The following is a 56,400-nucleotide window of genomic DNA, read 5'->3' on the forward strand; positions in this document are numbered from 1 at the left end:
AAGGTGAAGTCGCCGCCATGCTGGGGATCGGCCCCCGGCGGCACCAGCGTCCAGCCGGTCAGCACGTTGGCGAAGCTGATGACGTCGTTCTGGGTGTAGCCGGCGCGCACGCCGAGCGTATGCAGCTCCATGATCTCGCGGGCAAAGTTCTCGTTGAGGCCGCTGCTGCGGTTGATGCCCGCGGTCGAGTTCGCCCCCATCGAACCGAGATTGTCGAGATAGAACAGCATCGCCGGATGGCCCTCGACGGCCAGCAGGAGGTCGACGAACCGGCCAAGCGCATTGGCGCGAACCGCCTCGCGTTCATAGGCGCCGGACATGCTCTGGATCCGGTTGGCCGAGATGCAGAAATGATTGGACCAGAACCAGACCAGCCGCTCGGCAAAGCCGATATCGGCGGCAAGCGCCGCCTCCGTGCGCAGCTTGGCTTCCTGCAAATACATCGGGCGCCCGGGATCAGGAATAGCGTCGGCGGCCTGCTTCGCCGCCATCTCGGCGGCGTCCTTTTCCTGGCCCGCTTGCCCCTGCGTCTGCGATTGCGGCTGAGCCTGGTCGTCAGCCGAGGTGGGCGCCGACGCCACCTGCTGCTTCTTGGCCTGTTGCTGCGCCTGCTTGGCCCGCGCCGTTCGCCGAGCATTGGCATCGGCCACGGTGCGATAGGCTTTCGCACTGGAGGGCAGGCTGGCCGCCGCGGCGAGCACGAGCGGCCGGTCGAGTTCGGCAATCAGCGCGCCACGCGGGTCGGACCCGAGGGCGGCAATCGAGCCCGGCCGCGGCCCCATCCCGAAGCGATGGAGCGCCAGCACGGCTTCGGCCTTTGCGGAATTGCTCATGGCGAATGCCCAATTCTACGAGCCCGCCCGACGGCACCGCTCGAGGCTACGAATTGTAATGCTACAGATCGTAGCATTCGCGGGACTGGCAGACAAGCGGAGATTGAAACACCTCCATCAAGACATCGGGAGCGGCCGCTGCCCTCAGAAATTCGGCCCGAGCGCGATCTTCGTGATGGTGTCGTGCCTGACGCCGATGCGCCATTCCGCCGAGCCATTGGCGAACTGGGCGATGTAGATGTCGCTGTCGAGCGCGGTGACGCCGCGGAAGGAGACCGCACGCAGCGCACCGAGCCGCGCCAGGATCGCCTGGTCGAACGGCAACTGCTGACGCGTGATGTCGGCCACTTCCGAAGTCATGTGCTCGTAGTCTGGCTGTCCTCTGCCGACGCCCTCGATATAGCGGCGCAGCATCGCCTCGCCATTGGCGATCGGAACAGCGCGGCGGGCGGCGCGCCCCGGACGCACGCCGAGGTTTGAAGCTTCGACATTGTGGAAGCGGGTCTGCCGGCCCGGCATCAGGATCTCCAGACACCGTCCCGACTTGTCGGCAATCATCCAGGGATTGTTCACGGTCGTGGTGGTGAACCAGGTCATGTTGGGCCTGACGATCTGCGCCCTGCGATTGCCGTCCGCGTCCAGATTGACCACCTGGATGTCGTCGGCCATCTCGTTGTAGAGCATGATCCTGATCGGCGAAGTGTCGGCGCGGCCGCGAACGCTCGCCTCCTCCGCGCAAGGCACGATGCCGCCGAGCTCCTCATTGCCGTCGGCCCGGAATAGCACGTCGCCGGCCTTGCCGTCCGGCTCGATCATCAGGCGAAATTCCGCCGTGCCGTTCTCGAACTTGGCGCCATAGATGTCGTAGCCGCCGGGGCCGACGCCGCGGAAGAAGATCGACTCCACCGCGCCGAGCGCCACGAACGTCGCCCGCGACTCACTGAACTGCCGGTGAACCTTGGCCGCCAGCGGCGCACTCATCCGGTCGTAGTTGGGCGTACCGCGGCGAAGATCCTCGATGCCGCGCAAGATCATCTCCTTGCCGCCGGGCGCCGGGACCTGCTCCCTGAATCGGTCAGGCACTTCCGCAAGGCGGCGCGCGAAATCCGCCTCGATCGCCTGAGCCACCGCTGCATCGATCCGGGGCGCCAGGCGGGCGCCAAAGACCGAATTCTGCACCAGCACGCGCGAGACCTTTGATTGCTCGTCACGCAGGAAGATCAGGAGATTTTCGCCACGGATTGAGAAGATGTCGGCACCTTCGGCGAGGAGCGTCGCCGGGCCCAGCACGGTTTCCTGCACCCGGAGCCGATCACCGTCACGCCGTACCGTCAGCACGCGGTTTGGCGCAATCCTGTACCAACCGACATACGGATCGAGCGATACCGGCTCGGCTACCGCCGCCGGCATCTCGGCGACACGAACCGCACGAATGTCGCGGCCGTTCATGCGCAGCGTCAGCTCGGACGAGCGGCGCTCCGCATCGAGCGCGAAGGTGATCTCGCCGGACGAGGCCGCGTAGGACGCCGTGCCGTCATTGCCGACCGTGAGGCGCAGCTTGCGCTGGCCCGTGAGTTGGCCGTAGAGCTCGTCGCCCTCACGGAAGATGGCGAACACCGAGGCCGGACCCATAGCGTAGAAATTGACGAACGGGCGGTAGTGCTGGGCGGGCACCTCGCCGGCATCCGCGGCGGCGGGCGCCGCGTCCGGCGTGCGATAGGCGATCATGCCTGCGGACACGATCACCACCGGGACGATCGCAGCCGCGATCCACAGCCGCTTGCGCCAACTGACCGCGACGGGCATCGCGGCAGCCGCGATGATGCGCTCGACACGGGCACGCACGGTCGAGGCCCGCGCCATCGCAAGCTCGACCGGCCGCGGCTTCACGGTGCTGGCGAAATCGAGCAGGATTTCCGCGTAGGACAGCCGGTCGTCGATGACCTCGATCGCCTCGGCGTCGCTGATGATCTCGGCGAGCTCGGCAAGGCGCGCGAGCTGCCACCACGAGAACGGGCTGAACCAGAACACCGCGCGGTTGAGCGATGCGAGCAGGAGGACGTAGAAATCGCGGTTGACGACATGCGCGCCTTCATGCGCGAGCACCGCGAGGCGCTTCTTCGCGTCCCAGCTGGCGAATTGCGGCGGCACCAGAATGGTCGAGCCGAAGGTGACGGGGCCGCCGACATCGCGGCTGACGCGCACGTCGGCATCGATCATCTGCAAGCCCTTCATCGGCTTTGCCGCGCACGCCAGACGCCAGGTCAGGCAGAGCCCGATCGCGAGCCGCAGCAGCAACAGGCCGGCAACGCCGGCATAGATGACGGTGGCAACGAGCCACCAATTGATCGAGAGCCCGCTTCTGGCTTGCGGCGCGACAGCAATGCCGGGCGCGACTGGCAGCGCGGGCTGCGGCGTCTCCAGCATCGAGATGTCGGCCGGCAGAAAATCATCCGGCACGGCGACCGGCAAAGGCAGTCGGGTGATCGTGAGCGTCGGCCAATGCATCACGAATGGCATCGCCAGCGATGCCAGCAGCACGACGACCCAGGCCGTCATGTGAACGTGCGGATTGCGCACGCGAAACAGATTGAGACCGAACCAGACGACGCCTCCCAGCACAAGGGAGCGCAGTGCCGCCTCCGCCAGAGTTGCGATCATTCTTTCTTCACTCCCCTCGCCTTCTTCGCCTTGGCCACCTGGTCGGCCAGCGTGCGCAATTGCTGCTGGTCGAGCATCTTGTTGTCCACCATGCCGACGAGGACCTCCTCGATCGAGCCGTTGCAGAACCAGTCGACGATGCGCTGCACCGCCTTGGCCGCAACCTTCGCGCGCGGCTCGGCGGCCTGGTAGACGTAGGTACGTCCGTCCACGGTGTGGTTAGCATAGCCCTTTTCTTCCAGCCGACGCAGCACCGTGCGCACCGTCGATTCCTTCAGACGCCGCGACAAGCGCTCGCGCACGATCTCGGCCGTGACAGGACCATGGGCCCAAACCAATTGCATGACCTCGTGCTCGAGGTCGCCCAGTTCGGGCAAACGATCGTCCATGGCGGCTTACCTTGCAGATTGTGTTTTCTTGTAACGCTACAGATTGTCGCATATGCGGCCGCGCGGCACAACGGCGATTCCACCTGGGATGGTGTCGGTGTGCTGACCTAGTCGCCGATTCGTGATTTGAGGGAAGTCGAAATATGCGAGGTCGTCATGCCCGGGCTTGTCCCGGGCATCCACGTTCTTTCGTACCGCGCGTCAAGACGTGGATGGCCGGGACAAGCCCGGCCATGACGAGGCGGACACGTGACGCGCCCTAACCGCGCCGCTTGGGCGGGGGATGGCGGTTAGTAATGCGGTTCGTACATCTGGGACTGGACGAGAGCCTTGACGTCGTTGGGCGCGGGTCCGTCGGCGAGCCCGCGCTGATAGGCGACATCAGCAACGGCCGCGGCGATGCGGACCGAGACTTCGCGGATGCGCGGCAGGGCCGGATACAGGCTGCCCTGCGCGAGATCCTCCTTGCCGACGCAATTGGCGAGCGTATGGGCCGCCGCCATGAACATCTCGTCGGTCACCAGCTTCGAGCCGCTGGCGATGACGCCGAGGCCAACGCCGGGGAAGATGTAGGAGTTGTTGCCCTGGCGCGGCACGAATCTGCGGCCGTCGAGCGTCACCGGATCATATGGGCTGCCGCAGGCGAACAGCGCGCGCCCTTCGGTGTAGCGATAGGCGTCCTCCGCCGAGCATTCGGCCTTCGAGGTCGGGTTGGAGAGTGCGAACACAATCGGCTGTTCGTTGAGCTCGGCCATCGCCTTGAGCACCTCGAGCGTGAAGGCGCCGCCAACCGCGGCAACCCCGATGATCGCCGTCGGCTTCAGCGTCTTGATCGCGGTGAGGAAGTCGCTGATCGGCGCCTGCTCGGCATGCGCGTAGCGCAGCTTGTGGCCGGAAAGGCCTTCGCGGCCGCCGACGACGAGGCCGCGGGAATCCACCAGCCAGTTGCGCCGCAGTGCTTCGGCTTCCGAAGCGCCCTCCGCCATCATCGCGGACACCACGAGATCGGCGATGCCGGTTGCCGCTTCGCCTGCCCCTAAGAACAGGATCTTCTGATCCTTCAGCTTGCCGCCGTTCACGCGTAGCGCCGAGAACAGGCCGGCGAGCGCGACCGCCGCAGTGCCCTGAATGTCGTCGTTGAAGACGCAGGCCTCGTCGCGATATTTGTGCAGCAGCTTGAACGCCGAATGATTGGCGAAATCCTCGAACTGGATCAGCACGCCCGGAAAGGTTTTTCGCGCGGCTTGCATGAATTCGTCGACGAAGCTGTCATAGGCTTCGCCCGTCAGCCGCCGCTCGCGCAGGCCGAGATAATAGGGATCGTTCAGCAGCTCTTCGTTGTTGGTGCCGACGTCGAGCACAACAGGCAGGCACGCTTCCGGATGCACGCCGGCGCAGGCCGAATAGAGCGAGAGCTTGCCGACCGGGATGCCCATGCCGTTGGCACCGAGATCGCCAAGTCCCAAAATGCGCTCGCCGTCGGTGACGACGATCAGCTTGGCCGGATAGGGCCAGTTCTTCAGAATCTCGGCGATCTGGCCGCGGTCGCGCGAGGAGATGAACATGCCGCGCGGCCGCTGGAAGATCAGGCCGAATTTCTGGCAGGCGAGCCCGACCGTCGGGGTGTAGATGATCGGCTGGATCTCATCGATATTGTCGACGACGACGCGGAAGAACAGCGCCTCGTTGCGGTCATGCAGCGCGTTCAGCGCGACGTATTTTTCCAGATCGGTCGGCAGCGTGCGCAGATTGGTGAGGACGCGCTGAGCCTGCGTCTCCATCGTCAGCACGCAAGGCGGCAACAGGCCGCGCAGGCCCAGGGCCTCGCGCTCGGCTTCCGTGAAGGCGGTCCCCTTGTTGAGCAACGGATCGCGCAGCAATGTCATGCCTTGCGGCGGATTGGACGATGTCGGTTGGGCAACGACCCGGGCAGGTCTATTCACGAATTCCCCCAAAAAGCTTCACATTGAACCGCTGACATTGTCGGCCAGCGCTCCATTGAGATCAAGGACGTAGCGCCTGAGGTATCGATTGTGATCTCGCACCGCAGCGAGACTTTCGCGAACGACTGGCAATTGCACGCGAGAAAAGGTTAACGCCGCGCCTATTCCGGCTTGATATCGGCAGCCTTCACGATCGGCCACCATTTCTCGGTCTCGGCCTTCTGGAACGCCGCAAGCGCTGCGGGCGTCTGCTGCGCAGGTAGCGGAATCTCCTGCCCCAGTTCGGCAAAGCGATGCTTGACGGCAGGCTCGGCGAGCACGGCGACGATCGCCGCGTTCAGCTTGGTGACGATGTCCTTCGGCGTGTTCTTCGGTGCCCAGATGCCGTGCCAGTAGGAAATGTAAAGGCCCGGCAGGCCCGCTTCGTCGACGGTCGGCACATCAGGCGCAGAAGCGAGCCGCGTCGGCGAGGTCACCGCGAAGGCCTTGATCGCGCCGCTCTTGACATGCGGCAGCGAGTTCGAGGCCTGGTCGAACATGATGTCGATCTGTCCGGCGACGAGATCGATCATGGCGGGCCCTGCGCCGCGATAGGGCACGAACTGGAAGTCGGTGCCGGTCTTGTCCTTGAAGAAGACGCCGGCGACATGCGCGCCCGTGCCGGCCCCGGCCGTCCCGGCGGTGGCCTTGCCGGGGTTGCCCTTCAGCCAGGCGATCATCTCTTTCAGGCTGTTCGCCTCGAGCGACTTCCTGCCGACGATGAGCTGCGTCCCCATCGCGATCATTGCGACCGGCTCGAAATCGGCGACCACGTCATAGGGCAGCTTGAAGATCGCGCCGTTCAGCACATGCGTGCCCCAATGGCCGATCGTGATCGTGGTGCCGTCGGGTGTTGCGCGTGCAACGCGCGCGCCGGCAATGCTGCCGGAGGCGCCGGCCACGTTCTCGACCACAACCGTGGTGCGTAGCTCGGCGGCGATCCGCTCGGACAGGATCCGCGCCAGCGTGTCGGTCGGACCGCCCGCCGCGAACGGTACGATGAGGGTGATCGGGCGCGAGGGAAACGGCTGCGCATGGCCCGGTGCAATCCACGCCCCACATCCGACCACGGCGCACAAGACGATCAAATGACCGCGCAAGGCGGCGCACAGCCCTCGTAGCATTCCACCCACCCATTTTCGCCGCCCGCATGTCGGCAGCGGGCTGGAGGCTGAGTGAACGCTGCCGGACGGGCGGAGGCAAGCCGGAAGTTACAGCCGACGGCTATCCAGCCGCCCGCCGCGGCGTCAGATGGGCCGCACCATCTGCCGGCGGCACGACGTGCATCAAGATGGTCTGGGTGGCGGATGCGACATCGATGCCGTTCTGCTGGAAGCGCAGCTTCATGCGGCGGTTGAATTCGCGCTGGACCGGCCAGCGCCCGGCCTCGGTGCAGCGGATCTGGCCGACGATCGACACCATCGCGCCGTCGACTTTGTCGATGCCCCACAGATCGAGGTCGCCGCGGATCAGCGGACGGAATTCCGGTTCGCGGCGCATCTCGTCGACGATGTCCTTGAGGATCTGGCCGGCGCGGTCGGTGTCTTCCTTGTAGGCGACGTTGACGCTGACCGAGGCGTTGCCGGCGCCGCGGCTGGCATTGGTGATGGTCGTGACCGCGCTGAACGGCACGATGTGCACGGCGCCGTCGCCGGCGCGCAGACGTATGGTGCGGATCGAGACGTTCTCGACCACGCCAGACAGCCCCGACACGCTGACATTGTCGCCGACCTGGACCGTGTTCTCCAGCAGCAGGAACAGCCCGGTGATGAGGTCCTGCACCAGCTTCTGCGAGCCGAAGCCGATGGCGATGCCGACGATGCCGGCGCCCGCCAAAAGCGGCGCGACGTTGACGCCGATCTCGCTCAGCGCGGTGAGGCCGACGACGGTGGCGATCAGGCACAGCAGCGCGGTACGTAGCATCGGCTGGAAGGTGCGCAACCGCGCGGCACGGGCGTAGTGCCCGTCCCGCGACAGCGTGTTGATCTGACGGTCCAGCAGCGCGTTGCTGGCTTCCCAGATCGCCGCCGCGATCAAGACGGCGAGGCCGATCGTCACCACGGCCGAGATCAGCCGGCTGCCGATCTGGCCGCCATAGAACCAGACGATGGCATCCACGCCCCAGACCTCGAGCACGGCGACGAAGCCGATGAAGCCGATCACGCCTGATACGATCTTGCGCAGCAGCGGCAGATAGCGGTTGGCGCGGATCTCGAGACCGGGAAAGCGCTGGAGGATCTCCGGCTTGATGCGGAAGCCGCGGTCGATCAGGCTGAGCGTCAGCATGATGGCGACGCGCGTGACCAGCGCCACCACGACCGTACCGACGAAATACTGCAAAAGCAGCGAATAGCCGTTGCGGATGTTGAGCGCCCACACCGCCCACAGCGCAAGATCGAGCGCGATGGCGAGATAGTGCCAGCCGCCGGCGATGCGGTTGCGCAGGCGCGCTGCGATGCCCTGCCGCTCGGCCGGCGCACGGATGGCCTCGGCGACCTGCCGGCGGCATTGCAGGATGATGACGACGACGAAGAGGTGCACGACCAGCATCACCATGCGCAGCAGCGCCGCATAACCGGTACGATGCAGGCCGAGCAGCAGGGCCACATTGGCAAAGGCGATGCCGGAGACGCCGACGCCGACGATGCGGCGCGCCCAGATCTCGATATAGGCCGCGGTCTCGGCCCGGACCGGAAGCAGCCCGAACGGTCCCGCCAGCGCCCGGATCACGCAGATGAGTCCGCGCGAGAATGCGTAGGCGTTGACGACGGCGAGGATCACGAGGCGAACGGTCGTGGGCTCGCCGATCTCGGTGCCGAGCAGCGCGGTGGCGACGCCGACGAAGATGACCACCGGCAGCAGTTCGAGCACGAGACGTCCAAGTACGAAGGGTAGCCGCAACAGGACCTGCCACACGCGCGCGAGGCTGTGGCGTCGCTTGTTCAAGTCGGGCGCGGGCGTGACATCGGCCGTTGAGGACGGCGGGTCGGCAATGGGGATCACCTGTGCCGGCAGGTGCGCGGTTTGTGGCACGCGTCCTTCCAGGAACGCGACCGGGCGGCGGATCAGGCGAAAGATCACCCACTCGGCCGCAAGGGCGCAGCCGAGCACCAGCGCCAGCTTCCAGGCGATCTCGATCAGGAGATTGTAGGCAGCAGGATCGTTCGCAGTCCGCAGGAACCAGTAGTAGAAGGCCGGGAAGTGCGTGAGCGTCCGCGCCATGCTGGCGATCTCGCTCGAGATAGCGCCGATCTCCTCCGACACCGTGAGCAGGAGTTGCGCGCCGAGGCCATCGGCGGAGAGCGGGATCGGCGACTTCTGCTCGGGCGCGGGGGGCGCAGGCTGCTGCTGACCGGACGCACTCGCGATCGCGCGCAGCGTATCGATCATCTGCGCGCGCTTCTTGTCGTCCTGGAGCGTCTCCAGCGCGCGCCTGGCTTCGTCGGGCGACAGTGCGGCAGCGTTATTCGTCGCCGGCCGAGGCGTTTCGGCGCGGACACCGGAGAGAGAGAAGATCGCGAGGAAGAGAGCGGCGAGGACCGCCGGGGCAAGCTTATGCGACACGAGGATTCCCTGGAAAAAATGAATGAGCCGGCGGCGTCGGGACCGTCACCGCCGAAGCACATGCGTCATGTCGGATCGCAGCTATTCGCCTCCGGCCTGTGTCGGAAGTTGGCCTTTGAGGCGACATTCTCTTGGCATTTACCGCAATGCGAAGATCGGGGAACCGCAGCATCGGCGCGGGTCAGTTGCCTGGCAATTGCGTCGCGGCCATTCTTCGAGACGCGCTCGGGCCAGCCGACCTGCCATGCAACACCCTCCGTCATTCCGGGAGGCGGCCCGGAATGACGGCAAGGAGGAAGGTGGAGGAGAAAAGCAGGATGTCAAAACCACCTGTCGCGGTCAGCGTTGTCACAGCCATCCGGACACGATCGATGTGATGCAAAATACAGCGCCGGGAAGGTAGGGGCTCTGCCTTACTGATGCAGCCCTCTAAACCTTGACCCGGCGTGCCGTTCGCGGTTTCCGCCGCTATGCGATAGTCCGAACGAGCTCCATCGCACTTAACGCGGCTGGATTTGCGGAGGTGGAGTCATAGACCTCCCCTTGCTCATGAGGTGGACGTTGCGCGTCGCTTATTGCGACCAGCGGAATGCTCCTCCTGTGCCACAAAACTGTCAAGCGGGATCGACAAGCGCGCGATCACAATTGGAGGCGTCAGTTCCGCAGGGTTCGGCATCTATTTTGCCCGACGCATCAAGTCAATTTCGCAAAATCCGCATTCATATGACACCCGCTGGCAAGCCATTGATTCCGCTACGCCCGGCTACTGTGCATGGGGTCGTTTTCATAGTTTTTGTCTGTGGCCTAGAGAAACATGTCGGCCAGGTCCACCGTCGAGGCCGTCCCGACTCGGTCGAAGTTGCGCGCCAGCCAGCTTCGCGCCGCCGAACGGCCCTCGTCGCGCAGGCGGCACAACAGGCTCCATTCGGGATGGAATTGCGTGGCCGTGCCGAGCTGCGACATCAGCTGGTCGTTGCCGATCCAGTGCATGTACATGCGGCTGTGCTTGGCGCTGTCGAGCTCGCCATCGTCGATCAGCCGTGTGGCGAAGGCGATCGCGCGCATCTCGCGCATCAGGGACGAATTGAAGCTGATCTCGTTGATGCGATGGAGGACGTCGGCCGCGCTCGTCGGCAGCTCGTCGCGCCGGATGGCCGTGACCTGCACGACGACGACGTCGTGGCTGCCCTTGCGGTAGATCAGCGGGAAGATCGCGGGATTGCCGAGATAGCCGCCGTCCCAATAATGCTCGCCGTCGATCTCGACGGCCTGGAAATAGGGCGGCAGGCAGGCCGAGGCCAGCACGGTCTCCGCGGTGAGATGCGGGCTCTGAAATACCTTGATCTTGCCGGTGCGGACGTTGGTCGCGTTGAGGAACAGTTGCGGCGCCTCGGGCGAGGAATTGAGCCGGTCGAAATCGACGACGCGCTGCAAGAGCGACCGGAGCGGATTGAAATGAAAGGGATTGAGCAGACCCGGCGGCAGCGTGTGCGTCAACGTGTGGATGACGGCGTGAACCGGATGATATTCCGGCGGCAGCTTCAGGGCCTGAATCCACTGGTTCAGCGGCGACATCAAATCGTACGCCATGTCCATGCGAGACACTTCGTACCAGAATGCGTGCAGGCTCTCCCGCGCGGCCTCCGCGCCCCCGTGCGCCATGCCGGAAGCCATCGCCACCGCATTCATGGCGCCGGCACTGGTCGCACTGACGGCCTCGATCGCGAGCCTGCCGTCTTCGAGCACCTGGTCGAGCACGCCCCAGACGAAGGCGCCGTGCGCGCCGCCGCCCTGGAGCGCGAAATTGACGGTTTTGCGGTCGGCGGTCCGGTTGGCTGTCACTTTGCTTTCTTCTTGCCTCCCGTCCCCTCTTTCTCCAGTGCCTTGCGCACCTCGTCGAACTCCGCCACCGAGGCCTTGTCGGCGCGGGGGAAACGCAGGTCGAGCTTTTCGAGCGCGGCATTGATCACCGAGCCGATCACAACGCGCGCAAACCATTTGTGGTCCGCGGGCACGACGTACCACGGCGCATGAGGCGTCGAGGTGTGCCGGACGATGTCCTGGTAGACCGCCTGATAGCGCGGCCACAGCGCGCGCTCCTTGATGTCGTCCATGGAGAACTTCCACTGCTTGGCCGGGTCCTCCAGCCGATCGAGGAAGCGCTCGCGCTGCTCGTCCTTGGACACGTTGAGGAAGAATTTCAGCACCACGGTGCCGTTGCGGCAGAGATAGCGCTCGAACGCCGAGATGTCCTCGAACCGCTCCTTCCAGATGTTCTTGGTGAGGAGCTTTTGCGGCAGCTTCTCCTTGGCGAGGATCTCCGGGTGCACGCGCGTCACCAGGCATTCCTCGTAATGGGAGCGGTTGAAGATGCCGATATGGCCGCGTTCGGGCAGCGCGATCGCGTGACGCCAGAGGAAATCGTGATCGAGCTCCTTGCTGCTCGGCGCCTTGAAGGCATGGACCTCGCATCCTTGCGGATTGATGCCTTCGAAGATCGCCTTGATGGCGCTGTCCTTGCCGCCGGCGTCCATGGCCTGGAACACGATCAGGAGCGACCAGCGGTCCTGGGCATAGAGCTTCTCCTGAAACCCGATCAGCCGCTTCTTGTTGGCGTCGAGAATCGCCAGCGCCTTCTCCTTGTCGAGATCGCCCTTCTCGTCGGTCTTGTGCGCCTTGAGATGAAACTTGCCCGAGCCGTCATAGCGGAACGGCGTGATGTAGCGGTCAAGTTCCTGGGCGAGCGATTTGGACGGCTTCTTGCTCATGAGCGCGGGGCACCTTGCGTTGCGGCTTCAATCGGTCGAGCACGCTACCAAGGATGCCCTTGGGAAGGAATATGATGAAAAGGACCAGCAGCACGCCATAGACGAGATTGTCCCAGCCGACCGCCTTGGTGCCGAAGCCGATGCGAAGGGTTTCCGCCAGCAGGATGGTGATCACGGCGCCGAAGGTCGGGCCGAGCGAGACGAACAGGCCGCCGACGATGGCCGCGAACACCATCTGCAGCGACACCGCGATGCCGCTGACGGTGTCGGGCGTGATGAACATCTGGTACTGGCAGTAGATCGCGCCCGCGAGTGCCGTCATCAGGGCACTGAGCAGCGTGATCTTCAGCTTCTCCGCGGTGACGTCGACGCCGGCGGCGGCCGCTGCATCCTCGTCCTCCGAGATCGCCTCCAGCGCGTAGCGGCTCATGCTGCGGTCGACCCAGTGCCAGACCACGATGCCGAACAGCCAGACCCCGAGCGCAATCAGATACCAGGTGATCTTATCGTCGAACTGCAGTGCCAGCAGCTTGTTGCCCGAGGTTCGATTCGGCGTGTAGCCCAGCGAGCCGCCGGTGTAGTCGCGCGTCGCCGTGATGACCTGGAGCACGATGCCTGACAGCGCCAGCGTCACCAGAACGAAATAGTGTCCGGTGATGCGGAAGCGGAAGCAGGGATAGCCGACGATCAGGGCCAGTGCGCCGGCCGCGACCATGCTGACGGGAATGCCGATCCAGGGCGACACGCCGAGGTGGTTCCAGAGCAGCGCGGTGACATAGGCGCCGATCCCCATGAAGCCGCCATGGCCGAGCGAGACGAGGCCGAACCGCCCCATCATCGACCACGACGTATAGGCGAACGACCAGATCAGGATCAGCACCAGGATGTGCAAATGATAGGGATCGCGATAGACGAAGGGCAACGCGACCAGCGCCGCCAGCCCAATCCCCCATGCTGCAAGCCGTCCCTGCCCCATCATCGGCGCCTCGCGAGCAGGCCCGCGGGCCGGATGAACATCATGACGATGAAGAAGGCGAAGGCGAGCACATAGCCCCATTCAAGATCGGAGAAAAGGCCGCCGAGCGAGATGATCTCGGCAAAGACGAAGGCTGCAATGAAGCCGCCGATGAAATTGCCGAGGCCACCAAGCACGCAGATCAGGAAGGTGATCGGCCCGAAGGAGAGGCCGACGAACGGATGCACGTCATATTGCAGCACCAGGAGGCAGGCGGCGAGCCCGGCCAACCCGCCGCCGATTGCGGAGGTGATGAGATAGATCCGCTTGGTGTCGACGCCCATCAGCGCCATGATCTGCCGGTCCTGCGAGATGGCGCGGATCGCGGTGCCGGTGAAGGTGCGAGTCATGAACAGATAGACGGCGACCATGCCGACCAGCGCGGCCAGAAACGAGAGCAGCCGCGCGTAGCTGAAATTCATGTCGCCGAGGGCGAGCACCGGCAGGCGGATGCCGAGATTGCGGAAGTCGATGCCGAAGGCGACGGTAGCAAAGCTCTGCAGCACGAACAGCACACCGCCGGTGGCGAGCAGCTGATTGATCGGAGGCGCGGTCAACAGCGGCGCGATCACGAGATAATGCAGCGCCGCGCCGAGGATCGCGACCAGCAGGATGGTGAGAGGCGCGGCGACGAAATAGCTGACGCCGTAATACTGCACCATGAAATACATGGCGTACATGCCGATCATCACCAGCTCGGCATAGCAGATCCAGGTCACGTCGATGACGCCGAAGATCAGGTTCAGCCCGAGCGCGAGCAGCGCCAGCACGCCGCCGAGCAGGATGCCGTTGATCACGGCCTCCAGCAGATAGATGTCGAAGATGTCCAAGAATGCCTGCATGCCCCCTCACACCCCGAGATACGCTTCCTTGACCGTGTCGCTCGCCAGCATTTCGGCGGACGTGCCGGACGCCCGGATGGTGCCCGCCTCGATCAGATAGGCGCGATCGACCACTTTCAGCACCTGCTGCACGTTCTGCTCAACGATCAGCACGGTCAGCCCGCTGGCGCGGATCCGCTTCACCAGCTCGAACACCTGCTGCACCACGACCGGCGCAAGGCCGGCCGAGGGCTCGTCGAGCAGCAGCAGTTTTGGATTGGACATCAGCGCACGGCCGATCGCGCACATCTGCTGCTCGCCGCCGGACATGGTGCCGGCCATCTGGTGGCGCCGTTCCTTCAGGCGCGGAAACAGGTCGAACACCACTTCGAGCCGATCGGCATAGTGGCTGCGCGCCTCCTTCATGAAGGCGCCCATCTTGAGATTGTCGTCGACCGAGAGTTGCGGAAACAGCCGCCGGTTCTCCGGCACATGCGCGATCCCGAGGCTGACGATCTTGTGCGGCGGCGTTGCCACGACGTCGGTACCCTCCATCCGGATCGAGCCGCGCGAGGGCCGGATCAGGCCGGAGATCACGCGCATCAGGGTGGTCTTGCCGGCGCCATTGGGGCCGATGACGCCGACGGCTTCGCCGGCCTTCACGTCGAGATTGACATCGAACAGCGCCTGGAACGTGCCATAGCCGGCATTGACGGCGCGGAGCTCCAGCATGCCTAGCCTCCCGCGCGGCGGCGCGCTTCGGCGGCCGCGGCCTGCGTGGTCTCGGCATCGGTGCCGAGATAGACCTCGATGACGCGCGGATCGCCCGCGACCGCGCTCGGCAAACCTTCCGAGATCTTCTCGCCGTGATCGAGCACCATGACGCGATCGACGACGCGCATCAGCACGCCCATGATGTGCTCGACCCAGATGATGGTGATGCCGAGCTCGTCGCGGATGTTGCGCAACATGTCGGCGGCCTGATCCATCTCGGTTTCGTCGAGACCGCCGAGGCTCTCGTCGGCGAGCAGCAGCTTTGGCGCCGTGGCGAGCGCTTTCGCAAGCTCGAGCTTCTTCAACCCCGCTGCGCCGAGACCGTCGACGCTGGCATGGCGATCGGTCGGCAGGCCGACCATCGCCAGCGATCTTTCCGCCGCCTCCTCCGCCCTGGCACGGCTGTGGCGGCCCTGGCCGTAAAAGCCGGCGAGCGCGACGTTCTCGAAGATGGTCAGGCGGCGAAACGGCCGCGGAATCTGGAAGGTGCGGCCGACGCCGCTGTTGATGATCCGGTGCGGCGCGAGACCCGCAATCTCGGAGCCGCCGAACACGATCGAGCCCGATGTCGGCGCCAGCGTGCCGGAGAGCATGTTGAAGATCGTGCTCTTGCCCGAACCGTTCGGCCCGATCAGGCCGAGGATCTCGCCCTGATCAACCCGAAACGACACGTTGTTGACGGCGGTGAAGCCGCCGAACCGCTTCACCAGCCCACTGACCTCCAGCACCAGAGCACTCCGCCGCTATTGGTTGCTGTAGGTGGTGCCTTTCGGCAGCGGCAGCACGGCTTCGCGCTGCGCTTGGCTCTTCGGCCACACCACGGACGATTTGTCGTCGATATACTGGATCACGACGGGAAACGAGCGCTCGTTCTGCCCCGCCATGGGGCTGCCCTCGCCGTAGAACTTCACGCCGAAGCCGAGCATGGTGCCGCCTTCGGGGATGTCGGTGTCGAGCGCCGCCTTGCGCAGCGCCTCGGGATCGACGCCGCCGTACTTCTTGATCGCGCGCGGCAGCACGTCGGCCATGAACACGTAAGTGTTGGACGCGCCGATGCCGACATGGGCGGAGCGGATGGCAACGCCGGGCCGGATCTTGTCGAACTCCTCGCCGACCATCTTGATCACGGGTGGCAGCTTCGGATCCATGGTCTTCTGGTTGGCGAGCCAGATCGAGATCGGGTCGGCGTTGAAGATGTAGGTGGCGTCGGCCCCCATGCCTTCCTTCAGCTTCTCATAGACGCCGTAGCCCGCACCATGACCCATCAGCGCGCCGAACTTCAGGCCCTGCTCGCGGGCCTGGCGGAGCAGCAGCGTGATGTCGGGGTTGTAGCCGGTGTGGAAGATCACGTCGGGCTTGGCGCGCTTCAGCTTGGTCACCAGCGCGGACAGATCGGGCGCGGTCGCCGAATAGCCCTCCTTCATCACGACGTTGAAGCCGGCTTTCTTCGCGCCTGCCTCGTTGCCCTTGGAGACGTCGACACCATAGGCGCCGTCCTCGTGGATGATGGCGACGCGCAGGTCCCTTGGCTCCTTGTCGAACTTCGCCTTGGCGTTCTGCGCGATGAAATCCATCGTCATCATGCCGAACTGGTCGCCGCTCGCCTGCGGGCGGAAAACGTATTTGTAGCCCTTCTCGTTGAACACGGCGGACGAGATGCAGGTCGTCATCCACATGAACTTCTTGAGCTGCTCGACGCGGGCGGCCACCGGCACGCACTGCGCCGAGGAGAAGAAGCCGAGCACCATGTCGACCTTCTCCTGCTCGAGCAGGCGGACGGATTCGTTGATGGCGATGTCGGGCTTGCTCTGCGCGTCGGCATAGACCGCCTCGATCTTGTAGCCTTCGACGCCGGTCTTGGCGAAATGGTCGAGGATGATCTTTGCGCCGATATAGCCGAGTTCGGAACCGCCGCCGGCCAGAGGTCCGGTCAAATCAAAAACAACGCCGATCTTGATCTTCTTGTCCTGAGCCTGGGCGGCCACCGCCAGGCTCGTCGCGGATATCGCGATCACCAGCCCACGTACCAATCGGGCAGCCATGCGCAGGCGCATCAAAACCTCCCTGGACGATTGTGCATTGCATTCGTCTTGCTTTTGGTTGCCCCCATCACATGGGCAGAGCGCAGGGATGTCAAGCCTCGCGCATCAGCGCGAGGCGAACTGCTGCTCGATAAAGGCCGTGACAAATCGCGGCATGGTCGGCGTGAGATCACCCATCCCGCGCACGAGATGAATCGCCGACAATTCAGGCTCGTCCTCACAGGCGAGATTGGCTTCGATCCGGGCGCGAGCCTCGTCGCCGGGCATATCGAGGTTGAGCACCTGCATCATCGCAATCGTGGGGCCGCTGACGACGCAATACCAGTCCGGCTCGGCCTGATAGTCCGCCGCCGTCAAGCCGGTCTCCTCCTGAATTTCGCGGACGACGCTGCCGGGAATATCCAGCGTCCCATCCCTGACATCGTCGAGATCGGGCGTGCCCGACGGGAAATAGATGCGGCCTGCGTTCGCGGTGTGCTGCGCCATCTCGCCCATCAGGAAGGCGCCGTCGGACGTGCGCAGCGCGCCCATGCCAAACCCGTTGAACACGGGCGCGCCGGGAAAGCCCCAGTCGCGCCAGGCAAGGAAACTTGCGAAATCGGTCTCGAAATAGGTCGAGGCGAAACGGCCGTCCGTGAACACGGGATCGCGCCCGAGCAGGACACGGCCGTTCCAGATCTTCGGCCGCTCACGCTGCTTTTCGGCGAAGTGCGCCGCGATCTCGTCGCGACGCTCCTCGGCGAACGGCCAGAGGATCGGCCGCACGGCAAGAGCAAGCGTCGTGACGCGATGAATGATCGGTGACATCATGAGGGGGCGTCTACCACGCCTTCGCGTCAGCTATTTGGCGTTCCCCGTGGTCTTCTTGGCCTGCTCGACGAACTTGTTGGTGAAGGTCTTGCTGACGTCGATCTTGGCGTTGGCCACCTCGGGCGAGCCGACGCTGAACACGGCGAGCACGGCATCCGCGCCCTTCGGGTCCATCTTGCCGGTTTCGGAGAACATCGGGATCGTGTTCTTCAGCGCGGCGAGATAGAGATCCTTGTTCTTGCCGACCGTCTCTTCCGGCATTTTCGCCATGATCTCCTCTGGCGAATGCGAGTGGATCCAGGCGAGCGTGGCGAGGATCGCGTTGGTGAGCGCCTGGGTCTCCTTCTCGTGCTTGGCAACCCAGGCCGCGGTCGAGTACAGCGCGCCGCCGGGATATTCGCCACCGAAGGTCTCGAGCGTGTCCTTCTGCGTGCGGGTGTCGGACAGGATGCGCAGATCCTTGTGGCTGCCCTGGAGCACGGTGACGGAGGGGTCGAGCATCACGGCCGCGTCGATCTGGCCCTGCTCCATCGCCGCGACCGCGGTGGCGCCGAGGCCGACGCCAATCACGGCGGCGCTGGTCGGATCGATGCCGTTCTTCTTGAGCATGTACTTCAGGAAGAAGTCGGTCGAGGAACCGGGCGCGCTGACCCCGACCTTCTTGCCGGCGATATCCTTGACCGACTTGATGTCGTTGGTGCGCGAGGGCGCGACCACGAGCACGAGGCCGGGATAGCGGTCATAGACCACGAAAGCCTGGAGCTCCTGCTTCTTGGCAGCCAGATTGACGCAATGGTCGAAATAGCCGGACACGACGTCGGCGCTGCCGCCGAGCACGGCCTTGAGCGCGTCCGAGCCGCCCTTGAGGTCGACCAGCTCGACACTGAGGCCGGCCTTATCGTATTCGCCGAGCTGCTTGGCCAGCACCGTCGGCAAATAGCACAGGCAGGAGCCGCCGCCGACCGCGATGGTGACCTTGCTTTGCGCTGCGGCAAGCGAGGTGGTGAGTGTCAGCGCGATCAGCGCACCGGCGAGCCTGGCAATCGTGTTCTTCATTGGTTTCCTCCGTTCGGCCGGCGGCACCATAGAGCAGCGCGACAGGCTTGAGAAGCGTGGCCCAAGGCACTGGCCATCGGCCTTTTGGCGCAATAGCATGCGGGTACAACAACAAACTTGTGATGGGGAGGATCATCCATGAATCGCCTTGCAATCGGGCTGTCGATCGCCGCCGCCTTTGCCGCCGGATGCGGCGCGAACCAACTGCTCCGGCCGGCGCTCGCCGCCGAGAACATCACCGCGCAGATCATCCACACCGGAGAGATGGAAGGCGATGCGCTCGGCGCCGCCAACAATGTCGGCTTCCGCTCAAAAATGTTCGCCAGTGCCGACGGCGCCACGATCTCGATCCAGGTCGGCAACGTGCCCAAGCACATGCACCCCAATACCAACGAGATCCAGTACATTCTCGACGGCACCGGCACGATCTGGCTCGGCGACAAGGAGGTCACGGTGAAGCCGGGCGACCTCGTCATCATTCCGAAGGGCACGCCGCATGGCGGCACCAAGCCGATCAGCGGACAGGTCAAGGCCATCGCAATAAAGACGCCGCCGCAGGCGCCCGACGACACCAAGCTGCTGGATTGACGCTTCGCGATGGGGACCCGCGCCGATACGCGGGTCCCGCCTCGCGCCTAGCCGCGCCCATCCGATGCGGTCGGCCGCCACACCAACAGGCGCCGCTCCACCAGCGTGACCCCATAGTCGATCAGGATGACGAAGGCCGACAGCACGAACATGCCGGCGAACACGCCGGCGACGTCGAACACACCCTCGGCCTGCTGAATGAGATAGCCAAGGCCCGCCGCCGAACCCAGATATTCGCCGACGACCGCACCGACCACCGCAAAGCCGACCGAGGTGTGTAGCGAGGAGAACATCCAGGACAGCGCCGAGGGCCAATAGACGTGCCGCATCAGCTGCCGCTCGCTCATGCCGAGCATGCGACCGTTGTCGAGCACGGTGCGGCTGACCTCCTTGACGCCCTGATAGACGTTGAAGAACACGATGAAGAACACCAAGGTCACGCCGAGCGCGACCTTGGACCAGATGCCGAGCCCCAGCCACAGCGCGAAGATCGGCGCCAGCACCACGCGGGGCAGCGCGTTGACCATCTTGACGTAGGGGTCGAACACCGCGGCGACCAGCGGCTGGCGCGCGAACCAGAAGCCGACCAGCACACCGCCGAGCGATCCGATCACGAAGGCCAGGATCGATTCCGCCAGCGTGATGCCGAGATGCTTCCAGATCACGCCGGAAGCGAACCATTTCACGATCTGGCTGAACACGTCGAACGGGTTGGAGAAAAAAAACGGCGGCAGCAGGATCTTGCCGAACACGGGAACGGTCGATAGCACCTGCCACAGCACGATGCAGACGACCGCGACCAGGACTTGCAGCGCGAACAGCGTCGGGCGCGACATCAGACCGCCTCCGCCGCTTGCGTGGATTGCGCGTAGCCCTTCATCACCTCGTCCTTGAGCACGCTCCAGATCTCGCGGTGGAGCGCGTGGAACTCCTTGTCCAGCCGCACCTCGAAGATGTCGCGCGGGCGCGGCAGGCTCACGCGCCAGTCGCCGATGATACGCGAGGACGGCCCGGCCGACATGATTACGACGCGGTCCGCGAGCGCGATCGCCTCTTCGAGGTCATGGGTCACGAACAGCACGGCCTTGCGGTCGGCATTCCAGAGGTCGAGCAGCAGATTGCCCATCACCTGGCGGGTCTGCGCATCCAGCGGCCCGAACGGCTCGTCCATCAAGAGGATTTTCGGATCGCGGATCAGCACCTGCGCCAGCGCCACGCGCTTGCGCTGGCCGCCGGAGAGCATGTGCGGATAGCGACCCGCGAACGCGCCGAGGCCGACCGAGGTCAGCCATTTCTGTGCGCGCGGCAGTGCCTCGGCGCGCGGCGTGCCCTTGATCTCCAGCCCGATCGCTACATTGTCGAGCGCGGTCTTCCACGGGAACAGCGCGTCGGCCTGGAACAGGTAGCCGGCATCCTGGTTCAGCCCCGCCAGCGGTCGGTCGAATATCCTGACATTGCCGGCGGCCGGCTTCAGCAGCCCGGCCGCGACGTTGAGCAGCGTGGATTTCCCGCAGCCCGTGGGCCCGACGATGGCGACGAACTCGCCTTGCGCCACCGTGAGATGGGCCTTTTCCACCGCCGTGTAGACCCGCCCGTCCCCGAGCCGGAACGCAACCTTGGCATCTTCCAGCGCCACTGCCGTTGGCGTTGACATATGTTCCCTCCGAACTTGGCCCGATGCCTTAGCCGCTCGCGCGGCCAAGTTCAATCAAGCCGCCAGGCGTGCTACGCATGGGGACTTGCCGTGCTCTTACCCTCCCCTGGAAGGGGGAGGGTCGGCCCACATTGAGCGCAGCGAAATGTGGGCCGGGGTGGGGTGACGGTGTCTCCTCATCCAACAGTGCCCGAGTGGATAGATCACCCCACCCCGCTCGCGCTTCGCGCGATCGACCCGCCCCCTCCAGGGGAGGGTAAGAGAAAAGCGAGCCCACCCGCGATGCCTTCCAAGCTGGCGATCAGCTACCAGCACGTCACCAAAAGCTTCGGCCCGCTCAAGGCCGTGGACGATTTGTCGCTCGACATCGCCGAGGGCGAGTTTGTGGCGATCGTCGGCGGCTCGGGCTCCGGCAAGACCACGCTGCTGCGGCTCGCCAACCGGCTGATCGAGGTCGATGGCGGCATCATCACGATCGAAGGCGAGAACGTGCAAAGCGTCGATCCGGTCGCGCTACGGCGGCGGATCGGCTACGTGTTCCAGAGCGGCGGGCTGTTTCCGCATTTGAGCGTCGCCGACAACATCGGGATCACGCCGAAACTGCTCGGCGAACCGGCGGCCGATATCGCAGCGCGCGTCGACGAGCTGCTGGGTCTCGTGCAGCTCGACCGCAACGCGCATCGCAGCCGTCTGCCGGAGGCGCTTTCCGGCGGCCAGCGCCAGCGCGTCGGCGTGGCGCGCGCGCTTGCGGCAAGGCCGCGCATCGTGCTGATGGACGAGCCGTTCGGCGCACTCGATCCCCTCACCCGCGATGCCCTCGGCGACGATTATCGTTCGTTGCATCGCAAGCTCGGCCTGACCACCGTGATGATCACCCATGACATGACGGAAGCGATCCTGCTCGCCGACCGCATCGCGGTGATGCGCAGCGGGAAGCTGCTCGCGCAGGGCACGCCCGCCGAGCTGTCGAACAGCAGCGACGCTTACGTGCTGGAGCTGCTGCGTACGCCGCGGCGCCAGGTCGAGCGGCTGAACGCGCTGCTGCCTCAAAGCGGTGCGGCATGAGCCTGTTTTCCGATCCACGCTGGGGCGAGGCGCTGGCGCATCTGCCCGATTATCTCGGCAATCATGTGCGGGTGAGTCTCGCCGCGCTCGCGCTCGGTCTTGCGGTCAGCCTGCCGCTGGCGATCCTGACACGCAACCGCCCGGCGCCGCGAGCCATCCTGCTCGCAATCGCCAGCATCGTGCAGACGGTGCCGGGTCTGGCGCTGCTCGCGCTGTTCTATCCGCTGCTGCTGCTGGCCGCCTCGGTCACGCTGGCCTGGTTCGGTGTTTCCTTCTCGGCGTTCGGCTTCCTGCCGGCGATGCTGGCGCTGGCGCTCTATTCGATGCTGCCGGTGCTGCGCAACGGTATCACCGGGCTCAACGGCATCGATCCCGCGCTGATCGAGGCCGCCAAGGGTGTCGGCATGACCGCGCGGCAGTCGCTCGTCATGGTCGAGCTGCCGCTGGCGCTGCCGGTGATGATGGCGGGCATCCGCACCGCCGCGGTGTGGGTGATCGGCACCGCGACGCTCTCGACGCCGATCGGGCAGACCAGCCTCGGCAATTACATCTTTGCCGGGCTTCAAACCCAGAACTGGGTGTTCGTGCTGTTCGGCTGCTTTGCCTCGGCCCTGCTCGCGCTCGCCGTCGACCAGCTGCTCGGCCTGATCGAGGGCGGCCTGCATCGCCGCAGCCGCGCCCGCACCGCGCTCGGCGCGGCCGGAATCGCGGCGCTGGTCGCCGCAACGCTGGTGCCGACGGTGGGGCGCTCTTCGCAGGGCTACGTCGTCGGTGCCAAGACCTTCGCCGAGCAATATGTGTTGTCGGCCCTGCTCAGGGACCGCCTCCAGGCCGCCGGTCTGCCCGCGACCGCGCGCTCGGGCCTCGGCTCCAGCGTGATCTTCGGGGCGTTGAAGGCCGGCGACATCGATCTCTATGTCGATTACTCCGGCACGCTCTGGGCCAACCAGCTGCATCGCACCGACATCAAGCCGCGCGCCGAGCTGTTGACGGATTTGAAGACAAGCCTGGCAAAGGACAACATCACCCTGCTCGGCGAGCTCGGCTTCGAGAATGCCTATGCGCTGGTGCTCCCGAAGAAGCGCGCCGAAGCGCTTGGCATCCGCACCATTGCCGATCTCGCCGCGCACGCATCGACGATGTCGATTGCCGGCGACTACGAGTTCTTCTCGCGGCCGGAATGGGCGGCGCTGCAAAAGGCCTACGGCCTTTCGTTCCGCGCCCAGCGCCAGATGCAGCCGGATTTCATGTATGCGGCAGTTGCCAGCGGCGAGGTCGACGTCATCGCCGGCTACACCAGCGACGGGTTGATTGCGAAATACGATCTGGTCGCGCTCGACGACCCCAGGCACGCGATCCCGCCCTACGACGCCATCCTGCTGCTGGCCCCGAAACGTGCCGGCGACGAACGACTACAGGCCGCACTGAGGCCGCTGCTCGGCAAGATCGACATCGCCACCATGCGCGAAGCGAATTTGCGCGCCAGCGGTAATGATGCGAATTCCTCGCCGGATGCGGTCGCGAAGTGGCTGTGGGGCAAGGTGGGCGAGCGGTAGGTTGGGATTTCGTAGGGTGGGCAAAGGCGCGTAAGCGCCGTGCCCACGGTCTCTGGGTACGTGTGAGAGGTGGTGGGCACGCTTCGCTTGCCCACCCTACGGATTCTCGGAATGACGGTCAAAGAGCGGCGTCCGCGATCCAACCGAAAGGCTACAGCCCCCGGATCATCCCCGCGCTGATCAGCAGGCGGTTCAGCCGCCGCGCTTCGGCGCCGTCCTTGCAGCTGTAGAAAACGCCCTTGCAGCGGAGCATGATCTCCTTCTGCTCGGCGAAGGACGGATCGAGCGGGATGCCGGCGGCCTCCTGGATCACCAGCGGCAGATAGGGGCCGTCGATCGTGTCCATGACGGCCTCGCTCTTGACCGGCTCGAAATTGACGGCGTCGATCGCGTAATAGGTCGCGTAGAGGCGCGGATCGTAGGCGTCCAGCTTCTTGCCGAGAGCGCCCTCGTCGAGCCCGGGCTCGAGGATAGCAGGTGCAAACTCAGGCTGATGATCGCCATAGCGCACGATCAGGAAGGGCTCGCCCGGGAACGTCTTCTTCAGCCCCGCGACGAACGCCTTGTATTGCTCGGCGCTCATCGCCTGCCGGCGCAGATATTCGTCGATGGACGGCACATTGCCCGGCGCGCGCCAGTTCGGCAGCAGGTCGGCCCGGAAGCGCGTCTCCCAGGGGAAATGATTGGCACCGAGATAGATGAAGGTGAACAGCGGCTTGTTGGGCGGCTGCTGGCCCATCAGCTGGAGCGCCTTGTCGTAGAAGAAGCCGTCGGGCTCGACGTCCTTGGCACCGAGGTCCTTGGCGTCGAGGAAGCGTTCGATGCCGGTCGTCAGCTGGAAGCTGCGCGCGGCCATGAAGCCGCCATGGGCGGGATAGAGCGACATCGTGTCGTAGCCGCAACGGCGCAGCGCCAGCGGCAGCCCGCGCTCGACGCGGTTCGAGGCGATGCGCGTCACGAAATAGGCGAAGCGGCCGAACGAGCGCGAGGAGAGGCCTGCGAGCACGTTGTATTCGGTGAACCAGCTCGGCCCGCCATTGCTCTCGGCCAGAAACGTGCGCTGCCTGCCGTCCCAAGATTTGAAGTGGCTGCCATAGCCCTGCGGCACCTTGATGCCCCGGGCGGCGCGGATGTCGAAGCTCGATTCATCATGGATCATGATGATATTCGGCCGGCGCCCGGCCGGATGGCAGGAATCGACCAGCGGCATGTTGAGCCGCTCGTTGGTCGCGGCGGCCGATTCCATGAAGCCGTATTGCACGAAATCGGAGACCGAGCTGACGCCGGAGCGGAAGAATTTCGACAGATAGCCGTCGTCGTAATAGCCGCGCCAGGCTTCGTCCGGATGATAGAGCGAATAGCCGACCAGCGCGGCAAGGCAGGCCAGCTTGCAGGCGAGCGCCGGCAGACGGCGGATACGGAACGGATCGAGCCACCACAGCGCATACATCAGCGGCAGCGTGACGAAGCCGGCCAGGATCACCGACCAGCGCAAATTCGGGAAGATCGTGAACAGGAACGCGACGGTGTCGCGGTCGATCATCATCAGGTCGATGAAGTTGACCGTCATCTGGACGACGTCGTGCTTGAGCCGCGACAGCAGCACCAGCACGACGACCATGGTCAGCGACAGCGCGCCTGATAGCGCCGGCCGGCGCAGCAGCGTGATCCAGAAAAAATTGAGGATGCCCCAGGCCAGCGCGAAGGAGAGCCGCGAGCCGAAATCGGTCTCGGTCTGGTACATCAGCGCGAGCGCGGCCAGATGCGGCGCGGCAACCGCGAGCAGCCGCCAGATGCCGAGCGCGGCGACGCTCGCCAGCACGGCGGTGGCGGCAGAAGGACCTGGATTGGGCGCGGACGCCATCGACGACACGCTATACTTCAAGTCCGGCGCGGTGATGCCAGGCCGTCTGGTCCTCGAGACGGTGACGGGGCGTCCGGAGCAGCCGGAAGCCTGCACCGTGTCATAAAACTGTAACGGAACGGTCAAGGACAGGCAACGCATGCGGTGACCCGACCTTCGCTTATTGTTAGTGACCGGCGAAGCCCGCACGGCGGGCCGAGCCGCTCGCTCGGTTAGGGCTTTGCGATGCCGGCGATGAAGAGGTCGAGCACTCCTTCCGCCATCCGCTCGATCGCCCCCTCCTCGACGCCCCAGCGCGGAAAGTGGCCATCGAGATTCATCCGGGCGAAGCCGTAGACCAGGGCGCGGCCGGCGATCTGGATGCGCTTGAGGTCGGCCGACCGCAGCAGGCCCTGCTCCGCCGCCTCGGCTAGAATCCCCTCGGTCAGCGTGATCAACTCGGCATTGTCGCGCGTCAGTTCGGCGGAGCTGTCATGGGCGAAATAGCGCCCGGTCGAGATGATCTCGAAATGGGCGGGATGGCGCATCGCCCAGCGCAGGTATGCAAGGCCAAAGGCACGGAAACGGGCAAGCGGGCCGGCCGCCGGAGCCTCGCTCAGCGCCGCCTCGATCTCGGCACGGAAACGCCGCTGCGCCTCCTCGGCCGCCGCCGCCATGAGGGCATCGCGGTTCGGAAAGTGCCGGAACGGCGCGCCCGGCGACACCGCGGCCCGGCGCGCGGCCTCGCGGACGGAGACCTCCGCTCCCTCCGCCGCCAATTGCAGCGCAGCATCGATCAGGACACGGCGGAGGTCGCCGTGGTGATACGGCCTGGCCTGGGTTGCAGGGCGGCGGGCGCGCGGCTTGGACGGCTGACGGACGGGCATGGCGCTTCCTAGCATCACCCGAACGTGAATGTAAGCGGTGATTACACCATTGACCGCCGCGCGACGCCGAATGTAATCGATGATTACATAACGCAGGAAGATCACCATGCCGCAACATCAAAGCTGGTTCGAAGGCTGGCGGTTGCTCGCCGCCCTCACCCTCAGCCTGATCCTTCTCAGCCTGTGGATCGCCTCGATGCGGCAGTTCGAGGTCGAGGGCGTTCGGATGGTGATCCGTTTCACCGCACGCAGCTCGCTGCTGCTGTTCTGCCTCGCCTTCAGCGCCGCAGCGCTGGCGCGGCTTTGGCCCAACGCATGGACGCGCTGGCAGCGCCGCAACCGCCGCTATCTCGGCCTCAGTTTTGCGGCTTCCCACGCCATCCACGCCGTTGCGATCGTTGTTTTCGCCTGGATGGATCCTGCCAGCTTTGCCGAGGCAACCTCGGCCGTCTCCTACATCTTCGGCGGCATCGGCTATGGCTTCATCATCGCGATGAGCGCCACCTCGTTCGACCGCACCGCCGCGCGGATCGGCTCCCGCGCCTGGCGTACGCTGCACCTTGTCGGCGGCTATTATCTCTGGCTCCAGCTCATGGTGTCGTTCGGCAAGCGCGTGCCGGCGATGCCGCTCTATGCCGCGTTCCTCGTTCCGCTGCTGATCGTGATGTCGTTGCGCATGATCGCGATGGCCCGCCACCCGCGCGGGCAGACCGTTGCGGCGGGCTGAAGCGCCTGCCTTTACTGCGGCAGCAGCCCGAGCCGCTTGGCGATGATCCGGTCGATCGTCCGTTTCGGCAGTACGGCGCCGATCAGATGGCGGAGCGGGTCCGGCGTGATCTGATAGCGCACCTTGGGGCTCGCCGCAGTCAGCGCCTCGAACACGATCTCGGCGATCCGCTCGGCCGGCAGGCCCTTCGCGCCGAGGTCCATCATGAAAGCCATGACCTTGTTCAGCGCTGGCAGATAGGGCGAGTTCTGGTAGACGGAGAGATCGATCTGCTCGGCCTTGCTCCAAATCGGCGTCTTAACCGCGCCGGGAGCGACGATGATGACGTCGATGCCGAACAGCATCAATTCGCGGCGCAGGCTTTCCGACAGTCCCTCGACGGCGTGCTTGGAGGTGCAGTAGGGCGCCGACAGCGGATTGCCGTTCTTGCCCGCGACCGAGCTGATCATCACGATCCGCCCCTTCGGCCCCTTCAGCGACGGGTCGGCCCCGAGCAGCGGCCCGAACGCCTGCGTCGCGATGACAGGGCCGATGACGTTGATGTCCATCTGGCGGCGGAAATCGTCTGCCGACAATTCGAGCACGGGACCGGCGACCGCGATGCCCGCATTGTTGACGAGGCCGGCCAGCGTCTCGCCACCCAGCGCCTCGCGAACTTTTCGCGCAGCAGCGAGGATCGCGGCCTCCTCGGTGACGTCGAACAGCAGCGGCGCGAAATTGGCGCCAAATTCACCCTGAAGCCGGTCGGCATCGGCCTGCTTGCGGAGGCTGCCGAACACGCGATAGCCGCGCCCGATCAGGAATTTGGCAGTAGCCCAGCCGATGCCTGTGGACGCACCGGTGACGACGACAGATCGCATGGTCTTCCTCCCCTGGGGTTCCTGCGATCATGCCTTGGATTTTTGCCCATGTCCCGGACAAGCGCAGCGAAACGGAGCGCAGAAGCCGAGACCCGGGAGCCGCAATGGACCCGGATCAGCAGCGCACCACTTGCGTGATGCGCTGCGTCCGGGAGACGACTTAGTTCTTCGACTTGTCGACCAGCGCGCCCTTCTTGATCCAGGGCATCATGTCGCGCAGCTTGGCGCCGACTTCCTCGATCGGGTGCTGAGCGAGCTTGGCGCGGGTCGCCTTGAACGAGGTCTGGTTGACCTTGTTCTCGAGCATCCAGTCGCGGGCGAACTTGCCGCCCTGGATGTCGGCGAGAACGCGCTTCATCTCGGCCTTGGTCTCGGCGGTCACGATGCGCGGGCCGGTGACGTACTCGCCATACTCCGCAGTGTTGGAGATCGAGTAGTTCATGTTGGCGATGCCGCCTTCATAGATCAGGTCGACGATCAGCTTCACTTCGTGCAGGCACTCGAAATAGGCCATCTCCGGGGCGTAGCCGGCTTCGACCAGCGTCTCGTAGCCGCCCTTGATCAGCTCGACCAGGCCGCCGCAGAGCACGACCTGCTCGCCGAAAAGATCGGTCTCGCACTCTTCCTTGAAGGTGGTCTCGATGATGCCGGCGCGGCCACCGCCGACAGCCGAAGCGTAGGACAGGCCGAGGTCATGGGCGTTGCCCGAGACGTCCTTGGCGATCGCGATCAGGCAGGGCACGCCGCCGCCGCGCTGATACTCGGAGCGCACGGTGTGGCCGGGGCCCTTCGGCGCGATCATGAGCACGTCGAGGTCGGCGCGCGGGTCGAGCAGGTTGAAGTGGACGTTGAGGCCGTGCGCGAACACGAGGGCGGCGCCCTTCTTCATGTTGTCGTGCAGGTGCTCGCGGTAGATGTCGCCCTGGAGCTCGTCCGGGGTCAGCATCATGACGAGGTCGGCCCATTTGGCGGCTTCGGCGACTTCCATCACCTTGAAGCCGGCGGCTTCTGCCTTCTTGACCGAGCCCGAGTCCTTGCGCAGCGCAATGGCGACGTCCTTGACGCCGGAATCCTTCAGGTTGAGCGCATGGGCGTGGCCCTGGCTGCCATAGCCGACGATGGCGACCTTCTTGCCCTTGATCAGGTTCAGGTCGGCGTCGCGATCGTAATAAACACGCATGGGTCGTTTCCTCGTTCAGGTGGCCAGAATCGGCCGTTGGTCAGGTCTTGGCAGTGAAATTTGCGGATTTCGGGGGCTGTCTAGAGCATTTTCAGCCCCCTGGGAAACCCGTTTCTGCATGGAAAACTGCGGCATCATGCATCCATGAAGACGGGGTAGAGGGAGGCCAGCAGCAGAATCGCCATCAGGATATTGAAGGCGCGGACCAGCCGCTCGGAAGTCAGGACCGGCCGCAACGCGGTACCGAACAGTGCCCAGACCACGCACGACACTGACCCCACCAGCAGGCTGATCAGGGTCTGGATCGCGATGTTGATCGGGAATTGGGCGATCGCCGCAAAGGCGGTGATGGTGCCGATCACGATCACCCAGCCCTTGGCATTGATCCACTGGAACATGGCTGCGCCCCAGAAGGTCATCGGACGGCGACCATCACCTTCACCCGGCCTGGTCGGGCCGGACATGGCGATCACGGCAGCAAGATAAACGAGATAGGCCGCACCGGCATATTTCAGGAGAGTCTGGAGGATCGGATAGGCCAGGAACACCGAGCCGAGCCCGAAGCCGACGGCGGCGATCATGAAGGCGAAGCCGATGACGACGCCGACAATGTGGGGGATGGTGCGCCGGAAGCCGTAGGTCAGGCCCGAGGACAGCAGCATGATGTTGTTCGGCCCGGGCGTGAAATACATCACGACCATGAAGATCAGGAAGGCATAGAGCAGCGACTGGGACATGCTCACCTCACGCCGTTTTCGGCAACGGTTCTTCGGGTAACGCCTTGGGCCGCTTCGCCAGCACCATCACCGCGATACCGCCGATCACGGTCAGCATGCCGGCCAGCCGCAAGGGTCCGAACCGCTCGCCGAACACGATGCTGGAGGCGGCCGAGCCGACGAACGGGACCAGCAGCGCAAACGGCACCACTTGCGCGGCGGGATAGTCACGCAGCAGCCGGCCCCAGAGCCAGTAGGCGATGCTGGTGGAGATGCCGCCAAGCGCCAGCATACAGAGAGCCGCTGTCAGCGTTATGTGGCTCAGCGATGTCCATGTCGGCGCAGGGCCATTGGCGATCAGCGCCAGCACGAACAGCGGCACGGCCGCGGCGAGGCACAGCCACGCGAACAGGTCGAACATCGGCACGCCGCGGGCGCCGCGCAGCAGCAGATTGCCGACGGCAAAGCTGACCGGCGAGATCATCAGCACCGCAAACGCGGCGACGCTGAAATCGTAGCCGACCGTACCGCAGATCATCAGAAGGCCGATCGCAGCGACACCAACGCCGAGCGCCTGCATCGGCGTCGGCCGCTCGCCAAAGGCTATCGCGGCAAAGCCGATCGTGAACAGCGCCTGGCTCTGCACGACGACGCTGGTCAGCCCCACCGGCACGCCATGGGCGATGCCATAGGCCTGGCTCAGGAACTGGCCGAGGAACAGCGTAAAGCTGATCGCGATCAGCAGCGACCAGGCAACCTTGGGCTTGCGGATGAACAGGCATGGGAGCGCAGCGACGCCGAAACGCAGCGCTGTCATCAGCTCCGGCGAAAGCTCGTCGAGCGCGATCCGGCTCGCCACGAAGGCAAGTCCCCAGATGATCGCCACCAGGATGGCGATGAGGATATCGGCCGGCTTCATTGTTGTTCTCGGTTCTGCCCTGTCGTGCAGCCCTGTTGTTATTGGTCTAGCCTTGCTCGCCGGCTCTTGGTTTGCGCAGCAGATACGTGCCGTGCATCGGTGCGTGGTAATCGGCCGAGACCAGCGCGAAGCCGACGTCGGTCAGCATCCGCTCCATCACCCAGCCGAAGGTGGAGTATTCGTCGCGCATATGCGTGACAACGCCTTCGCGCGAAAAATCGTGGTTCTTGATCTGGTAGTCGGCCCATTGCTCGACGTCGCGCTCGATCGCGTCGGGCATGGATGCATAGACGATGTCGCGCAGATAGAAGCTCGCGCCCGGCTTCAGCGCACGATAGATCCGCGACATCGCCACCGCCTTCCAGAAATCCGGCAGGTGGTGCAGCGTGAATTCGCTGACGATCAGGTCGTAGGATTCCGGCCGATAGGCAAAGCTGAGCAGGCCGGCGGACTGGGTGCGCACGGGCGCCTTGCGATCACGCGCGTAGATCTCGGCAAGCGCCAGCATCGCCGGCGAGATGTCGATGGCGTCGACCTCGGCACCCAGCAGCGCGGCTTCGGTCGCCAGCACGCCGTTGCCGCAGCCGATGTCGGCGATGCGCCAGCCGCGCTGGACTCCCAGCATTTTCAGCGCGGCGCGCGCCCGCAGATCGGCATCGTCGTGGGCGTCGTAGATCGAGGCCACCGCGGGCTCGATCCCCATCCGGTTCCGCTCGTTATAGTACCAGTCGCGCGCCAGCATGGTTCACATCCCTTCAGGCCCGCGGCCGATCGCGGCAACGCCGGTGCGCGACACCTCGACGAGGCCGAGCGGGCGCATCAGGTCGATATATTGATTGATTTTGTCCGTATTGCCTGTGATCTCGAACACAAAGCTCTCGGTCGTGGCGTCGATCACCCGGGCGCGGAACGCATCCGCGAGCCTGAGCGCCTCGACCCGATGCTCGCCCTGCCCGCGCACCTTCACCATCGCCAGCTCCCGCTCGATCGAGCGCTTGGTCTGGGTCATGTCGACGACCCGGTAGACCGGGATCATGCGGTCGAGCTGGTGCTTGATCTGCTCGATCACCATCGGCGTACCGGTGGTGACGATGGTGATCCGCGACAGGTGCTTCTGGCTTTCGGTCTCCGAGACCGTGAGGCTCTCGATGTTGTAGCCGCGGCCCGAGAACAGGCCGATCACGCGCGCGAGCACGCCCGGCTCGTTCTGCACGAGCACCGAGAGCGTATGCGTCTCGTTGGGATCGTGGCGGTCCTCGATGAAGTAGGCGGATGCGGGCTGGTTCATTGTCGTCCCCTCTTGTCTCTTCCTCACGCCATCGCTGACGCGTCCGTCCCGATCCAACGGCGAAACAGATCGAAATCGATATTGCCGCCGGACAGCACGAGACCGACGCGCTTGCCCTTCAGCTTGTTCTTTTCCTGCATCGCCGCGGCGAGCGCAGCGGCGCCCGCGCCTTCGGCAAGATTGTGCGTATCGGTCCAGTAGGCGCGGATCGCGGTAGCGACCTCATCGTCGGTGACCTGCACGATGCGCGAGGCACCCTTGCGTATCAGCGCGAACGCCTCGGCGTCCGGAATGCGCGTCGCCATGCCATCGGCGAGCGTGTTGCTGGTCTCGGTCGTCACAATCTTTCCGGCCGCAAACGACAGCGCATAGGACGGAGCTTCCGTCGACTGCACGCCGACGATCTCGGTCTTCAGGCCGAGCAGGTCCCGCGCCATGATGCAGCCGCAGATGCCGGAGCCCTGCCCGATCGGCACATAGAGAATGTCGAGGTCCGCCGCGGCCTTGAACAGCTCAAGCGCATAAGTGGCGACGCCGAGCACGAGGTCGGGGTGGAACGACGGCACCATATGGAGCCCGGTAAACTGCGCGCGGCGCTCGGCTTCCTCACGCGCAGCCTGAAAGTCCTCGCCATGCTCGACGAGCTCGGCGCCAAAGGCCTTCATCGCGCGATTCTTCTCGGCCGAATTGCCGCGCGGCACGTAGATCACCGCGGGCACGCTGTGGCGGCTCGCCGCGAACGCCAGGCTCTGGCCGTGATTGCCGCGCGTCGCCGAGATGATGCCGGACGTGTTCGGCCGCTCGCGCTTCAACCGCTCGAGATAGACCAGCCCGCCGCGCACCTTGAAAGCCCCGATCGGCGTGTGGTTCTCGTGCTTGACCACGACCTGCGCGCCGAGCCGCTCGGCGAGCAGCGGCCAGGCGTGCGCCGGCGTTGCCGGCACCGCCTGCCCCACGATCGCATGTGCGCGCTCGAGCTCGGTCAGGTCGAACATGGCCTCACACCAGCGCCTTGCCGCCGGCGAAGGCCTTGGCGGTGGCCTCGTCGTTGGCCTGCTCCGGCAACAACATCTCGTTGTGCGCCTTGCCCGAGGGGATCATCGGGAAGCAGTTTTCGAGCGCGGCGACGCGGCAGTCGAACAGCACCGGGCGCTTGACCGAGATCATTTCCTGGATGGCGCCATCGAGATCGCCGGGCTTGTGCACCTGGATGCCGACGCCGCCATAGGCTTCCGCGAGCTTGACGAAATCCGGCAGCGCCTCCGAGTAGGAATGCGACAGGCGGTTGCCGTGCAGCAGCTGCTGCCACTGCCGCACCATGCCCATGTACTGGTTGTTCAGGATGAAGATCTTGATCGGCAGCTCGTACTGAACCGCCGTCGACATCTCCTGCATCGTCATCTGCACCGAGGCATCGCCCGCGATGTCGATGACGAGGCTGTCGGGATGGGCAACCTGCACGCCGACCGCCGCCGGCAGGCCGTAGCCCATGGTGCCGAGACCGCCCGACGTCATCCAGCGATGCGGCTCCTCGAAACCGAAGAACTGCGCCGCCCACATCTGGTGCTGGCCGACTTCCGTGGTGATGTAGGTGTCCCTGCCGCGCGTCGCCTCGAACAGGCTCTGGATCGCGTGCTGCGGCAGGATCACCTCGTTGCTCTTCCTGTAATAGAGCGAGTTACGGGCACGCCACTGTGCGATCTGCTGCCACCACGCCTTGATGTCGGGCTTCTTCGTCTCCGCCTTGAACACCTGGAGGATGTCGCCCAGGATGTTGCCGCAATCGCCGATGATCGGCACGTCGACGCGGATATTCTTGTTGATCGAGGACGGATCGATGTCGATGTGGATCTTCTTCGAGCCCGGCGAGAACGCATCGACACGGCCGGTGATGCGGTCGTCGAAGCGCGCACCGACGCACAGCATGACGTCGCAATCATGCATCGTCATGTTGGCTTCATAAGTGCCGTGCATGCCGAGCATGCCTAGCCAGTTCTTGCCCGACGCCGGATAGGCACCGAGGCCCATCAGCGTCGAGGTGATCGGAAAGCCGGTGACCTCGACCAGTTCGCGCAGCAGCTTGGTCGCTTCAGGACCGGAATTGATGACGCCGCCGCCGCTGTAGATCACGGGACGCTTGGCATTGGCGAGCAGCGCCACAGCCTTGCGGATCTGCGTCGCATCGCCCTTCACGCGTGGCGCGTAGGAGCGGTGCACGTCGGATTTGCGCGGCGGATGATAGGTGCCGGTCGCGAACTGCACGTCCTTGGGAACGTCGACCAGCACCGGGCCGGGACGACCGGAGGTCGCGACATAGAACGCTTCGTGCAGCACTTTGGCGAGATCGTTGACGTCGCGCACCAGCCAATTGTGCTTGGTGCAGGGACGCGTGATGCCGACGGTGTCGCATTCCTGGAACGCGTCGTTGCCGATCAGATGCGTCGGCACCTGGCCGGAGATGCAGACCAGCGGGATCGAATCCATCAGCGCGTCGGTCAGCGGCGTCACCATGTTGGTGGCGCCAGGGCCGGAGGTCACCAGTGCAACGCCCGGCTTGCCGGTCGAGCGCGCATAACCTTCGGCGGCGTGGCCCGCGCCCTGCTCGTGACGGACCAGGATGTGCTGGACCTCGCTCTGCTGGAATATCTCGTCATAGATCGGAAGCACCGCGCCGCCGGGATAGCCGAAAATGTCGGTCACGCCGTGATCGATGAGCGCGCGGACGATCATCGCGGCGCCGGTCATCTGGTTCGGATCGTGGCTCTTGTCGCTCATTGGCTTGCTCCGGATGCGCTGTTGTCAGCGGCTTCATTCGTGTCTGGTTCGGGAAATAAAAAAGGCCCCGAAGAGGGCCCATGCACACCGCCTGTCATGTGGGTGGCAGCTAGCCACCCCCGGCGGTGTGCCTGGGTACGACGGCGATAAGGAGTTTGGTAATAATGTTACGCATGGCAGGTGCCCGGCTTCCCAAAGGTTGCGCGAAACATAGCGGCCAAAGCCTGGATGTCAAGGCGATGCGGCCGTTCCCACGCGATTTTGGCAGTGTAGCGGTGTTCCCCGGGTTCGGCGAGAGGTAAATTCTGGAACCCGGACAGAAAAGCGCCTCAGGCGGGGTCGCGGGCTGCGTCCGCAATGGCGGCGAGCCATCCCCTCGCCTCCCCGGGCTTCACCCATTCGAACTCAGGCAATTGGTGCCGGAACCAGGTGAATTGCCGCTTGGCATAGTGGCGGGTGTCGGCGCGGCCGATTCCTGCGGCGTCCTCCAGGCTGAGCTCACCGCGCAGATGCCGGATCAGGGCCGGCACGCCATGAGCCTTCATCGCCGGCAGCAGCGGATCGAGGTGTCTGGCGGCGAGCTGCTCGACCTCCTTCAACGCACCGGCGCCCAGCATGGCATCGAAGCGGGCATCGATGCGGGCATAAAGCTCGTCCCGGTCGGGAGCAAGAAATACCGCGCGAAAACTATCCTTCGGTAGCAGCGGCGGCTGGCCCTCCCGATGCCAGTCGAGCAGCGAACGGCCGGTCGCTTCGACCACTTCAAGCGCACGCGCGATGCGGGTGCGGTCGCGCAGGTTCAATCGCTCGGCCGCACTGGGATCACGACGCGCCAGTTCCGCATGCAGCGCCTCCGCACCGTTGCGTTCCAGCCGCGCGCGCACGTCCTCGCGCACCTCGGCAGGAATCGGCGGCACCACGGAGAGCCCCGCCGTCAGCGCCTTGAAATAGAGCCCGGTGCCACCGATGAAGATCGGCAGACGGCCTTCCGCTTTCGCTTCTTCGAGCGCCTTGGCGGCATCACTCACCCAGGCACCGGCCGAAAAATTCACGGCTGCATCGACATGACCGTACAGGCGATGCGGCGCGCGCGCTTCCTCGCCCAGTGTGGGGCGCGCCGTGATGATCCGCAGGTCGCGATAGACCTGCATGGAATCGGCATTGATGACCACCCCGCCCGTGCTGAAGGCAAGCTCCAGCGCCAGCGCCGACTTGCCGCTGGCGGTCGGGCCTGCGATAAGCACGGCCTTGCCAACATGGCTTCTGCTGACTTGCCCCTCGCTCACGAAAACCTCAAATGTCCCTCGTCGCCACGCTGATCTGCAATCCCGACAATCCCGCGCTCGACTCCACCATCGTCGATGGCGCCCGCGCCGTGCTGCCCCAGGCGACTCCCGCGCACTGGCTGTTCGACGGGGTCGCGGTCGACATTCCCTTCGGCGCCGACAGTAACCTCGAAGGCGACCGTCACGCCATCGAGCAGCGGCTCCGCGAGCTTCGCGGCGACCTGCCCGTCGACATCGTCGTGCAGCCAGTCGGCGCCCGGCGCAAGAAGCTTTTTCTCGCCGACATGGATTCCACCATGATCGGCCAGGAATGCATCGACGAGCTCGCCGATCTCGTCGGGATGAAGGCCCACGTCGCCGCCATCACCGAACGCGCGATGCGCGGCGAGATCGAGTTCGAGCCGGCGCTGCGCGAGCGCGTCGCGCTGCTGAAGGACCTGCCCGCCGGCGTGGTCGACGAGGTGTTGGCCAAGCGCATCACGCTGACCCCGGGCGGCCGCGAACTGGTCGCGACCATGCGCGCCCACGGCGCCTATACCTGCCTCGTCTCCGGCGGCTTCACGCTGTTCACGACCGCGGTCGCCGCCAAGATCGGCTTCCAGGAGAACCGCGCCAACGAGCTGGTCGTGCGCGACGGCAAGTTCACCGGCGAGGTGAAGGAGCCGATTTTGGGCCGCGCGGCGAAGCTCGCGACGCTGGTGGATCTGATGGAGTCGTTCGATCTCGACGACATCGACTCGGTCGTGGTCGGCGACGGCGCCAATGATCTCGCGATGATCCAGGCCGCGGGGCTGGGCGTCGCCTATCATGCCAAGCCGGCCGTGGCGGCTGCGGCCGCGGCGCGGATCGATCACGGCGACCTCACCGCGCTGCTGTATGCGCAGGGGTATCGGCGGGACGAGTTCGTGGAGGCGTAGCCTCTTGCCGCATGCTCAGCGGCCGTAGGGTGGGCAAAGGCGCAAAGCGCCGTGCCCACGATCTTTCTCCGACGGCGACAGATGGTGGGCACGCTTCGCTTTGCCCACCCTACGGCACCGGCCCCGCGACTACTGCACGCTCAGCGCGACAAACCGCAGCTCGCCGTCGGCGTTCGACACCAGCAGCAGCACCGACTTCTTGCCGTCCTTCTTGAGCTGGTCGACCCGCTTCTGGATGTCCGCGCCGCTGGTGACCGCCTCCTGCGCCACCTCGACGATGACGTCGCCGGCGGAGAGGCGCTTCTCGGCGGCGTCGGAATTGGCCTCGACATTGGTGACGACCACGCCCTTGACGCTCTCCTTGATCTTGTAGCGGGTGCGCAGATCCTTGTTCAGCGCCGCAAGATCAAGGCCGAGCGCCTTCTGCGTCACCGGCTTCTCGGGCGCGGGCTCGTCGGTCTTCACCGCGGCCTGCACCTTCTCGGGATCCTGGAGGCGGCCGAGCGTGACTTTCTTGGTTTCTTCCTTGCCCTTGCGGATGATGATGACGTCGACTTCCTTGCCGACCGCTGTGTCGGCGACGACCCGGGACAGGTCCTTCGGATCCTTGACGTCCTTGCCGTCGAACTTGACGACGACGTCGCCCGGCTCGATGCCGGCCGGCTTGGCCGGGCCCTTGTCGTCGACGCCCGCAACCAGCGCGCCGCGCGCCGGCTTGATGTTGAGACTTTCGGCGATCTCGTCGGTAACGCTCTGGATCCGCACGCCGAGCCAGCCGCGGCGCAGCTCGCCGAACTGACGGAGCTGGTCGACGACGCCCGCGACCGTCTTCGAAGGCACGGCGAAGCCGATGCCGATCGAGCCGCCGGAGGGCGAGATGATCAGCGTGTTGACGCCGATGACGTCGCCATCGAGGTTGAACAGCGGACCGCCGGAATTGCCGCGGTTGATGGATGCGTCGGTCTGGATGTAGCTGTCATAGGGCCCCGACGAGATGTCGCGGTTCTTGGCCGAGACGATGCCGGCCGTCACCGTGCCGCCCAGGCTGAACGGGTTGCCGATCGCGACCACCCAGTCGCCGAGACGCAGCTTGTCGCTATCGCCGAACTTCACCGCGACAAGCGGCTTGGTCGGCTTGAACTTCAGCACTGCAAGGTCGGTCTTCTTGTCGACACCGACCAGCTCGGCCTTGATCTTGGTACCGTCGTTGAGGATGACGTTGATCTCGTCGGCATCCGCGATGACGTGGTTGTTGGTGACGACGACGCCTGACGTGTCGATGATGAAGCCGCTTCCGAGCGAGTTGGTCTTGCGCGGCGGCGGGCCGCCGTCGCCGCGCTCGCCACCCTTGCTGCTGCCGCCCGGACCTTTGCGGTTCTTGAAGAAGTCGTCGAAGAACTCCTCGAAGGGCGAGCCGGGCGGCAATTGCGGCATGGCGTTGCCGCCGCCGCCCTTGGCCTCGACGGTCTGCGAGGTCGAGATGTTGACGACCGCGTCGATCACCTTCTCGGCGACGTCGGCGATGCCCTCCGGTCCGCGCGCATAAGCCGGCGTGCCGAACGCGCTGAAAGCAGCGACGGCGAGCGCGGCCAGCCCAATTCGCACACCAAGTCGCGAGCGGGAAGGGGCAATGGTGGCAGCGGTCATTGTAATCTCCAGAGAGAGGGATTCGGCGCCAGACTGCGCTTGACGGGGGGACGGCGCAAGCGCGGAGCTTAACGGGCCTCAAGACCCCGATAATACGGCGAAAACCGGTCTCTCGCCTTCACTTTGGCGTTGGCGCGACGCCTAAATGGGGCGCCGCATGACCCAGATCAGGACCAGACCGACGACGGCCGAACCGATCCCGACCGCCCGCAGGATGTTGTCCGGCGTGGCGATGGCGCTCTTCATGGCCTTGCGCATCCAGTTGGGACTTGCCGCGAACATCAAGCCTTCCAGCACGAACAGGATGCCCAAGCCGATGAGGAAGTCGGCGAACGCAATGGACCTCATCGGATTGGAACCTCCCGTTATGCTGTTCTTGTCTGGACGAAGGGCGGCGAGATCCGCCGCCCTTTGTCTAGCTTACGGCGTCTAGCTTACGGCTTCGCCGGCGTCTCGGTCGCCATCTTGCCGGACGGGTTACTGAAGTACCGGAAGAAATCCGAGTCCGGCCGCAGCAGGAAGCGGGTGTCGTTCGAACGCAGCCCGTTCTCGTAAGCCGTCATCGACCGGTAGAAGGCGAAAAAGTCGGCGTCCTTGCTGTAGGCTTCGGCGAACAGGCGGTTGCGCTCGGCATCGCCGGCGCCCCGGGTCTGCTCGGCCTGCGAATTCGCCTCGGCGACGATGACGGTCGCCTCACGATCGGCCTTGGACTTGATCTCCTGGGCCTTCTGGCCACCCTGCGCGCGGAACTCCGCCGCCTCGCGCTCGCGCTCGGTCTTCATGCGCAGATAGACCGCCTGGCTGTTCTGCTCCGGCAGATCGGCGCGGCGGATCCGGACGTCGACCACCTGGATGCCGTAGCCGTCGGCCTCGCGATCGAGCTGGTCGCGGATGCGCTGCATCAGCTTCTCGCGGTCGTCGCGCACCACGTTGATGAAGGAGACCTCGCCCAGCACGCGGCGCAGCGCCGCGTTCAGGAGCGTGGTGAGCTGGATGTTGGCAGCCTGGATCGAGCCGACGCTCTGATAGAAGCGCAGCGCATCCTTGATGCGGTAGCGCGCGAAGGCGTCGACCACGAGCCGCTTCTGATCGGAGGCGATCGCTTCCTGCGACGGGTTCTCCAGATCGAGGATCCGCTTGTCGATGTTGATCACCGAATTCCACGGCGCCTTGAAGTGCAGGCCGGGTGCGGTGACGACGTCGACGGGCCGGCCGAACTGGAGCACGATGGTCTGCTCGGTCTGCTGCACTGTGAACAGCGACATGTAGCCGACGATCACGACGAGCAGGAGCCCAAGCAGCGTGACGATACCTGTGACCGGAGACCTCATCGGTTGCCTCCGCTCGACTGCGGACCGGTGGTAGGCGGCCGCTTGGTCGTCAGTTCGCCGAGCGGCAGATAGGGCACGATGCCCTGGCCCGAGGGCCCGCCGTCATAGACGAGCTTGTCCGCGCCGCCGAGCACGCGCTCCATCGTCTCCAGATAGATCCGTTCACGCGTCACGTCGGGCGCCTTCTTGTATTCCTCGTAAACCTTCAGGAAGCGCGCGCTCTGGCCCTTGGCCTCGGCGACCGCCTGCTCCTTGTAGCCTTCGGCGTCTTGCAGGATCTTGGCCGAGCGGCCGCGCGCCTGCGGCACCACCTGGTTGGCGTAGGTCTGCGCCTCGTTCTGCAACTGCTCGAGATTGGCCCGCGCCGCCTGGACGTCGCGGAACGCGTCGATTACCTGCGCCGGCGGATCGACCTTCTGCATCTGCACCTGGGTGACCTGAATGCCGGCGCCATAGCTGTCCAGCGTCCTCTGGATCAGCTCCTGCACGCCCTGCTCGGTGACGTTGCGTGCGCCGGTCAGGATCGGCTGGATCTGCGAGCGGCCGATCACCTCGCGCATCGCACTCTCGGAGACCGCCTTCACGGTGCCTTCGGGATTCTGGATGTTGAAGAGGAAGTCGCCGACGCCATCCGGCTTGATGCGCCAGAGCACCGTGAAGTCGACGTCGACGATGTTCTCGTCGCCGGTCAGCATCAGGCTCTCTTCGGGCACGTCACGAATGGAGCGGCCGCGCCGCGCCGGATCGTCGATCAGCGTCATGCCGATCGAGATGGTGTTGACGCGCAGCGCCTTGGGCAGCAGCACTGTCTCGATCGGATAGGGCAGATGATAGTTCAACCCCGGCTGCACGGTGCGAACGTGCTTGCCGAAGCGCAGCACGACGCCGAGTTCTTCGGACTGCACGCGGAAGAAGCCCGACAGCAGCCAGAACGCGACGATCAGCAGCACGATCAGCGTGATGCCGATGCCGGAGAAATAGCCGCCCGGCATGATCTGCTGGAGGCGGTCCTGACCGCGCCGCAGAAGGTCTTCCAGATCCGGCGGCCTCGGCCCGACCGGTTGCGGGCCTGAGCCCCATGGTCCCTTCGGACCCGAGCCCCATGGGCCACCGCCCTGATTCTTCCACGGCATTCGACGCTCTCCTCGGCAGGGTGGAATTGCCCCCGCCCGCTTTGTCCGGTCCGGCTTTATAGGGGACAGGCAAGTCCCTTACAACGCAGCGGTGACCGTCTTCCGAGCTATGCTCGGGCACGAAAAAGTCAATGTAAACATTGAAGAAAGCGGTTAATGGCCGCGCCGCCGACGATATGTCACATAGGAGTATTCGGCGCTGTCCTCGCCTCCGGCAGGATGGCGGACACGCGCCACCTCGTCCCATTCCGCCTTGTCGATGTCGAAATGCGTGTCGCCTTCGGGCCGCGCATGCACTTCGGTGATTTCGAGGCGATCGGCGCGGTCGAGCCATTGCCGAAAGATTTCGGCGCCGCCGATCACCGCGATCTCGGTGACCGAACGCCGCAGGGCATCGCCGCGCGCGACCGCGTCGGCGTCCGCGGCCGACGTCGTGACGATGGCGCCATTGGCGCGATAATCCGCATCGCGCGTGATGACGATGTTCGTGCGGCCCGGCAGCGGACGGCGGGGCAATGATTCAAAGGTCTTGCGGCCCATGATCACGGGCCTGCCGATCGTCAGCGCCTTGAAGCGCTGCATGTCGGATTTCAATCGCCACGGCATCGCGTTGCCGGCGCCGATGACACCGTTCTCCGCAATGGCAACGACAAAGACGATCTCCATCAGGTCGCGCTCCCGGCAAGCCGCGTCAGCGCCGGCCCGGTGACGCGGCACAGCGTCCAGTCGTCCATCATGACAGCGCCTAGCGATTTGTAGAACGCGATCGACGGCGCGTTCCAGTCGAGCACCGCCCATTGCAGGCGGGACCAGCCGTTGTCGACGCATTCCTTGGCGAGATGGACCAGCAGCGCCTTGCCGAGGCCCCTGCCCCGATGCGACGGCCGTACGTAGAGATCCTCGAGATAGATGCCGTGACGGCCGCTGAAGGTGGAAAAATTCGCAAACCAGACCGCGAAGCCGACCGGCTCACCGTTCCACTCGGCGATCGCGCAATAGAGTTGCGGTCTCTCGCCGAACAGCGCGTCAGCGATGTCAGCCTCGGTCGCCTCGACCTCGTGCGAGAGTTTTTCGTATTCGGCCAGCTCGCGGATGAAAGCCAGAACCAGCCCGGCTTCGCCCGGGCGCACACGGCGGATGTTGAGCGACATCGGCGCTAAACCGCGACTTCCGCCTTGATGTGCGGATGCGGGTCGTAGCCGACGAGCTCGAAATCCTCAAAGCGGAAGGAGAAGATGTCCTTCACATCGGGATTGATCCGCATCACCGGCAGCGCGCGCGGCGCGCGCGTGAGCTGAAGCCGGGCCTGCTCCAGATGGTTGGAATAGAGATGGGTATCGCCGAACGAATGCACGAAGTCGCCGGGCTTCAGGCCGGTGACCTGCGCCACCATCATGGTCAGCAGCGCATAGGAGGCAATGTTGAAGGGCACGCCGAGGAAGACGTCGGCCGAGCGCTGATAGAGCTGGCAGGACAGCTTGCCGCCTGCGACGTAGAACTGGAACAGGCAATGGCATGGCGGCAGCGCCATCTTGTCGACTTCGGCTGGATTCCACGCCGAGACGATCAGGCGGCGCGAGTCCGGATTGCGCTTGATCATGTCGACCACGTTCGCAATCTGGTCGATGCTGCGGCCGTCAGGCGCCGGCCAGGAGCGCCATTGATGACCATACACCGGGCCGAGATCGCCATTGGCGTCCGCCCATTCGTCCCAGATGGTGACGCCGTTGTCGCGCAGATATTTGATGTTGGTGTCGCCCTTCAGGAACCACAGCAGCTCGTGGATGATCGCCTTCAGCGGCAGCCGCTTGGTGGTCAGCATCGGGAAGCCGGCCGACAGATTGAAGCGCATCTGATGGCCGAACACCGAGAGCGTGCCGGTACCGGTCCGGTCGGTCTTTTCGGCGCCGTCTGAGAGAATCCGCTCGAGCAGGTCCTGATACTGGTGCATGTGCGACTGAGCCTTTGGGGAGCCGGCGAATTTAGCGGCCGCCCCCGCGCTGCAACAGCGGCGATTCGCTGTCCGCTCCGATTATACCCGGAAAAGTGAGTGGTCCCGACGCAAACGACAAGGGGCGGAACCTAACGTCCCGCCCCTCGCCTATCGGCTTGAAAGTGCTGCTTAAGTGGCCGGCTTCAGCACCGGGGTCCATTTCGCGATCTCATTCTTGACGAGGGTGGCCAGCGCCTCCGGCGTCCGCTCCGCAGGGCCCGGGATGACGCTGCCGAGCTCGAGCAGGCGCTTCTTCACGGTCTCGTCGTCGAGCGCCTTGCTCGCCGCAGCGTTCAGGCTGGCCAGGATCGCCGGCGAGGTTCCCTTGGGCGCGAACATCGCATTCCAGGCCTGGGCCTGGAATTTCGGCAGGCCCGCTTCCGCCGTCGTCGGCACGTTCGGAAGCGACGGATTGCGCTCCGGCGTTGCGATCGCATAGGCCTTGATGGTGCCGGCATTGATCTGCGGCACGGCATTGACGATCTGGTCGCACATATAGTCGACCTGCCCCGCCACCAGCGCGTTCATCGCAGGTCCCGTGCCGTTGAAGGGTACCCCGACCGGCTTGATGTCGAGGATCGAGTGCAGGAGCTCGCAGGAGACGTGCGAGACCGAGCCGACGCCGGCATGGGCGGCGTTCACCTTCTCGGCGTTGGCCTTCACATAGGCCACGAACTCCTTCAAATCCTTCGGCGGATAGTCCTTGCGCGCGAGGATCAGGATCGGGGTACCAGCGAGCAGCGCGATCGGCTCGAAGTCCTTCTCGGGATGATAGGCGAGCTTGGGATAGAGCGGCACGGAGGCGGCATGCGTGCCCATATGCCCGGTGATGAGCGTATAGCCGTCATTGGCCGCACGCGCGGCGCGGGTGGTCGCGGTGGTGCCGCCGGCGCCGACCACGTTCTCGATGATGATGCTCTGTCCCAGCGTCTGCGCCATATGCCCGGTGACGATGCGCGCGACGACGTCGGTCGGGCCGCCGGCCGCGAACGGCACGATCATGGTGATGCTGCGCGTCGGATAAGTCTGCGCATCGGCCGGCGCAACAAAAGCGCACAGCGAGGCGAGCGCTGCGGCACATGCGCCCGTGAGCGCGCGAATGAAGGTCATGTCGATCCCCGTCGTTCCTTGGACACAGCAAAATGCCGGCCCAAAGGCCGGCATTTTCATTTCACGAAGCCGTAACACAAGTCGATTCGACTTCCGAATGCGGCGTGCCGACGCAGGAGCGCAGCGCCGACGCAGGAGCCCCCTAGTTCTCGGACTCGGTGAACACCTGGTCCCGCTTCGACCGCAACACCGGCAGCACCGTGAGCAGCAGCAGGCTCGCCGCGATCGCGAGCAGCACCGCCGACAGCGGACGCGTCAGGAACACGCTCCAGTCGCCGCGCGAGATCAGCAGCGCACGGCGCAGGTTCTCTTCCATCAGCGGTCCGAGCACCATGCCGAGCAGCAGCGGTGCCGGCTCGAAATCGTGCTTGATCAGCCAGTAGCCGACGAGACCGAACACGCCGGCAAGGATGACGTCGACCGGTGCGTTATTCACCGAGTAGATGCCGATCGCGCAGAAGATCACGATCGAGGGGAACATCAGCCGGTACGGCACGCGAAGCAACCGGACCCAGATTCCGACCAGCGGCAGGTTGATGATGATCAGCATCAGATTGCCGATCCACATCGAGGCAATCATGCCCCAGACGAGATCCGGCTGCTTCTGCATCACCTGCGGACCCGGCACGATGCCATGGATGGTCATCGCGCCCACCATCAGCGCCATCACCGCGTTCGGCGGGATGCCGAGCGTCAGCAGCGGGATGAAGGAGGTCTGCGCCGCCGCGTTGTTTGCGCTTTCCGGCGCCGCAACGCCCTCGATCGCACCGCGGCCGAACCGCTTCGGATCCTTCGCAAGCTTCTTCTCGAGCGTGTAGGCCGCGAACGAGGCGATCACCGCGCCGCCGCCCGGCAGGATGCCGAGGATCGAGCCGAGCACGGTGCCGCGCAAGATCGGCGGCGTCGAGTCGATCAGATCCTTCTTGGTCGGCATCAGGCCGGTGATCTTCTGCTGCACGAGGTCGCGGTTCATCTCGGCGCCGGCGTCGAGATTGCGGATGATCTCGGCAAAGCCGAACACACCCATCGCCACCGTCGCAAAGCCGAGACCGTCGGCGAGCTCCGGAATGTTGAAGGCCATGCGCGAAGCGCCGGTCTCGATGTCCGAGCCGACCATCGACAGCAGCAGGCCGAACACGATCATCGCGATCGCCTTCAGCACCGAGCCCTTGGCCAGCACCACGGCGAAGATCAGGCCGAGCACCATCAGCGAGAAATACTCGGCCGGACCGAACGCCAGCGCGAGCTTGGTCAGCGGCGCGCCGAGCACGGCAATCAGCACGGTCGCGACGCAGCCGGCGAAGAACGAGCCGATCGCCGCGATCGCCAGCGCCGGGCCTGCGCGGCCCTGCTTGGCCATCTGGTGACCGTCGATGGCGGTGACGACCGATGTCGCCTCACCTGGAATATTGACCAGGATCGACGTGGTCGAGCCGCCATACTGGGCGCCGTAATAAATGCCGGCGAGCATGATCAGCGCGCCGACCGGCGGCAATCCGAAGGTGATCGGAAGCAGCATCGCGACGGTGGCGATGGTGCCGATGCCCGGGAGCACGCCGACCAGCGTGCCGACCAGCGCGCCAATCAGGCACATCAGCAGGTTGATCGGGGACAGCGCGACGGCAAAACCGTGAGCGAGGTTGGCAAAGATATCCATCACACCCTCACTGGATCAGGAAACGCGGGTACATCGGCATCGGCAACCCGAGCACGTAGGGAAAGAGAATCGCGCAGCCGATCGTCAGGCAGGCGCCGACGATGGCGGCCTCCAGCCAGCGCGTCTCATGCGATCCCGTCGCGGCGATCATGAAGCTCGCAAAGGCCGTGACCACGAGGCCGAGCGGCCGGATCGCCAGCGCGAAGAACAGGATCGCGGCCATCACGAACATCGGCCCGCGCCACGAGTAATGGGCCATCGCCGGCCCATCGGTCAGAAGTCCGGTCAGGGCGATGCCGGCGGACAAGGCGACCAGCAGTCCGCCGAACATCCGCGGCGCGGTGCCGGCGCCGAAGGAGAAGCCGCGCATCCCCTGCAGATCGCTCGAGGCCCACAGCGCAAACAGGGCCAGCGCCATCAGGATGACTCCGCCGACATAGTCCTGCGCCGACCTGATGGTCATGAACAGCGTAAGAATCGCGACCGCAAAGATCGGATAGGAGTAGATCAGCGCCAGCAGCACCTCGGACGACGCCTTCTTGGTGTCACCGGTGGCCGCTCCGATCAACGTACCGGGCGCACCGGCGAGCAACGCGGTGGCGTGGCTGATCACGACCGTGGCCGGGCCGCGGCCCGCGCCCCAGCCGAAAATCGTCCCTATCGACCAGATGAATTCGAAAATCTGCGGCGCAATCGCCAGCAGGCAGAAGCCGAGCGCCACCTGGGTATTTCGGGTGGCTGTCGCCGTGTGGCCCATCGTGTCGGCCATGCATGTCTCCTCCGCGACCGGTAAGTCACGAGCACTGTTGTTCTAAATCGGCTGGAACTGGGTCCCCCGCCCGGATCACTGCCTAGCGATATTCATTACACAATGCCAGCAAAACCCAACAGTCCCCCGGCGAGCAGGAGCCAGAGTGGATTGATGCGCGAGACCGAGGCGATCACCGCAACCATTGCGGTCAGAAGCACTGCAGCAATTGTGCGATCGGTCGACTGGGCCAGGATCAGGGCACTCGCCGCCATCAATCCGATCGAAAGCGGAACCAGTGCAGCCTGGATCAAGCCGGGCCAACGCGATTTGCTGGGCCGATTGAGGAGGCGGCTGACATAATAGGCAAGCAGCGCCGTCGGCAGACACATCGCCAACGTCGCCGCCAGTGCGCCAGGGATGCCGGCGACGGCATAGCCGATTAAGGTCACGATAAGCACGTTCGGACCTGGCGAGAGCTGCGCGATCGCGTAGGCGTCGGTGAACTGCTTGTCGGTCATCCAGTGATGCACCTCGACCGCGATGCGGTGCATTTCGGGCACCGCCGCCGCGGCGCCGCCGACCGCGAACAGCGACATCAGTCCAAAGGTGGAGATCAGCGCCCAGATCGGATTCTCGGGCGTCATGCTGCTACTTTCCGCCGCAGGAAAAAAGTGGCTCCGACACTGATGGGGATCGCGACCAGCAGCACCGCCGGAAGCGGCAGGCGGAGCACGCCGATGGCGAGGAACACGCCGGCCATCAGGATCAGTGCGAGGGGGTCCGTCCGCTTCAGCAGCGGCGTCATCATGCGGAACACCACCGCGATCAAGAGACCGACCGCCGCGCAGGAGATGCCGGCGAGGCTGCTGCGCAGCACGTCGAGATCACCGTAACGGGCGTAGATGATCGCAAGCACCATCATGATCAGCGTCGGCGGCAGCAACAGGCCGGCAAAGGCGGCAACCCCGCCCGCGATGCCGCGCAGCCTTGATCCGAACACCATGGACAGATTGACGATGTTGGGTCCGGGCAGGAAATGGCAGAGCGCAAAAGTCTCGTTGAACTCGTCCGCATTCATCCAGCGGTGCTGCTCGACGATCGCCCGCCGGGCAAACACCAAGACCCCGCCGAAACCGGCCAGAGACATCCTGGCGAAGGCGAGAAACAGCGCGAGCAGGCCGGGCGGAGCGGCGCCGGCGGCCGGCTGGTCCGGCACCTGATCCGTTTCTTGGGCGGCCGGTGCGGAATCCTCGGGCATCTCAGAAGCTTAGAACGCTGGTCGCCACGCGGCCAAGCTCATGTCCCGTCTGTCCGGAACCTATCCAAAGGGAACATTGCGGGGGCCGCTCAAAACCCCTGTTTTTCGAAACCTTTGCGCCCTATATTGGGGCTGCCGGTTCGCCGGCTATGGAAATAAACGGTCGTCGCAATAAACCATTCGGACCCGGGGGCGGTACCCGGCGCCTCCACCAAAGCCCACCAGCGGACTATCCCGAGGCGGGCTTTGGCGGGGGCGAAATAGGATCGACGAGGGCGTAAAGGGCGAACTTTTTCCCGGTATTGTTCCGCCGTTATCGGGCTATGCAATAGTTGCCAACGACAACTTTGCTCCGGTTGCTCAGGCTGCGTAACGCAGTTTGAAAGACCATCTTAAAGTCCTAACGGGTTAAGCTCCGTTAGGCGGGGTTCGGAGGCACCTGGCAACAGAAGCCTCCACTTTACTCTTGATTTCTTCCCCGGCGGGGACTCCTGCTGACCCGTCAGGCGCGGTACTATTGCGGCTTGGCGAGTCGGGTCGGCACGGTCCGGCTTCGGGGATGCAACAGGACCACCATGGCGACCGATCATATCCGATACGATGTGCTGGCCCGCGACGCGCTGCGCGGCGTGCTGCGGAAGGTGCTGACCGATGCCGCGGCCCAGGGCCTGCCGGGCGAGCACCATTTCTTCATCACCTTCGTGTCGAAGGCCGAGGGCGTGAAGCTGTCGTCGCGGCTGCTGGCGCAATATCCGGAAGAGATGACGATTATCCTGCAGCATCAGTTCTGGGACCTGACCGTGCTCGAGGACCGCTTCGAGGTCGGCCTGTCCTTCGGCGGCATTCCGGAGCGGCTGATCGTGCCGTTCAGCGCCATCAAGAGCTTCCTCGATCCGTCCGTGAAGTTCGGCCTGCAGTTCGACACGTCCGACGTCGCCGAGGTCGCGCCCGAGACGCTGCCGGCAGCTCCCGCGCCATCGGCCGTCGCCGTGCAGACGCCCGCCCCTGAAACGGCGGAAAGCACCGAGGAGCCGGCAGCCCCGAACCAGGGCGGCGCCGAAGTCGTGCGGCTCGATCGTTTCCGCAAGAAATGATCTAGGTTGGGGCCGAAGCCATCGCGCCCGGCCAAACTGTCTATATAGAAGAGCACATGAAACGGCCGCGCGGCATTGGGGCGGCAGGATGGATGTGCTCATGGCCAAAACTGCCCGATCGAAGACTGACCGATCAAAGACTGCCCGCCCCGCCACCCGCATCGAGACCGACAGTTTCGGTCCCATCGAGGTTCTCGCCGATCGCTATTGGGGCGCGCAGACCGAGCGCTCGCGCCAGAACTTTCGCATCGGCACCGACCGCATGCCGATCTCGCTCGTGCACGCGCTCGGTATCGTCAAGCTCGCGGCCGCGCAGTCCAACCTCGAGCTCGGCCTGCTCGACCGCCGCCGCGCCAATGCCATCATCCGCGCCGCGCGCGAGGTGATCGAGGGCAGGCTGGACGATCATTTCCCGCTGGTGGTGTGGCAGACCGGCTCGGGCACGCAGAGCAACATGAACCTCAATGAGGTGATCGCCAACCGCGCCAACGAGCTCTTGGGCGGCGAGCTCGGCGCCAAGAAGCCGGTGCATCCCAACGATCACGTCAACATGAGCCAGTCGTCGAACGATTCGTTTCCGACTGCGATGCACATCGCGGCCGCAAGTCGCATCACTGCCGATCTCATTCCTGCGCTCGATGAGCTGCTCCGCGCGCTGCGCAAGAAGGAGAAGGCGTTCACAAACATCGTCAAGATCGGCCGGACTCATACGCAGGATGCCACGCCCCTGACGCTCGGCCAGGAGTTTTCCGGCTATGCCGCGCAGGTCGAAAGCGGTATCGCCCGGCTCAAGGTCGCGGTGAAGGACCTCTATCCGCTGGCGCAGGGCGGCACCGCCGTCGGCACCGGCCTCAACTCGAAGCCGCGCTTCGCGAAGCTTTTCGCCAAGCACGTGGTCGGGATCACGAAGCTGCCCTTCACCAGCGCCGCCAACAAATTCGAGGCACTGGCCTCCAACGACGCCTACGTGCTGGCGCACGGCGCCATCAATTCGGTCGCGACAGGGCTGTTCAAGATCGCCAACGACATCCGCCTCTTGGGATCGGGCCCGCGCTCGGGGCTAGGCGAGCTTGTCCTGCCGGAGAACGAGCCGGGCTCCTCGATCATGCCGGGCAAGGTCAATCCGACCCAGTGCGAGGCGATGACCATGGTGTGCTGCCAGGTGTTCGGCAATCACACCGCGATCACGGTGGCCGGCAGCCAGGGCCATTTCGAGCTCAACGTCTACAAGCCGGTGCTCGCTTACAACATGCTGCACTCGATCCGCCTGATGGCGGATGCCGCGCGATCCTTCACCGAGCATTGCGTGAGCGGCATCCGCGCCGACGAAAAGCGCATAAGTGAGCTGATGCAGCGCTCGTTGATGCTGGTGACTGCGCTCGCCCCGAAGATCGGCTACGACAACGCCGCCAAGGTGGCCAAGGCGGCGCACGCCAACGGCACCACGCTGAAGGAGGAGGCGCTGCGGCTCGGCTTCGTCTCGGCCGACGAGTTCGATCGCCTGGTACGCCCCGAGAAGATGACCAGCCCGGGATAGAACTCCGAATTCCGATAGCCATCCGTAATGATACGGACGCTCGGCGCCCTAGAAATGTGCGGCTTTGGGGGCGGGATTTGATTACCGTCAATGTTCCGGCAGGACGGCGTGCTACGCAGCCCTTCCGCCCCTCGACGGGGGCGAAATTCATCGTTTGATGGCCCGAGAGGCCGATTGACGAGGACAAGCGAATGGCGATCAAGTCTTGTGGGGCGCAGTGCGGCACCCTGTTTCTGAATGTTTCATCCTGCCTGGAAAGGATCGGATGATGGAGACGCGGCATGGGGAACGTCATCAACCTGAATCGTTTCAGGAAGCGCGCCGAACGGGAAGCCTCGGCGAAGCAGGCGGACGCCAACCGGACGAAGTTCGGGCGCACGAAGGCGGAACGGTCGGCGGAGGAGACGCGCGCGGACAAGGCGAAGGCGCATCTGGACCAGCATCAGCTGGACCAGCACCAGATCGATCGCGAGGAGCAGCCATGAAGTCGCCCGTCGTGAAACGGTCGATCGTCGTCGCCGGGCACAAGACCAGCGTCAGCCTGGAAGAGGCGTTCTGGAACGGCATGAAGGAGATTTCCGGCCTGCGCAACATGACGTTGTCCGAGCTGGTCGGCGAGATCGACAACAACCGCCAGCAGGGCAATCTGTCGTCGGCGATCCGGCTGTTCGTGCTGGACTACTTCAAGACCCGGGCCATGGCCCCCCAGCCGGACAAGGTCCCGGCCCAGTAGCCGCCCGGGGGCGCTATCGACGGCGCTCCGCGATCTGCACTTTAAAATCACTCTAAGGTGCGGTTTCAGCGAGCGCGCGCGCTTGACCTCAATGCCTTGCGTTGAAAATACAGGGCATGACCGACACCAATGACACGCGCCCGCACATGCCGCTGGGTCTGGCCCAGCGCGGCTATACCGGCGTCATCCAGCATCTTTCCGCTCGCGAGGCGGGCTCGGCGCTCTCCGACATCGAGCTCGAGAGCCGCCTGATCGAGCTCGGCTTCGTCGAGGGCGCCCGGGTCGAGGTCCTGCACGAGGGGCTGGTCGGGCGCGACCCGATCGCCGTGCGGGTCGACAGCATCACGATTGCGGTCCGACGCCGCGAAGCCATGGCCATCATCGTCGCCTAGACAGCGACCGGACCTCTGATCCCGGACCAGTGATTCCATGGAATTACCCTTGCTGCATCTCGCCCTGGTGGGCACGCCGAACAGCGGCAAGACCTCGCTGTTCAATGCCCTGACCGGCAGCCGGCAGAAGGTCGCGAACTATCCGGGCGTCACCGTCGAGCGCAAGGAAGGCTTCTTCGTCACTCCGCAGGGACGCCAGGTCTCGGTGGTCGACCTGCCCGGCACCTATTCGCTGCGCGGCCGCAGCCCGGACGAGGAGATCACCCGCGACTTCGTGCTCGGCAAGGCCTCCGGCGAGACCGTGCCCGATCTCGTGCTGTGCGTGGCCGATTCCACAAATCTGCGGTTGACCATCCGCCTGCTGCTTGAGCTCAAGCGCACCGGACGGCCAATGCTGCTCGTGCTCAACATGTTCGACATCGCGGCCCGCCGCGGCATCACCGTCGACACGGAGCGGCTCGCCAAGGAGCTCGGCCTGCCCGTGGTCACCTCGATCGCGGTGCGCAAGGGCGGCACCGCCGACCTCTTGAAGCTGACAGACGAGATCTCGGCAAAGCTCGCCGCCGAGGCCGAGGCGAACAACTGGCGCGCGCTCAGCGTCTCCGAACTGCGCGCGACCCAGCGCGAGGCCGACCGCATCATCGCCGACTGCGTCAGCCTGCCAAGTCGGCCCGACACCTGGACCGCGCGGATCGACGCGATCGTGCTGCATCCGGTCGGCGGCCTGATCGTGCTCGCGCTGATCCTGTTCGTGATGTTCCAGGCGGTGTTCGCCTGGGCGCAACCGGCAATGGACGTGCTCAAATCCGGCTTCGACGCGCTCGGGGAGCTCGTGCAGGCCACCCTGCCCGACGGCCTGTTGCAGAGCTTCCTGCAGAACGGCGTGATCTCCGGCGTCGGCAGCGTCATCGTGTTCCTGCCGCAGATCATCCTCATCTTCCTGTTCATCCTGCTGCTGGAAGATTTCGGCTATATGGCGCGCGCCGCGTTCCTGATGGACCGCATCATGGGCGGCGCCGGCCTGCACGGCCGCGCCTTCATTCCGCTGCTGTCGAGCTTTGCCTGCGCCATTCCCGGCATCATGGCGACGCGCGTGATCGACAACAAGCGCGACCGGCTGACTACGATCCTGATCGCGCCGCTGATGACCTGCTCGGCGCGCATTCCAGTCTACACGCTGATCATCTCGGCTTTCATCCCTGCGAAGGATGTCTGGGGCTTCATCAACCTGCAGGGCCTCGTGATGTTCGGCCTCTATGCCTGCGGCATCATCAGCGCGCTTCTCGTCTCGTTCCTGATCAAGTTCTTCATGCTGCGCGACTATGCGCCGGCGCCGTTCATGCTCGAGCTGCCGGACTACAAGATGCCCCGGCTGAAATCGATCGTGATCGGCATCTTCACCCGCGCCAAGATGTTCCTGTACCGCGCCGGCACCACGATCTTCTCGATGATGGTGCTGATCTGGTTCCTGGCCTCGTTCCCGCAGCCGCCGGCCGGCGCCACCGAGCCCGCCATCGACTTCAGCCTGGCCGCGATCATCGGCAAGGCGCTCGAACCCCTGCTCGCCCCGGTCGGCTTCAACTGGCAGATCGCGGTCGCGCTGATCCCGGGCATGGCGGCGCGCGAGGTCGCGGTCGCCGCCCTCGGCACAGTCTATGCGATCGAAGGCGGCAAGGAAGCGGCCGAGCAGATCGGCCAGGTGCTGGCGACGAAATGGTCGCTCGCCACCGCGCTGTCGATGCTGGCCTGGTACATCTTCGCCCCGCAATGCGCCTCGACGCTGGCCGTGATCCGGCGCGAGACCGGAAGCTGGACCTGGATGGCCGTGACCTTCAGCTACATGCTGGTGCTGGCCTACGCGGCAAGCCTTCTGACCTACAACGTCGCGGTCGCGCTGGGCGCCGGCTAGCAGCCCCTTCCAAAACAAATTCGCGAAAACAACCCCATGCACAGTAGACGGGGGTTGTGAAATCAATGGCTTAGGCGCGAGCGAAAGTCGTCTCGGTTGCCTGGTCGGGCAAAACACTGGCACGATGCCATTCTCTCGAAAATGATCGATGCTGCACAGGTCTGGCTTGCAAGTCACGAGCTGTGCCGACGCGCGTAGACTGCCCGGAAGCTGCGGCAGCGGTCGAGCTGCATGCAGCTTCCGAGGCGCTACATCGTCGGGCAAAGCATTGATGCAATGACATCATCAAAGAGTCGCCAGGACCAGGTTGGAGATATTTCGCGCGCTTGATCTGGATCAAGCTGCCTCGCGCAACGAGTCGGAGACTGGCGGAACGTCGTCGCAAGCTGGGCCATTGTGGGGGCACGGAGCGACCGGGATGCCGTTATTGGCCTATTTCTGGAAGGTCGGAGCGGCGTTGCTCGCGCTCCTGTTCGTTGCCGACTTTTGGCTGCCCGGCGTGCAAGTCGCCGAGAGGACCGCCGCGGATCGGGCGACCATACGCATTCACTCGGACCGCAAATTACCCGAGCGTGTGGTCCTCGATATGACCGCGCCAGTGATCGTGGCGGTCGCATCTGCACCTTCGATCACGGAGCCTCCTTCCCTCGCCCGCACAGAGCCGCCGGTCATTCGAGCGGAGACACCCGCGATTGCGAATGCACTCGCAATGGCGCGCGTGGACTCGCCGCCGCGCGAAGCCGTCGAGCACAAGCGGCCGCGAAAGCCGCAACACATTGCGACGCGATCGAAGCGACACCCGACGTCGCAGATGGTCCTGGCGGCGCGGCAACCGCAGTTCGGGTGGTTTGGCTACCGGTACTGGTAGTCGCAACGGCGCTCGTGCGGCACTCGACCACGCTCGGCGATGCCGGCGCCCGGCGATGATCCGGACGCCGATCTGCATGGCATCTATTCGTACAAGGCGCAGACGCTTCCCTGCCAGCGGAGGCATCGACGCACGGCCCGACGTGTGTGGCGGACCGTCGTCCTTGCGACGCATATGTCGTTGATCCGCGTTCGTCCCGGTCCGCATGCTGCTGCAACCGGCGTGATCATGCTCTCGGGTTGGATAAGCGGCGCGGGGGTCATGCCTTGGGCCGAAGTTCCGACCAACAAAGCGAAAGTCACAACAGCGATCCACTTGATCATTGCCCATCTCCTTTTGTCAGGGAACGAAGGCCTGTCGGACGATCCTTTCCAGTCACGTTGCCATCTGCACGGATGTTCAAACGCGTGCGGAGCATGGAAAGTCGCAGCATGTCCTTGTTGCGCTAGATCAAACCCGAGCCTTCCATATCACCCGTTGATCTGCGTCATTCGATCGCATTCGAAGACGATCAAGCGCGAAAGCCTCGAGGCCCTTGCGGACAGAGTGAACTGTAAACGCGCCAGACATTCTCGCGTCTGTTCATCTCCCACGACAAAGGCCCCGGCCGATGCCGGGGCCTGAGTTCAGTGGGAAGACCTGAGATCAATAGCGAGCCGTGACCGGCGCGCCGTACCCGCCGAAGCGATAGTTCAGCCGAAGTGTGACCATGTCGATATCCTGGGTGACGCCGCTGCCCGTGAGCGCGAGCCCACCGGGCGTGACCACGCCGGCTGCGAAGGCGGTGTTGTCGCGCCCCATCCAGAGATGGTCGTACTCGACACCGACCGACCAGTTCGGCGTGAAGCCGTATTCCCAGCCAACACCGAGAGCACCGCCCCAGCGCGTGTGACCTGCGGAGGCGAGGCCAACGCCCGTGACGTTGTTGAAGATGTCGAAGCGATTACGGGTCACCGCCGCACCGCCCTTCAGGTAGAACAGCGAGGCGTTCCACGCCCAACCTACCTGGGCCGTGAAGAGCCCGATGCCATCTGTCTTGCCCGTGGTCGAGACCAGCGGATCAATCAGGCTGACACGCGTGTTCTTGATCTCGGCCCAATCGCCCTGCGCTTCCAGGCCGAGCACAAACTGATTGGTCTGCCAGCGATACCCGAGCTGTCCGCCGATCAAGCCGCCGGAGCGATCGGCGCAACCACTTGCGAGCGTCCCTGCGGCCGTCACGAAGTCCACGCAGCCACGGCTCTGCCCCCAGCCGCCGTTGGCGCCGATGTAGAATCCTGTCCAGTTATAGACTGCCATCACAGGTACCGGCGGCGGCGCTGCCTTGACAGCCATATCGGCAGCCATGGCCGGAGCCACCATGCTCAGCGCCGCGAAGCCGATCGCAGCTATCGAGAGCTTCTTCATCGTCGAATCCCCTTTTCCTAGATCTCTTCCGTTCAAAAATTGAGCCTTATGCAGGCTGGCGTGCATATTGCGAACGTCTCGAAGGTTACGCGCGAGGGAGGCTTTGGCCCGTACCAAAATGGCAACACCCAAGCGCCACGTCTGTGCACGACAACGTGCTTACTCGCTATCCATCTCGGAGCGCGAGGTGCTGTCTTGTTCGTCGGCAAGCCAAGCGTGGATGCCGGAGGATGGGATGAGCCGCCTGGGAAGGTGGGGGTTGATCGTGCCTGCAAAGACTGCAAGCCCCTCGTCGAGCCTGGCACGCGCGAACAGCTTGGCTTCATGCTCGGTCGCGAAAGTCTTCGTCTCACGCGGACTCCGCTTTCTCAAAAGTAGCCCCCGTTTTCGAACTTCAAAGGTGACGTACCAAGTCGGAATCATCGCTCGCACCAACGCCTCGCCAACCAGCCCGGTTGCTGTTGTGGTTTGGCCGTGATCGCAGCACTTGATGCAGATCAACTCGAATGGCTTGTCGAATTCGCCAGCTAGGAAGGCCAGATGCGGCCCGGGGAACGATGCTTGCCTGCTATTGAGGCGCCGGTTCGAGGGCGCACAAGCCGTT

54 protein-coding genes and 1 other RNA gene (1 of these 55 only partly in view) are annotated in these 56,400 nt (G+C 64.8%); 13 read left to right on the forward strand and 42 right to left on the reverse strand.

Annotated elements, in window-relative coordinates; all coding sequences use genetic code 11:
* The 15 genes from GA0061098_RS22685 to GA0061098_RS22755 all read right to left on the reverse strand — a co-directional run.
* A protein-coding gene (locus GA0061098_RS22685) for a DUF1800 domain-containing protein (protein ID WP_091961331.1) crosses the window boundary here: on the reverse strand, nt 1–833 show its 5' portion. Its footprint begins 640 nt before the window's first position; the window shows 833 of its 1,473 coding nt (coding positions 1–833); it begins with the start codon at nt 831–833; the stop codon falls past the left edge of the window.
* Nucleotides 834–977: 144 nt separating this feature from the next.
* On the reverse strand, nt 978–3,494 hold the full coding sequence (locus tag GA0061098_RS22690) for a M56 family metallopeptidase (RefSeq protein WP_091961335.1): 2,517 nt from the start codon (nt 3,492–3,494) through the stop codon (nt 978–980).
* Nucleotides 3,491–3,883 carry a BlaI/MecI/CopY family transcriptional regulator gene (locus tag GA0061098_RS22695; RefSeq protein WP_018319749.1) on the reverse strand — a complete coding sequence of 131 codons (393 nt, stop codon included), beginning with the start codon at nt 3,881–3,883 and terminating at the stop codon, nt 3,491–3,493. The genes GA0061098_RS22690 and GA0061098_RS22695 overlap by 4 nt, the downstream gene beginning before the upstream one ends.
* 290 nt (nt 3,884–4,173) lie before the next feature.
* A complete protein-coding gene (locus tag GA0061098_RS22700; protein WP_283808002.1) occupies nt 4,174–5,826 on the reverse strand; it encodes an NAD-dependent malic enzyme in 1,653 nt (550 codons plus the stop codon).
* Nucleotides 5,827–5,987: 161 nt separating this feature from the next.
* On the reverse strand, nt 5,988–6,989 hold the full coding sequence (locus tag GA0061098_RS22705; protein ID WP_091961345.1) for a Bug family tripartite tricarboxylate transporter substrate binding protein: 1,002 nt from the start codon (nt 6,987–6,989) through the stop codon (nt 5,988–5,990).
* A 100-nt stretch (nt 6,990–7,089) separates the two neighbouring features.
* The gene (locus GA0061098_RS22710) at nt 7,090–9,429 is read right to left on the reverse strand and encodes a mechanosensitive ion channel domain-containing protein (RefSeq protein WP_091961350.1); all 2,340 of its coding nucleotides are present in this window, start codon (nt 9,427–9,429) and stop codon (nt 7,090–7,092) included.
* 804 nt (nt 9,430–10,233) lie between these two features.
* Complete coding sequence (locus GA0061098_RS22715; RefSeq protein WP_091961354.1) at nt 10,234–11,271, reverse strand: patatin-like phospholipase family protein; 1,038 nt, start codon at nt 11,269–11,271, stop codon at nt 10,234–10,236.
* On the reverse strand, nt 11,268–12,197 hold the full coding sequence (locus GA0061098_RS22720; protein WP_091961358.1) for a polyphosphate kinase 2 family protein: 930 nt from the start codon (nt 12,195–12,197) through the stop codon (nt 11,268–11,270). The genes GA0061098_RS22715 and GA0061098_RS22720 overlap by 4 nt, the downstream gene beginning before the upstream one ends.
* A complete protein-coding gene (locus GA0061098_RS22725) occupies nt 12,157–13,176 on the reverse strand; it encodes a branched-chain amino acid ABC transporter permease (protein ID WP_091961362.1) in 1,020 nt (339 codons plus the stop codon). Before GA0061098_RS22725 ends, GA0061098_RS22720 begins: the two co-directional genes overlap by 41 nt.
* Nucleotides 13,173–14,054 (reverse strand): branched-chain amino acid ABC transporter permease, encoded by an 882-nt coding sequence (locus GA0061098_RS22730; RefSeq protein WP_091961365.1) that lies wholly within the window; start codon nt 14,052–14,054, stop codon nt 13,173–13,175. The genes GA0061098_RS22725 and GA0061098_RS22730 overlap by 4 nt, the downstream gene beginning before the upstream one ends.
* Nucleotides 14,055–14,060: 6 nt before the next feature.
* A complete protein-coding gene (locus GA0061098_RS22735) occupies nt 14,061–14,765 on the reverse strand; it encodes an ABC transporter ATP-binding protein (protein ID WP_091961367.1) in 705 nt (234 codons plus the stop codon).
* Nucleotides 14,766–14,767: 2 nt separating this feature from the next.
* Nucleotides 14,768–15,535, reverse strand: coding sequence for an ABC transporter ATP-binding protein (locus GA0061098_RS22740; protein WP_091961369.1), 768 nt, complete (start codon nt 15,533–15,535; stop codon nt 14,768–14,770).
* 15 nt (nt 15,536–15,550) lie between these two features.
* Complete coding sequence (locus tag GA0061098_RS22745; protein ID WP_091961371.1) at nt 15,551–16,861, reverse strand: ABC transporter substrate-binding protein; 1,311 nt, start codon at nt 16,859–16,861, stop codon at nt 15,551–15,553.
* A 93-nt stretch (nt 16,862–16,954) separates the two neighbouring features.
* Nucleotides 16,955–17,659 carry an NUDIX hydrolase gene (locus GA0061098_RS22750; protein ID WP_091961374.1) on the reverse strand — a complete coding sequence of 235 codons (705 nt, stop codon included), beginning with the start codon at nt 17,657–17,659 and terminating at the stop codon, nt 16,955–16,957.
* A 30-nt stretch (nt 17,660–17,689) separates the two neighbouring features.
* Nucleotides 17,690–18,715: an ABC transporter substrate-binding protein gene (locus tag GA0061098_RS22755; protein ID WP_165637540.1), complete on the reverse strand. Its 1,026-nt coding sequence runs from the start codon at nt 18,713–18,715 to the stop codon at nt 17,690–17,692.
* Nucleotides 18,716–18,853: 138 nt separating this feature from the next.
* Here GA0061098_RS22755 and GA0061098_RS22760 point away from each other — a divergent pair, with 138 nt between their 5' ends.
* Nucleotides 18,854–19,303 carry a cupin domain-containing protein gene (locus tag GA0061098_RS22760; protein WP_091961381.1) on the forward strand — a complete coding sequence of 150 codons (450 nt, stop codon included), beginning with the start codon at nt 18,854–18,856 and terminating at the stop codon, nt 19,301–19,303.
* A gap of 47 nt (nt 19,304–19,350) precedes the next feature.
* Here the strand turns inward: GA0061098_RS22760 and GA0061098_RS22765 are convergent, their stop codons facing one another.
* Both GA0061098_RS22765 and GA0061098_RS22770 read right to left on the reverse strand, forming a co-directional pair.
* Entirely contained in the window at nt 19,351–20,139 is a 789-nt protein-coding gene (locus GA0061098_RS22765) for an ABC transporter permease (protein WP_091961384.1), read from the reverse strand.
* A complete protein-coding gene (locus GA0061098_RS22770) occupies nt 20,139–20,957 on the reverse strand; it encodes an ABC transporter ATP-binding protein (RefSeq protein WP_091961387.1) in 819 nt (272 codons plus the stop codon). Before GA0061098_RS22770 ends, GA0061098_RS22765 begins: the two co-directional genes overlap by 1 nt.
* Before the next feature lie 282 nt (nt 20,958–21,239).
* Here GA0061098_RS22770 and GA0061098_RS22780 point away from each other — a divergent pair, with 282 nt between their 5' ends.
* Entirely contained in the window at nt 21,240–22,022 is a 783-nt protein-coding gene (locus GA0061098_RS22780; protein ID WP_091961393.1) for an ATP-binding cassette domain-containing protein, read from the forward strand.
* A complete protein-coding gene (locus GA0061098_RS22785; protein WP_091961396.1) occupies nt 22,019–23,578 on the forward strand; it encodes a glycine betaine ABC transporter substrate-binding protein in 1,560 nt (519 codons plus the stop codon). The genes GA0061098_RS22780 and GA0061098_RS22785 overlap by 4 nt, the downstream gene beginning before the upstream one ends.
* 151 nt (nt 23,579–23,729) lie before the next feature.
* On the opposite strand, the gene GA0061098_RS22790 is transcribed toward GA0061098_RS22785, so the two are convergent.
* Both GA0061098_RS22790 and GA0061098_RS22795 read right to left on the reverse strand, forming a co-directional pair.
* Complete coding sequence (locus GA0061098_RS22790; RefSeq protein ID WP_091961398.1) at nt 23,730–25,442, reverse strand: sulfatase-like hydrolase/transferase; 1,713 nt, start codon at nt 25,440–25,442, stop codon at nt 23,730–23,732.
* A gap of 212 nt (nt 25,443–25,654) precedes the next feature.
* Nucleotides 25,655–26,308 (reverse strand): TetR/AcrR family transcriptional regulator, encoded by a 654-nt coding sequence (locus GA0061098_RS22795; RefSeq protein ID WP_245323491.1) that lies wholly within the window; start codon nt 26,306–26,308, stop codon nt 25,655–25,657.
* Between the two features lie 106 nt (nt 26,309–26,414).
* On the opposite strand from GA0061098_RS22795, the gene GA0061098_RS22800 reads away from it, so the two are divergent.
* The gene (locus GA0061098_RS22800; protein ID WP_091961404.1) at nt 26,415–27,035 is read left to right on the forward strand and encodes a hypothetical protein; all 621 of its coding nucleotides are present in this window, start codon (nt 26,415–26,417) and stop codon (nt 27,033–27,035) included.
* Between the two features lie 11 nt (nt 27,036–27,046).
* Here GA0061098_RS22800 and GA0061098_RS22805 read toward each other — a convergent pair whose 3' ends face one another.
* From GA0061098_RS22805 to miaA, 9 genes are all read right to left on the reverse strand, one after another.
* Nucleotides 27,047–27,895 carry an SDR family oxidoreductase gene (locus GA0061098_RS22805; protein ID WP_091961409.1) on the reverse strand — a complete coding sequence of 283 codons (849 nt, stop codon included), beginning with the start codon at nt 27,893–27,895 and terminating at the stop codon, nt 27,047–27,049.
* A 160-nt stretch (nt 27,896–28,055) separates the two neighbouring features.
* Entirely contained in the window at nt 28,056–29,075 is a 1,020-nt protein-coding gene (gene ilvC / locus GA0061098_RS22810; protein ID WP_028145443.1) for a ketol-acid reductoisomerase, read from the reverse strand.
* A 134-nt stretch (nt 29,076–29,209) separates the two neighbouring features.
* Nucleotides 29,210–29,812: a LysE family translocator gene (locus tag GA0061098_RS22815; RefSeq protein WP_165637541.1), complete on the reverse strand. Its 603-nt coding sequence runs from the start codon at nt 29,810–29,812 to the stop codon at nt 29,210–29,212.
* 7 nt (nt 29,813–29,819) lie between these two features.
* Nucleotides 29,820–30,710: an EamA family transporter gene (locus tag GA0061098_RS22820; protein ID WP_091961416.1), complete on the reverse strand. Its 891-nt coding sequence runs from the start codon at nt 30,708–30,710 to the stop codon at nt 29,820–29,822.
* 46 nt (nt 30,711–30,756) lie between these two features.
* Nucleotides 30,757–31,452 carry a class I SAM-dependent methyltransferase gene (locus GA0061098_RS22825; protein WP_091961418.1) on the reverse strand — a complete coding sequence of 232 codons (696 nt, stop codon included), beginning with the start codon at nt 31,450–31,452 and terminating at the stop codon, nt 30,757–30,759.
* 3 nt (nt 31,453–31,455) lie between these two features.
* Nucleotides 31,456–31,998 carry an acetolactate synthase small subunit gene (gene ilvN, locus GA0061098_RS22830; RefSeq protein WP_091961422.1) on the reverse strand — a complete coding sequence of 181 codons (543 nt, stop codon included), beginning with the start codon at nt 31,996–31,998 and terminating at the stop codon, nt 31,456–31,458.
* Between the two features lie 23 nt (nt 31,999–32,021).
* Nucleotides 32,022–32,993: a threonine dehydratase gene (locus tag GA0061098_RS22835; RefSeq protein ID WP_091961427.1), complete on the reverse strand. Its 972-nt coding sequence runs from the start codon at nt 32,991–32,993 to the stop codon at nt 32,022–32,024.
* Between the two features lie 4 nt (nt 32,994–32,997).
* Nucleotides 32,998–34,773 (reverse strand): acetolactate synthase 3 large subunit, encoded by a 1,776-nt coding sequence (locus GA0061098_RS22840; RefSeq protein ID WP_091961431.1) that lies wholly within the window; start codon nt 34,771–34,773, stop codon nt 32,998–33,000.
* A gap of 329 nt (nt 34,774–35,102) precedes the next feature.
* Nucleotides 35,103–36,059 (reverse strand): tRNA (adenosine(37)-N6)-dimethylallyltransferase MiaA, encoded by a 957-nt coding sequence (gene miaA / locus GA0061098_RS22845; RefSeq protein ID WP_091961434.1) that lies wholly within the window; start codon nt 36,057–36,059, stop codon nt 35,103–35,105.
* An 11-nt stretch (nt 36,060–36,070) separates the two neighbouring features.
* On the opposite strand from miaA, the gene serB reads away from it, so the two are divergent.
* On the forward strand, nt 36,071–36,976 hold the full coding sequence (gene serB / locus GA0061098_RS22850) for a phosphoserine phosphatase SerB (RefSeq protein ID WP_091961438.1): 906 nt from the start codon (nt 36,071–36,073) through the stop codon (nt 36,974–36,976).
* A gap of 129 nt (nt 36,977–37,105) precedes the next feature.
* On the opposite strand, the gene GA0061098_RS22855 is transcribed toward serB, so the two are convergent.
* From GA0061098_RS22855 to GA0061098_RS22910, 12 genes are all read right to left on the reverse strand, one after another.
* Entirely contained in the window at nt 37,106–38,623 is a 1,518-nt protein-coding gene (locus tag GA0061098_RS22855; protein WP_091961442.1) for a Do family serine endopeptidase, read from the reverse strand.
* Nucleotides 38,624–38,764: 141 nt separating this feature from the next.
* On the reverse strand, nt 38,765–38,971 hold the full coding sequence (locus GA0061098_RS22860; protein ID WP_028145452.1) for a DUF2065 domain-containing protein: 207 nt from the start codon (nt 38,969–38,971) through the stop codon (nt 38,765–38,767).
* An 86-nt stretch (nt 38,972–39,057) separates the two neighbouring features.
* Nucleotides 39,058–39,954, reverse strand: a complete 897-nt coding sequence (gene hflC / locus GA0061098_RS22865; RefSeq protein WP_091961446.1) for a protease modulator HflC — start codon at nt 39,952–39,954, stop codon at nt 39,058–39,060.
* Entirely contained in the window at nt 39,951–41,087 is a 1,137-nt protein-coding gene (hflK, locus tag GA0061098_RS22870; protein ID WP_018319714.1) for an FtsH protease activity modulator HflK, read from the reverse strand. Before hflK ends, hflC begins: the two co-directional genes overlap by 4 nt.
* A 153-nt stretch (nt 41,088–41,240) precedes the next feature.
* The gene (locus GA0061098_RS22875) at nt 41,241–41,753 is read right to left on the reverse strand and encodes a dihydrofolate reductase (RefSeq protein WP_091961451.1); all 513 of its coding nucleotides are present in this window, start codon (nt 41,751–41,753) and stop codon (nt 41,241–41,243) included.
* Nucleotides 41,753–42,238 (reverse strand): GNAT family N-acetyltransferase, encoded by a 486-nt coding sequence (locus GA0061098_RS22880; protein ID WP_091961455.1) that lies wholly within the window; start codon nt 42,236–42,238, stop codon nt 41,753–41,755. Before GA0061098_RS22880 ends, GA0061098_RS22875 begins: the two co-directional genes overlap by 1 nt.
* 5 nt (nt 42,239–42,243) lie before the next feature.
* Nucleotides 42,244–43,038: a thymidylate synthase gene (locus GA0061098_RS22885; RefSeq protein WP_018319711.1), complete on the reverse strand. Its 795-nt coding sequence runs from the start codon at nt 43,036–43,038 to the stop codon at nt 42,244–42,246.
* Nucleotides 43,039–43,209: 171 nt separating this feature from the next.
* The gene (locus GA0061098_RS22890) at nt 43,210–44,190 is read right to left on the reverse strand and encodes a tripartite tricarboxylate transporter substrate binding protein BugD (RefSeq protein WP_091961458.1); all 981 of its coding nucleotides are present in this window, start codon (nt 44,188–44,190) and stop codon (nt 43,210–43,212) included.
* A 142-nt stretch (nt 44,191–44,332) separates the two neighbouring features.
* A complete protein-coding gene (locus tag GA0061098_RS22895; RefSeq protein ID WP_165637542.1) occupies nt 44,333–45,847 on the reverse strand; it encodes a tripartite tricarboxylate transporter permease in 1,515 nt (504 codons plus the stop codon).
* 7 nt (nt 45,848–45,854) lie between these two features.
* Nucleotides 45,855–46,616 carry a tripartite tricarboxylate transporter TctB family protein gene (locus GA0061098_RS22900; RefSeq protein WP_091961464.1) on the reverse strand — a complete coding sequence of 254 codons (762 nt, stop codon included), beginning with the start codon at nt 46,614–46,616 and terminating at the stop codon, nt 45,855–45,857.
* Between the two features lie 95 nt (nt 46,617–46,711).
* Nucleotides 46,712–47,242: a chromate transporter gene (locus tag GA0061098_RS22905; RefSeq protein ID WP_091961468.1), complete on the reverse strand. Its 531-nt coding sequence runs from the start codon at nt 47,240–47,242 to the stop codon at nt 46,712–46,714.
* Nucleotides 47,239–47,856, reverse strand: a complete 618-nt coding sequence (locus GA0061098_RS22910) for a chromate transporter (protein WP_091961472.1) — start codon at nt 47,854–47,856, stop codon at nt 47,239–47,241. The genes GA0061098_RS22905 and GA0061098_RS22910 overlap by 4 nt, the downstream gene beginning before the upstream one ends.
* A 95-nt stretch (nt 47,857–47,951) precedes the next feature.
* Between GA0061098_RS22910 and ssrA the strand changes: the two genes are divergently transcribed.
* The 8 genes from ssrA (at nt 47,952) to GA0061098_RS22950 (ending at nt 54,389) form a co-directional block, all read left to right on the forward strand.
* Nucleotides 47,952–48,316, forward strand: a transfer-messenger RNA (tmRNA) gene (ssrA, locus tag GA0061098_RS22915).
* A gap of 115 nt (nt 48,317–48,431) precedes the next feature.
* Nucleotides 48,432–48,950 (forward strand): SspB family protein, encoded by a 519-nt coding sequence (locus tag GA0061098_RS22920; protein ID WP_091961476.1) that lies wholly within the window; start codon nt 48,432–48,434, stop codon nt 48,948–48,950.
* A gap of 88 nt (nt 48,951–49,038) precedes the next feature.
* The gene (gene fumC / locus GA0061098_RS22925) at nt 49,039–50,487 is read left to right on the forward strand and encodes a class II fumarate hydratase (protein WP_091961479.1); all 1,449 of its coding nucleotides are present in this window, start codon (nt 49,039–49,041) and stop codon (nt 50,485–50,487) included.
* A gap of 281 nt (nt 50,488–50,768) precedes the next feature.
* Nucleotides 50,769–50,972, forward strand: a complete 204-nt coding sequence (locus GA0061098_RS22930; RefSeq protein WP_091961483.1) for a DUF4169 family protein — start codon at nt 50,769–50,771, stop codon at nt 50,970–50,972.
* Nucleotides 50,969–51,220, forward strand: coding sequence for a ribbon-helix-helix domain-containing protein (locus GA0061098_RS22935; protein ID WP_091961486.1), 252 nt, complete (start codon nt 50,969–50,971; stop codon nt 51,218–51,220). The genes GA0061098_RS22930 and GA0061098_RS22935 overlap by 4 nt, the downstream gene beginning before the upstream one ends.
* Before the next feature lie 116 nt (nt 51,221–51,336).
* Complete coding sequence (locus GA0061098_RS22940) at nt 51,337–51,612, forward strand: FeoA family protein (protein WP_018319701.1); 276 nt, start codon at nt 51,337–51,339, stop codon at nt 51,610–51,612.
* 37 nt (nt 51,613–51,649) lie between these two features.
* Nucleotides 51,650–53,521 (forward strand): ferrous iron transporter B, encoded by a 1,872-nt coding sequence (feoB, locus tag GA0061098_RS22945; protein ID WP_091961489.1) that lies wholly within the window; start codon nt 51,650–51,652, stop codon nt 53,519–53,521.
* A gap of 418 nt (nt 53,522–53,939) precedes the next feature.
* Nucleotides 53,940–54,389, forward strand: a complete 450-nt coding sequence (locus GA0061098_RS22950; RefSeq protein ID WP_091961492.1) for a hypothetical protein — start codon at nt 53,940–53,942, stop codon at nt 54,387–54,389.
* Nucleotides 54,390–55,034: 645 nt separating this feature from the next.
* Here the strand turns inward: GA0061098_RS22950 and GA0061098_RS22960 are convergent.
* A complete protein-coding gene (locus tag GA0061098_RS22960; protein WP_091961499.1) occupies nt 55,035–55,796 on the reverse strand; it encodes an outer membrane protein in 762 nt (253 codons plus the stop codon).
* A gap of 159 nt (nt 55,797–55,955) precedes the next feature.
* Entirely contained in the window at nt 55,956–56,297 is a 342-nt protein-coding gene (locus GA0061098_RS22965) for a hypothetical protein (protein ID WP_430649272.1), read from the reverse strand.
* Nucleotides 56,298–56,400: the final 103 nt, after the last annotated feature.

Source organism: Bradyrhizobium shewense (assembly GCF_900094605.1).
Lineage (GTDB): Bacteria > Pseudomonadota > Alphaproteobacteria > Rhizobiales > Xanthobacteraceae > Bradyrhizobium > Bradyrhizobium shewense.

Bases quoted from the DNA above. Each gene is read 5' to 3' on its own strand.
- GA0061098_RS22690 (WP_091961335.1), bottom strand. From the start codon at position 3,494: ATGATCGCAACTCTGGCGGAGGCGGCACTGCGCTCCCTTGTGCTGGGA.
- GA0061098_RS22695 (WP_018319749.1), bottom strand. From the start codon at position 3,883: ATGGACGATCGTTTGCCCGAACTGGGCGACCTCGAGCACGAGGTCATG.
- GA0061098_RS22705 (WP_091961345.1), bottom strand. From the start codon at position 6,989: ATGCTACGAGGGCTGTGCGCCGCCTTGCGCGGTCATTTGATCGTCTTG.
- GA0061098_RS22720 (WP_091961358.1), bottom strand. From the start codon at position 12,197: ATGAGCAAGAAGCCGTCCAAATCGCTCGCCCAGGAACTTGACCGCTAC.
- GA0061098_RS22725 (WP_091961362.1), bottom strand. From the start codon at position 13,176: ATGATGGGGCAGGGACGGCTTGCAGCATGGGGGATTGGGCTGGCGGCG.
- GA0061098_RS22730 (WP_091961365.1), bottom strand. From the start codon at position 14,054: ATGCAGGCATTCTTGGACATCTTCGACATCTATCTGCTGGAGGCCGTG.
- GA0061098_RS22735 (WP_091961367.1), bottom strand. From the start codon at position 14,765: ATGCTGGAGCTCCGCGCCGTCAATGCCGGCTATGGCACGTTCCAGGCG.
- GA0061098_RS22745 (WP_091961371.1), bottom strand. From the start codon at position 16,861: ATGCGCCTGCGCATGGCTGCCCGATTGGTACGTGGGCTGGTGATCGCG.
- GA0061098_RS22750 (WP_091961374.1), bottom strand. From the start codon at position 17,659: ATGATGTCACCGATCATTCATCGCGTCACGACGCTTGCTCTTGCCGTG.
- GA0061098_RS22755 (WP_165637540.1), bottom strand. From the start codon at position 18,715: ATGAAGAACACGATTGCCAGGCTCGCCGGTGCGCTGATCGCGCTGACA.
- GA0061098_RS22760 (WP_091961381.1), top strand. From the start codon at position 18,854: ATGAATCGCCTTGCAATCGGGCTGTCGATCGCCGCCGCCTTTGCCGCC.
- GA0061098_RS22765 (WP_091961384.1), bottom strand. From the start codon at position 20,139: ATGTCGCGCCCGACGCTGTTCGCGCTGCAAGTCCTGGTCGCGGTCGTC.
- GA0061098_RS22770 (WP_091961387.1), bottom strand. From the start codon at position 20,957: ATGTCAACGCCAACGGCAGTGGCGCTGGAAGATGCCAAGGTTGCGTTC.
- GA0061098_RS22780 (WP_091961393.1), top strand. From the start codon at position 21,240: ATGCCTTCCAAGCTGGCGATCAGCTACCAGCACGTCACCAAAAGCTTC.
- GA0061098_RS22785 (WP_091961396.1), top strand. From the start codon at position 22,019: ATGAGCCTGTTTTCCGATCCACGCTGGGGCGAGGCGCTGGCGCATCTG.
- GA0061098_RS22790 (WP_091961398.1), bottom strand. From the start codon at position 25,442: ATGGCGTCCGCGCCCAATCCAGGTCCTTCTGCCGCCACCGCCGTGCTG.
- GA0061098_RS22795 (WP_245323491.1), bottom strand. From the start codon at position 26,308: ATGCCCGTCCGTCAGCCGTCCAAGCCGCGCGCCCGCCGCCCTGCAACC.
- GA0061098_RS22800 (WP_091961404.1), top strand. From the start codon at position 26,415: ATGCCGCAACATCAAAGCTGGTTCGAAGGCTGGCGGTTGCTCGCCGCC.
- GA0061098_RS22805 (WP_091961409.1), bottom strand. From the start codon at position 27,895: ATGCGATCTGTCGTCGTCACCGGTGCGTCCACAGGCATCGGCTGGGCT.
- ilvC (WP_028145443.1), bottom strand. From the start codon at position 29,075: ATGCGTGTTTATTACGATCGCGACGCCGACCTGAACCTGATCAAGGGC.
- GA0061098_RS22815 (WP_165637541.1), bottom strand. From the start codon at position 29,812: ATGTCCCAGTCGCTGCTCTATGCCTTCCTGATCTTCATGGTCGTGATG.
- GA0061098_RS22820 (WP_091961416.1), bottom strand. From the start codon at position 30,710: ATGAAGCCGGCCGATATCCTCATCGCCATCCTGGTGGCGATCATCTGG.
- GA0061098_RS22825 (WP_091961418.1), bottom strand. From the start codon at position 31,452: ATGCTGGCGCGCGACTGGTACTATAACGAGCGGAACCGGATGGGGATC.
- ilvN (WP_091961422.1), bottom strand. From the start codon at position 31,998: ATGAACCAGCCCGCATCCGCCTACTTCATCGAGGACCGCCACGATCCC.
- GA0061098_RS22835 (WP_091961427.1), bottom strand. From the start codon at position 32,993: ATGTTCGACCTGACCGAGCTCGAGCGCGCACATGCGATCGTGGGGCAG.
- GA0061098_RS22840 (WP_091961431.1), bottom strand. From the start codon at position 34,773: ATGAGCGACAAGAGCCACGATCCGAACCAGATGACCGGCGCCGCGATG.
- serB (WP_091961438.1), top strand. From the start codon at position 36,071: ATGTCCCTCGTCGCCACGCTGATCTGCAATCCCGACAATCCCGCGCTC.
- GA0061098_RS22855 (WP_091961442.1), bottom strand. From the start codon at position 38,623: ATGACCGCTGCCACCATTGCCCCTTCCCGCTCGCGACTTGGTGTGCGA.
- GA0061098_RS22860 (WP_028145452.1), bottom strand. From the start codon at position 38,971: ATGAGGTCCATTGCGTTCGCCGACTTCCTCATCGGCTTGGGCATCCTG.
- hflC (WP_091961446.1), bottom strand. From the start codon at position 39,954: ATGAGGTCTCCGGTCACAGGTATCGTCACGCTGCTTGGGCTCCTGCTC.
- hflK (WP_018319714.1), bottom strand. From the start codon at position 41,087: ATGCCGTGGAAGAATCAGGGCGGTGGCCCATGGGGCTCGGGTCCGAAG.
- GA0061098_RS22875 (WP_091961451.1), bottom strand. From the start codon at position 41,753: ATGGAGATCGTCTTTGTCGTTGCCATTGCGGAGAACGGTGTCATCGGC.
- GA0061098_RS22880 (WP_091961455.1), bottom strand. From the start codon at position 42,238: ATGTCGCTCAACATCCGCCGTGTGCGCCCGGGCGAAGCCGGGCTGGTT.
- GA0061098_RS22885 (WP_018319711.1), bottom strand. From the start codon at position 43,038: ATGCACCAGTATCAGGACCTGCTCGAGCGGATTCTCTCAGACGGCGCC.
- GA0061098_RS22890 (WP_091961458.1), bottom strand. From the start codon at position 44,190: ATGACCTTCATTCGCGCGCTCACGGGCGCATGTGCCGCAGCGCTCGCC.
- GA0061098_RS22895 (WP_165637542.1), bottom strand. From the start codon at position 45,847: ATGGATATCTTTGCCAACCTCGCTCACGGTTTTGCCGTCGCGCTGTCC.
- GA0061098_RS22900 (WP_091961464.1), bottom strand. From the start codon at position 46,616: ATGGCCGACACGATGGGCCACACGGCGACAGCCACCCGAAATACCCAG.
- GA0061098_RS22905 (WP_091961468.1), bottom strand. From the start codon at position 47,242: ATGACGCCCGAGAATCCGATCTGGGCGCTGATCTCCACCTTTGGACTG.
- GA0061098_RS22910 (WP_091961472.1), bottom strand. From the start codon at position 47,856: ATGCCCGAGGATTCCGCACCGGCCGCCCAAGAAACGGATCAGGTGCCG.
- GA0061098_RS22920 (WP_091961476.1), top strand. From the start codon at position 48,432: ATGGCGACCGATCATATCCGATACGATGTGCTGGCCCGCGACGCGCTG.
- fumC (WP_091961479.1), top strand. From the start codon at position 49,039: ATGGATGTGCTCATGGCCAAAACTGCCCGATCGAAGACTGACCGATCA.
- GA0061098_RS22930 (WP_091961483.1), top strand. From the start codon at position 50,769: ATGGGGAACGTCATCAACCTGAATCGTTTCAGGAAGCGCGCCGAACGG.
- GA0061098_RS22935 (WP_091961486.1), top strand. From the start codon at position 50,969: ATGAAGTCGCCCGTCGTGAAACGGTCGATCGTCGTCGCCGGGCACAAG.
- GA0061098_RS22940 (WP_018319701.1), top strand. From the start codon at position 51,337: ATGACCGACACCAATGACACGCGCCCGCACATGCCGCTGGGTCTGGCC.
- feoB (WP_091961489.1), top strand. From the start codon at position 51,650: ATGGAATTACCCTTGCTGCATCTCGCCCTGGTGGGCACGCCGAACAGC.
- GA0061098_RS22950 (WP_091961492.1), top strand. From the start codon at position 53,940: ATGCCGTTATTGGCCTATTTCTGGAAGGTCGGAGCGGCGTTGCTCGCG.
- GA0061098_RS22960 (WP_091961499.1), bottom strand. From the start codon at position 55,796: ATGAAGAAGCTCTCGATAGCTGCGATCGGCTTCGCGGCGCTGAGCATG.